At 58.2% G+C, this 47,653-nt stretch carries 44 protein-coding genes; 13 read left to right on the top strand and 31 right to left on the bottom strand.

The features are described from left to right. From Q0K10_RS10035 to Q0K10_RS10015, 5 genes are all read right to left on the bottom strand, one after another. The coding region (locus Q0K10_RS10035; RefSeq protein WP_294506541.1) for a prepilin-type N-terminal cleavage/methylation domain-containing protein at positions 1-224 on the bottom strand (224 nt) is incomplete at its 3' end. 173 nt (positions 225-397) lie between these two features. Further along, positions 398-1,429 (bottom strand): LacI family DNA-binding transcriptional regulator, encoded by a 1,032-nt coding sequence (locus tag Q0K10_RS10030; RefSeq protein ID WP_294506538.1) that lies wholly within the window; start codon positions 1,427-1,429, stop codon positions 398-400. A 246-nt stretch (positions 1,430-1,675) separates the two neighbouring features. Next, positions 1,676-2,524, bottom strand: coding sequence for a lysozyme inhibitor LprI family protein (locus Q0K10_RS10025; RefSeq protein WP_294506536.1), 849 nt, complete (start codon positions 2,522-2,524; stop codon positions 1,676-1,678). A 24-nt stretch (positions 2,525-2,548) separates the two neighbouring features. Then, positions 2,549-5,107 (bottom strand): leucine--tRNA ligase, encoded by a 2,559-nt coding sequence (gene leuS, locus Q0K10_RS10020; RefSeq protein WP_294506534.1) that lies wholly within the window; start codon positions 5,105-5,107, stop codon positions 2,549-2,551. Positions 5,108-5,226: 119 nt separating this feature from the next. Continuing rightward, positions 5,227-5,493 (bottom strand): TIGR03905 family TSCPD domain-containing protein, encoded by a 267-nt coding sequence (locus Q0K10_RS10015; protein ID WP_294506532.1) that lies wholly within the window; start codon positions 5,491-5,493, stop codon positions 5,227-5,229. Between the two features lie 176 nt (positions 5,494-5,669). Between Q0K10_RS10015 and Q0K10_RS10010 the strand changes: the two genes are divergently transcribed. After that, positions 5,670-6,641 (top strand): lysophospholipid acyltransferase family protein, encoded by a 972-nt coding sequence (locus Q0K10_RS10010; protein ID WP_294506530.1) that lies wholly within the window; start codon positions 5,670-5,672, stop codon positions 6,639-6,641. A 29-nt stretch (positions 6,642-6,670) separates the two neighbouring features. Here the strand turns inward: Q0K10_RS10010 and Q0K10_RS10005 are convergent, their stop codons facing one another. Then, positions 6,671-7,594 carry an AEC family transporter gene (locus Q0K10_RS10005; RefSeq protein WP_294506528.1) on the bottom strand — a complete coding sequence of 308 codons (924 nt, stop codon included), beginning with the start codon at positions 7,592-7,594 and terminating at the stop codon, positions 6,671-6,673. Positions 7,595-7,673: 79 nt separating this feature from the next. Beyond that, entirely contained in the window at positions 7,674-7,940 is a 267-nt protein-coding gene (gene rpsT / locus Q0K10_RS10000) for a 30S ribosomal protein S20 (protein WP_294506526.1), read from the bottom strand. A 447-nt stretch (positions 7,941-8,387) separates the two neighbouring features. On the opposite strand from rpsT, the gene galE reads away from it, so the two are divergent. Both galE and Q0K10_RS09990 read left to right on the top strand, forming a co-directional pair. Then, complete coding sequence (gene galE, locus Q0K10_RS09995; protein WP_294506524.1) at positions 8,388-9,362, top strand: UDP-glucose 4-epimerase GalE; 975 nt, start codon at positions 8,388-8,390, stop codon at positions 9,360-9,362. Further along, complete coding sequence (locus Q0K10_RS09990; RefSeq protein WP_294506522.1) at positions 9,326-9,907, top strand: 3'-5' exonuclease; 582 nt, start codon at positions 9,326-9,328, stop codon at positions 9,905-9,907. The genes galE and Q0K10_RS09990 overlap by 37 nt, the downstream gene beginning before the upstream one ends. On the opposite strand, the gene Q0K10_RS09985 is transcribed toward Q0K10_RS09990, so the two are convergent. Further along, on the bottom strand, positions 9,904-11,586 hold the full coding sequence (locus Q0K10_RS09985) for a glycosyltransferase family 39 protein (RefSeq protein WP_294506520.1): 1,683 nt from the start codon (positions 11,584-11,586) through the stop codon (positions 9,904-9,906). The two genes, Q0K10_RS09990 and Q0K10_RS09985, sit on opposite strands and share 4 nt — an antisense overlap. 230 nt (positions 11,587-11,816) lie before the next feature. Further along, entirely contained in the window at positions 11,817-14,318 is a 2,502-nt protein-coding gene (locus Q0K10_RS09980) for an alpha-L-rhamnosidase (RefSeq protein WP_294506518.1), read from the bottom strand. A gap of 115 nt (positions 14,319-14,433) precedes the next feature. Here Q0K10_RS09980 and Q0K10_RS09975 point away from each other — a divergent pair, with 115 nt between their 5' ends. The 5 genes from Q0K10_RS09975 to Q0K10_RS09955 all read left to right on the top strand — a co-directional run bounded on the left by Q0K10_RS09975 (position 14,434) and on the right by Q0K10_RS09955 (position 19,178). Continuing rightward, the gene (locus Q0K10_RS09975; protein WP_294506516.1) at positions 14,434-15,231 is read left to right on the top strand and encodes an AraC family transcriptional regulator; all 798 of its coding nucleotides are present in this window, start codon (positions 14,434-14,436) and stop codon (positions 15,229-15,231) included. After that, positions 15,228-15,878 (top strand): HD domain-containing protein, encoded by a 651-nt coding sequence (locus tag Q0K10_RS09970; RefSeq protein WP_294506514.1) that lies wholly within the window; start codon positions 15,228-15,230, stop codon positions 15,876-15,878. The genes Q0K10_RS09975 and Q0K10_RS09970 overlap by 4 nt, the downstream gene beginning before the upstream one ends. 92 nt (positions 15,879-15,970) lie before the next feature. After that, entirely contained in the window at positions 15,971-16,855 is an 885-nt protein-coding gene (locus tag Q0K10_RS09965; protein ID WP_294506512.1) for a LysR family transcriptional regulator, read from the top strand. Between the two features lie 36 nt (positions 16,856-16,891). Beyond that, positions 16,892-18,010 (top strand): M14 family zinc carboxypeptidase, encoded by a 1,119-nt coding sequence (locus Q0K10_RS09960; RefSeq protein ID WP_294506510.1) that lies wholly within the window; start codon positions 16,892-16,894, stop codon positions 18,008-18,010. A gap of 1 nt (position 18,011) precedes the next feature. Beyond that, positions 18,012-19,178 (top strand): CapA family protein, encoded by a 1,167-nt coding sequence (locus Q0K10_RS09955; protein ID WP_294506508.1) that lies wholly within the window; start codon positions 18,012-18,014, stop codon positions 19,176-19,178. 56 nt (positions 19,179-19,234) lie between these two features. Here Q0K10_RS09955 and serC read toward each other — a convergent pair whose 3' ends face one another. From serC to Q0K10_RS09895, 12 genes are all read right to left on the bottom strand, one after another. Then, on the bottom strand, positions 19,235-20,317 hold the full coding sequence (serC, locus tag Q0K10_RS09950) for a 3-phosphoserine/phosphohydroxythreonine transaminase (protein WP_294506506.1): 1,083 nt from the start codon (positions 20,315-20,317) through the stop codon (positions 19,235-19,237). Positions 20,318-20,439: 122 nt separating this feature from the next. Further along, positions 20,440-21,708, bottom strand: a complete 1,269-nt coding sequence (locus Q0K10_RS09945; protein WP_294506504.1) for a DUF790 family protein — start codon at positions 21,706-21,708, stop codon at positions 20,440-20,442. Beyond that, positions 21,702-22,487, bottom strand: a complete 786-nt coding sequence (locus tag Q0K10_RS09940) for an inositol monophosphatase family protein (protein ID WP_294506502.1) — start codon at positions 22,485-22,487, stop codon at positions 21,702-21,704. Before Q0K10_RS09940 ends, Q0K10_RS09945 begins: the two co-directional genes overlap by 7 nt. 29 nt (positions 22,488-22,516) lie before the next feature. Continuing rightward, complete coding sequence (locus tag Q0K10_RS09935) at positions 22,517-23,836, bottom strand: hypothetical protein (protein WP_294506500.1); 1,320 nt, start codon at positions 23,834-23,836, stop codon at positions 22,517-22,519. 31 nt (positions 23,837-23,867) lie between these two features. Next, complete coding sequence (locus Q0K10_RS09930) at positions 23,868-24,839, bottom strand: hydroxyacid dehydrogenase (RefSeq protein ID WP_294506497.1); 972 nt, start codon at positions 24,837-24,839, stop codon at positions 23,868-23,870. A gap of 85 nt (positions 24,840-24,924) precedes the next feature. Then, positions 24,925-25,683, bottom strand: a complete 759-nt coding sequence (locus Q0K10_RS09925; protein WP_294506495.1) for an SDR family NAD(P)-dependent oxidoreductase — start codon at positions 25,681-25,683, stop codon at positions 24,925-24,927. Beyond that, positions 25,683-26,438, bottom strand: coding sequence for an RraA family protein (locus Q0K10_RS09920; RefSeq protein ID WP_294506493.1), 756 nt, complete (start codon positions 26,436-26,438; stop codon positions 25,683-25,685). Before Q0K10_RS09920 ends, Q0K10_RS09925 begins: the two co-directional genes overlap by 1 nt. A gap of 24 nt (positions 26,439-26,462) precedes the next feature. Further along, positions 26,463-27,953 carry an endo-1,4-beta-xylanase gene (locus Q0K10_RS09915; protein WP_294506491.1) on the bottom strand — a complete coding sequence of 497 codons (1,491 nt, stop codon included), beginning with the start codon at positions 27,951-27,953 and terminating at the stop codon, positions 26,463-26,465. 16 nt (positions 27,954-27,969) lie between these two features. Then, a complete protein-coding gene (locus Q0K10_RS09910; protein ID WP_294506489.1) occupies positions 27,970-28,932 on the bottom strand; it encodes a mannonate dehydratase in 963 nt (320 codons plus the stop codon). Beyond that, complete coding sequence (locus Q0K10_RS09905; RefSeq protein WP_294506486.1) at positions 28,929-29,912, bottom strand: hypothetical protein; 984 nt, start codon at positions 29,910-29,912, stop codon at positions 28,929-28,931. Before Q0K10_RS09905 ends, Q0K10_RS09910 begins: the two co-directional genes overlap by 4 nt. A gap of 20 nt (positions 29,913-29,932) precedes the next feature. Beyond that, entirely contained in the window at positions 29,933-31,252 is a 1,320-nt protein-coding gene (locus tag Q0K10_RS09900) for a mandelate racemase/muconate lactonizing enzyme family protein (RefSeq protein ID WP_294506484.1), read from the bottom strand. A gap of 21 nt (positions 31,253-31,273) precedes the next feature. Next, entirely contained in the window at positions 31,274-32,026 is a 753-nt protein-coding gene (locus Q0K10_RS09895) for an IclR family transcriptional regulator (protein ID WP_294506482.1), read from the bottom strand. Between the two features lie 191 nt (positions 32,027-32,217). Here Q0K10_RS09895 and Q0K10_RS09890 point away from each other — a divergent pair, with 191 nt between their 5' ends. Together Q0K10_RS09890 and Q0K10_RS09885 are read left to right on the top strand one after the other, a co-directional pair. Beyond that, positions 32,218-34,053, top strand: a complete 1,836-nt coding sequence (locus Q0K10_RS09890; protein WP_294506480.1) for a bifunctional homocysteine S-methyltransferase/methylenetetrahydrofolate reductase — start codon at positions 32,218-32,220, stop codon at positions 34,051-34,053. A 7-nt stretch (positions 34,054-34,060) separates the two neighbouring features. Beyond that, entirely contained in the window at positions 34,061-34,801 is a 741-nt protein-coding gene (locus tag Q0K10_RS09885; protein ID WP_294506477.1) for an endonuclease/exonuclease/phosphatase family protein, read from the top strand. Between the two features lie 53 nt (positions 34,802-34,854). Here Q0K10_RS09885 and Q0K10_RS09880 read toward each other — a convergent pair whose 3' ends face one another. The 3 genes from Q0K10_RS09880 to Q0K10_RS09870 all read right to left on the bottom strand — a co-directional run bounded on the left by Q0K10_RS09880 (position 34,855) and on the right by Q0K10_RS09870 (position 39,000). Continuing rightward, on the bottom strand, positions 34,855-37,020 hold the full coding sequence (locus Q0K10_RS09880; protein WP_294506475.1) for a beta-galactosidase: 2,166 nt from the start codon (positions 37,018-37,020) through the stop codon (positions 34,855-34,857). Between the two features lie 67 nt (positions 37,021-37,087). Beyond that, on the bottom strand, positions 37,088-37,882 hold the full coding sequence (locus Q0K10_RS09875) for a type II secretion system protein (RefSeq protein ID WP_294506473.1): 795 nt from the start codon (positions 37,880-37,882) through the stop codon (positions 37,088-37,090). Positions 37,883-37,935: 53 nt separating this feature from the next. Beyond that, positions 37,936-39,000 carry a LacI family DNA-binding transcriptional regulator gene (locus Q0K10_RS09870; RefSeq protein WP_294506471.1) on the bottom strand — a complete coding sequence of 355 codons (1,065 nt, stop codon included), beginning with the start codon at positions 38,998-39,000 and terminating at the stop codon, positions 37,936-37,938. Between the two features lie 317 nt (positions 39,001-39,317). Between Q0K10_RS09870 and Q0K10_RS09865 the strand changes: the two genes are divergently transcribed. From Q0K10_RS09865 to Q0K10_RS09855, 3 genes are read left to right on the top strand one after another with little or no spacing between them, the layout of a single operon-like run. Further along, positions 39,318-39,881, top strand: coding sequence for a hypothetical protein (locus Q0K10_RS09865; RefSeq protein ID WP_294506469.1), 564 nt, complete (start codon positions 39,318-39,320; stop codon positions 39,879-39,881). Between the two features lie 25 nt (positions 39,882-39,906). After that, positions 39,907-41,049, top strand: coding sequence for a DUF5309 family protein (locus tag Q0K10_RS09860; RefSeq protein ID WP_294506467.1), 1,143 nt, complete (start codon positions 39,907-39,909; stop codon positions 41,047-41,049). 60 nt (positions 41,050-41,109) lie between these two features. Next, positions 41,110-41,502, top strand: a complete 393-nt coding sequence (locus tag Q0K10_RS09855; protein WP_294506465.1) for a hypothetical protein — start codon at positions 41,110-41,112, stop codon at positions 41,500-41,502. A gap of 1 nt (position 41,503) precedes the next feature. Here Q0K10_RS09855 and Q0K10_RS09850 read toward each other — a convergent pair whose 3' ends face one another. From Q0K10_RS09850 to Q0K10_RS09820, 7 genes are all read right to left on the bottom strand, one after another. Beyond that, the gene (locus Q0K10_RS09850; protein ID WP_294506463.1) at positions 41,504-41,737 is read right to left on the bottom strand and encodes a hypothetical protein; all 234 of its coding nucleotides are present in this window, start codon (positions 41,735-41,737) and stop codon (positions 41,504-41,506) included. A 196-nt stretch (positions 41,738-41,933) separates the two neighbouring features. Further along, positions 41,934-42,431, bottom strand: coding sequence for a DUF3592 domain-containing protein (locus Q0K10_RS09845; protein ID WP_294506461.1), 498 nt, complete (start codon positions 42,429-42,431; stop codon positions 41,934-41,936). Between the two features lie 40 nt (positions 42,432-42,471). Continuing rightward, positions 42,472-42,990 (bottom strand): hypothetical protein, encoded by a 519-nt coding sequence (locus Q0K10_RS09840; protein WP_294506459.1) that lies wholly within the window; start codon positions 42,988-42,990, stop codon positions 42,472-42,474. Between the two features lie 754 nt (positions 42,991-43,744). Continuing rightward, a complete protein-coding gene (locus Q0K10_RS09835; RefSeq protein WP_294506457.1) occupies positions 43,745-44,959 on the bottom strand; it encodes a hypothetical protein in 1,215 nt (404 codons plus the stop codon). 58 nt (positions 44,960-45,017) lie between these two features. Then, positions 45,018-46,184 (bottom strand): hypothetical protein, encoded by a 1,167-nt coding sequence (locus tag Q0K10_RS09830; protein WP_294506455.1) that lies wholly within the window; start codon positions 46,182-46,184, stop codon positions 45,018-45,020. After that, on the bottom strand, positions 46,174-46,878 hold the full coding sequence (locus Q0K10_RS09825) for a hypothetical protein (RefSeq protein ID WP_294506452.1): 705 nt from the start codon (positions 46,876-46,878) through the stop codon (positions 46,174-46,176). Before Q0K10_RS09825 ends, Q0K10_RS09830 begins: the two co-directional genes overlap by 11 nt. A 195-nt stretch (positions 46,879-47,073) precedes the next feature. After that, positions 47,074-47,505: a hypothetical protein gene (locus Q0K10_RS09820; protein ID WP_294506450.1), complete on the bottom strand. Its 432-nt coding sequence runs from the start codon at positions 47,503-47,505 to the stop codon at positions 47,074-47,076. Positions 47,506-47,653: the final 148 nt, after the last annotated feature.

Below are 47,653 nucleotides of genomic sequence, written 5' to 3'. Positions count from 1 at the left end.
CAGGAGATCGTCTTGGCCCGCTCGCGCGCCTGATTCAAGGCGGGCAGCAGCATCGCCGCCAGAATCGCGATGATCGCAATCACAACCAGCAACTCTATGAGGGTAAACAATCGGCAGACGCCCCGAATCCGGCATTTTTTCCGGCCGAACTCACCACCGAATTCCACACCGGCGGCACCTCTCCAGCCAGACCGCACAGGATCGAACTTCAATCCACGATTCATCTCGTTGTTCCTTTCGTTCGTTTACAATTGCCAACCCGGTTAACCATTCACCGGGTCCGAAACATCTGTTTATTTTCACGAAACACATCCGGCGGAATCCCAACTGCAGACTCAACACTGCACCATCGATCCGATTGTTAATTTCACGTGATATTAACAGGCCGTAAAAAAAACTATCGCTCCGGAAGTCGAAAACCCGGAGTTGTGTCGCGTAAAACCATGTGAGAGGCCAATTCCACAGACGCATATTTACCATGCAGCAACGCATTCTCAAAGAGCTGCCACCCGGAAAAGACGATGTCCTCCACAGGATTGCGGACCGAAGTGAGCGGCAAGGCGTTGAACGGCATGTCGAGACCGTCCACACCGATCACCGGCAGCTCTTCAACGCCGCTTCCGCACTCCATGAGCGCGGTTACGGCCGAATTCGCCAGTTCGTCAGTGAAACAGCAGAGCGCGCCGGGACGCTTCCGGTTTGCGAGCAGTGACCGGATCTCGGTGACCGTCTCCCGGTGGCCAGAGACCGCGTGACGGCTCTCCAGCCGGATTCCCGCCTTTTCCAGCCCGCGGAAGATACACTGCTCCCGGATCGAAATCGGGTTGCTGACCATCTCCGCAAACGTCAGATATGAAACGCTTTCCACCCGGTTGTAACGAAGAAAATCAACCAGAGTTGCGGCGATCTTCTCCTCCGTTACCCCCACCCGGGAAATATTCGGCACTCCAGGCGTATTGTGCCCGAGCATGACCAGCGGCAGGTGAAGTCCGGTCAGCCGTTTATACACGTCGAGATTCCGGTCGCCGCCGGTAATCGCAAAAAGCCCGTCGATCCCGCGCGAAAAAAGCATCTCGAGTTTGCGTCGCTCGAGATCAAGATTGAAGTTGTAGAACTCCAGAAGCGGCATGTAACCGTTTTCAACGCAACGCTCCGCCAGCAGGTCGCCGATCACGCGGCTGAACAACACATTCGACGTGTTCAGCAGAATTCCGATGTTGTTGCTGCGGCCGGAGACCAGCGTGCGCGCGGAGTTGTTCGGAATGTAGCCAAGCTCTTCGATGGTCTTTTCGATCTTCCGGCGCGTGTCGGGACGCAAACCGATGTTGTTCTTCGCATCCCGGTTCAAAACCGCATAAACCGCCGTACGAGAGACTCCCGCGGCCTCCGCAACCATCCGTACCGTAATTTTCCGTCTCGGCGAAATCATCGTTTCCTCATCCAATTTCACGTGATATTAAAAACTCGTTAAAATCCCCTTCTCGAACCATGGATGTGAACTTGGAGAAGCTAATATCACGAGGTATTACATTTTAATTATACCAAACTTTCCCGCATTTGTCAATACCTTCCGAAAAAAAATGACGATTTTTCCGGATTCCAGCCCGGAAACAGGAAGGCGGCGGAGAGGATCCTCTCCGCCGCCTTCCCGCTTTTGCAACTTCGTATCGAACGATCAGTCAAGATCGATCTTTTCCGTCGTCCAGTGATTGATCAAAATGGATTCGGAGTTTGGTTTCCACGAGTAACGCTTCTTGAGAAATTCTCCTTCCCGCGTCCGGTAAGAGAGTTCGATCCCCTCCGGCGAAGCCTTCACCCCCAGAATGACAAGCCGCCGCCCGATCAGGTGACTGGCGAAAAATTCCCCGTTCTTCCAGATGCACAGATTCTGTTCCGTCCCCAGACCGAAGCTCGAAACCACGTTGTAATTGGTCGGCTCAATCACTCCGACCAGAAAACAATCCGCTCCGATCGTCACCTCGCGGCACAGCGGAATGTTCAGCTGCGCGATCGTCTCCGATTCGGGCATACCTTCTCCGAGCTTCTCCTTCGGAATTTCAAGATTCAATTCTCCAAAGTCCAGAGAAAGCATTTTCCCCTGAAATCGAACGGGAGCCTCCCGCAATGCGACGAACGCACGCTGAACCTCGACGGGAGCCGTCAGCTCTTTGAAACGATTCTCCAGCCGCGCCTCCTCCCGCAGAGATTGCAGCATCGGCGCAATCGAACCGTTTCCCATCGGTTCGGCGTTGCGGCGATCCATCAGCCGCTGCCAGTGGAACTGCTCCAGCAGAAGCGCCCGGCGTTCCGGCCTGGAAAGTGTCGAAAGTTTCCAGTCGAGCGCCTCGGCGAGCTGCTTCTCCGCCTGTGCCGCCATCCCGCCGGAGGCACTGGTCATCTCCACCTGCGTGGAAGCGTTTTCCAGCTCAGACTCTGCGGCGAGCCGCTCCGCCGTCTCCCACTGCGGAACCGGTGCGCAGCCTGCACAGAGAATCAAAAGGAATCCAATCAGCTCCTTCCTCATGGTTTCCCTCCCCCTTCCTCCGGCTCAGCCGACCACGATGTTCAGCAGCCGCTTCGGCACGAAGATGACCTTCCGCACCGTCTGGCCGTTGATTGCCGCCTGCACTTCCGGCGCGGCGAACGCGAGCTTCTCCGCGACCTCCTGCGTTGCGTCGACCGGCATCATCAGCCGCGCCTTCGGTTTGCCGAGAACCTGCACGAGAATCTCAATTTCATCGAGTTTCAGCAACGATTCGTCCCAGGTCGGCCACGGCTCGTAAGCGAGCGACTCCGAATGTCCAAGCTGCTCCCAGAGCTCTTCGCCGAGATGCGGAGCAAACGGGGAAAGCAGCAGAACGAACTTCTCCGCCGCCTCTCGCGGCAGCTTCTCGAGCTTCGAAAACTCATTCAGGAAGATCATCAGCTGGCTGATCGCCGTATTGAATCCGAAGCTGTCGAGATCCTGCGACACCTTCTTGATCGTCGCATGCAGCAGCCGCTCCTGCTCCTTCGTGCAGGGTTCGTCGACGATTTCCGCCTCCTGGAACATGCGGAATGCCCGCTTCAGGAAACGGAACACCCCTTCGACCCCCTTCGTGCTCCACGGCTTCGTCGCCTCAAGCGGCCCCATGAACATCTCGTACATGCGCATGGAATCCGCGCCGTAATCGCGGATCACATCGTCCGGATTGACGACGTTGCGCAGCGACTTCGACATCTTCGCGGGGAACTCCACAAGCGCTTCGCCGTCGCTCTTGCGCACCGGACCGGCCGGCGTGAATTCGACCTGGTCGGTCGGAACCAGCACGCCGCGCTTGTCCTTGTAGCTGACCCCGAGAATCATTCCCTGATTGATGAGTTTTTTGAACGGCTCCTTCGTCGAAACCAGCCCGAGATCGAACAGAACCTTGTGCCAGAAACGCGCATAGAGCAGATGCAGCACCGCGTGCTCCGCACCGCCGACGTAGAGATCGACCGGCATCCAGTACTTCTCCTTCGCCGGATCCCACGCCTGATCCGGATTCTTCGGATCGATGTAGCGCAAATAGTACCAGCAGGAACCGGCCCACTGCGGCATCGTGTTGGTCTCTCTCCGCCCTTTGCGGCCGGTCTTCGGATCGGTGTAATTGAGCCAGCTTTTCGCCTTCGAGAGCGGCGGTTCACCATCGCCGGTCGGCTTGAAATCCTCCATTTCCGGCAGATCCACCGGCAGCTCGTCGGAGTTCACCAGTTCGATCGACCCGTCCTCGTAATGGATGATCGGGAACGGTTCCCCCCAGTAGCGCTGGCGGCTGAAAAGCCAGTCGCGCAACTTGTACTTGACCGCCTCCTTCCCGAGACCGCGCGCTTCGAGCCAGCGGGTCGCGGCAGGCTTCGAGTCGGCGACGGAGAGTCCGTTCAGATCGAGCCCGTCGGTGTTGGCCGAGTGGATGAGCTTCCCCTCCCCCGTCCAGCACGCCTCGCCGCGCAGAACCGCCTCGACGTCGACGTTCTCCGCTCTGGCCGCCTCGGCGTCCGGTTCGATGATGCAGATGACCGGCAGACCGAACTTCTTCGCGAATTCAAAGTCGCGCGTATCGTGCGCCGGAACCGCCATGATCGCGCCCGTTCCATAGGAGACGAGCACATAATCCGCGATCCAGATCGGAATCTGCCGGCCGTCGACCGGATTGGTCGCGTAGGCGCCGGTGAAGGCGCCGGTTTTTTCGGTGTTGTCGCCGGTACGCGCGAGCTCGCTCTTGCGCGCGGCCTCCTCGCGGTAGGCGTCGACTGCGGCTTTCCGGTCCGGAGTGGTCAGCTTGTCCACGAGCGGGTGTTCCGGAGCAAGGACCATGTAGGTCGCTCCGAAGAGCGTGTCCGGGCGGGTCGTGTAAACCGTGATCGCTTCGCTCGCGGTGGTCATGAATTTCACTTCGGCACCGGTGGATTTGCCGATCCAGTTGCGCTGCATCTCCTTGACGCCCTCTGGCCAGTCGAGTTCGTCGAGGTCGTTCAGCAGCCGCTCGGCGTACTCGGTGATCCGCAGCATCCACTGCTTCATCGGCCGCCGGATCACGGGATGACCGCCGCGCTCGGAGAGTCCGTTGATGACTTCCTCGTTCGCGAGCACGGTTCCGAGAGCCGGACACCAGTTGACCGGAATCTCATCGAGATAAGCCAGTCCCTTCTTGTGAAGCTGCGAGAAGATCCACTGCGTCCACTTGAAGTAAGCGGGTTCGGTGGTGTTGATTTCGCGGCTCCAGTCGTAGGAAAATCCGAGCGCCTTGATCTGGCGGCGGAAGTTGTCAACATTCTTGCGGGTCGTGATTTCCGGGTGGGTTCCGGTCTCGATCGCATACTGTTCGGCGGGCAGTCCGAACGCATCCCACCCCATCGGATGAAGCACGTTGAACCCCTTCATGCGGCGATAGCGGCAGACGATGTCGGTGGCGGTGTAACCTTCGGGATGCCCGACATGGAGTCCCGCCCCCGACGGATACGGAAACATGTCGAGGCAGTAAAACTTCGGTTTCGGCGAAAAATCAACCGCCTTGAAAGTCCCGTTTTTCTCCCAGTAGGCCTGCCACTTCTTCTCGATGGCGGAAAAGTCGTATTCGCGCGCCATTTTCACTCCTTCTTTCGTGAAATACAATGTTGAAAAAAAGATTTTTTCTTAACATACACGCGTTTTACGACATTTGCCAGTTCCGCGAAAAAAAACGCGGGGAAAGTACAAACCGGCGGTCACGCCTGTCTGCGTTTCGTAATTTCCCGGAGAGCGGTTGCGAGCTGATCCGGGCAGGAGGTCGGCTTGCCGCCGCAGCGGATTCCCTGAAGCCGCTCGATGAGCTCCGCAGGTTTCATGCCTGCGGCCAGGCGGCCGATTCCGGCGAGGTTGCCCGGACAACCGCCGACGAATTCAACACGGCGAATCACATCCTTCTCCTCATCGATGTCGATTTCGATCATCCGGCTGCATACCATCTCACTGGTTTGAAAACGATACGTCATCTGAATACACCCCCCACATCTCCGGAGCGGGGAAAACGCCCGGCCCGGATTTTTCTACTTGATTTTGCGCTTTTCCCGAATATTCGCGGGGAATCACTGGATGATTCCGGAAAAGCGATGTATATTAATATACGTTGCATAAGAAACCGAGTCAAGCAGAAAAGACATTCAGAAACATGGCAAAAAAGAAAAGAGAAAAAAGTACCTTCCGGATCTATGCGGAATATCTTCCGTTTTGCCTCCTGTACGGAGTCCTTCATCTTCTTCCGCTGAAAGTGGGATACGCCCTGAGCACCTTTCTCTTCCGGGTGCTCTTCCTCATCGACCGCCGCCATCGAGTCCGAACCGTCCAGCACCTCATGCACGCCGGACTGTTCACAAACAAGGCCGAAGCGCGCCGGTTCGCACGCAAAACCTATCTGGAATTCGCCAAACTTCTCGTCGAGGTCGTGAAGATGCGGCAGCTCTATTCGAAGGAGAAGATCTCCGTCACCGGCTCTCCTGAGACGATCGCCTATGTGACGCCCGCGCCCGGACGCGAATCCGGGGAACAGGTCATCATCGTCACGGCCCATTACGGCAACTGGGAGGTGGCCGGAACCGCCTTCTCGGAAAAGGCGAACCGGCCGATGACCTCGTTCATGCGTTCGTTCGGCAACCCGTTGATCGGTCAGATGATCCTCGCGCACCGGGCGGGGAAACTTCATGAACTTGTCGACAAGACCGAGGGAATCCGGCCGATCCTTCGCGCGGCGGGCGCAGGGCGCAACATCACCATGCTGATCGATCAGCACGCGGCTGGCGGCGAAGGCGTTGAGTGCGAATTCTTCGGCCATCCGGCCCGCATCCACATGACCCCGGCGCTGCTTCACTTGAAAACCGGCATTCCGATCATGCCGGAGCTCACCCGCCGCAGACCCGGCAGCGACTTCGAGTTCGATCTGGTTCTCGGAGATCTGATCCGTTATGAACCCACGGGCGACAAGCAGCGCGACGTCCAGGCCGTCTGTCAGCTTTGCGCCAGCGCGCTGGAGAAGCTGATCCGGGAAGAGCCGGTCCAGTGGCTCTGGGCACCGCGCCACTGGCTCGACATCAACCGCCGCGAAGCCGAAAAATACAAGAACTGGCAGCCGCCGCAATATCGCTGAATTCGGAAACGCCGCCGCGCCGGTTTCGATCAGCGCGGCAGAAAGATCTCCATCAGCAGCGGAATCGTACCGAGCGAAAACAGCGTCGTCAAGATGATCGCCCGCCCCGCAAAATCCGGGTCGCCGCCATAGCGTTTGGCAACCAGGACGGAACTGGATGCAGCGGGCATGAGTGCGACAACCGCCGTCACCTGGTAGACCTCCTCCGGAAGCGGCAGCAGCCGCAGCAGCAGAAGCAGTGCCGCCGGAATCACCACGAGCCGCACCGCGGAAAGCAACAGCATGTCGTACCAGTTTTCAAGCATTCCCCGGAAGCTCCCGACCAGCGCCACACCGATCACGACCAGCATCAGCGGAACGGTAATGTCGCCAAGATATTTGAACGTGTAATCGAGCGCCTCGGGCACCGGAATCCCGAGAAACGAAACCAGCAGTGCGGCGACCACCGCGGCGATGTTGATCGAAAAAATACTTTTGAGCGTCTGCTTCCACGACCCGCCTCCCGTGAAGGTCGCCACTCCGATCGTCCAGAATCCGATCGTCGAACCGACATTCATGAGCAGCAGCAGCGCCACGTGCCGCTCGCCGTAGATGTTCTGCAAGACGATGATCGGCAGAAACACGTAATTGTTGATTGCGCAGATGTGATGAAACGTGCCTTCACGGCCATGACCGCGGGACTTCATGAACCGTTTGAAAATCCAGCCGGCCCCCGCCCCGAAGAGCATGATCGCAATCCCGAGCAGCGGCATCACCCACAATTCGGAGAGCCGATCCGGATCGAACGTGCGCGTGATCGTCGAAAAGGTCAGCATCGGGAAAAAGAGATCGAGCGTGAGCCGTGAAAGTTTATCCAGATCGCCGGTTTCGATCATCTTGAGTTTCCACGCGATCGCACCGACTCCAAACACGATGAACGTCTCAAGAATCGACAGAAAAACCTGATACATCATAGTAGGATCTCTCCGGAAACAGAAAAGGCGCCCCGCCTCCATCTCGTGGGAGCGGAACGCCCTTCCCGGCAGAACACACTTACTTCGCGAGCGAATTCAGCAGTTTGTCGGCCTGCGACTTCTTGTTCGCAACGCGGTTCGCATGAATCGTACCGGCCTTCGCGGCCTTGTCGAGACGGCTCGAGAAGGTTTTGCCGAGCTCGGCGGCGGCAGCGGCGTCACCGGCGGCGACGGCGGCGCGGAACTTCTTCTCAATGGTCTTGAGTTCGCTCGTGCGCATACGGTTGCGGAGGTTCGCCTGGCGGCTGGTGCGCAGACGCTTGATTGCGGATTTGGTGTGAGCCATTTTTCTCTACTCTCTCTTGTTTATGAAAACTAGTTGTATGATAAAATAAATCTTAACCGAGCATGAGTAAACTAAAATACTCCAAGTTTGCTTTTTTTCAAGTCCACACTTCTGTTTTTTTCTATTTTTCACCGTAAATCCGTGAACAGCTCGAAAGCGGGGGCGGCTTTGAACAGGGAAATCGCACATCGATCTTTGATGAAATGAGCCGACGGCAACGCTCCATCCGCACCGTCCCGGGGAAACCCCGGGCGGAAAATCCCGCATTCGGCACTCTCCGATCCCGGCCGTCCGGCCCGGAAGCGGCAACGGTTCTCCCGCGAGATCCGGCACGACGGCATCTGCAAACCGGGAGATTTCAAGGGAAAAATTTGCATTTCAGGCGAAAACGCTGTATCTTTTATAAATGGAACTTCACTTCCACAGTTTCAGAGAAAGGTATTTATCATGAAGAAAGTACTGGTCACCGGGGGCGCGGGCTACATCGGCAGCGCCTGTTCCGAATATCTGCTCGACCGCGGCTATGACGTCACGATTTTCGACGCACTCATCACGGGCCATCGCGAGGCGGTCGATCCGCGTGCGAAATTCATCCTCGGCAACCTTGCCGACCGCGAGCTCATCAAGAAGGTGTGCCGCGAAGGGGAGTTCGACGCGGTCATGCACTTTGCAGCGTTCAGTCTGGTCGGCGAGTCGATGCAGAATCCGTCGAAATATTTCCGCAACAACCTCGCCTCGGGAATCAACCTCGCGGATGCGGCGGTCGAGGGCAGCGTGAAGATGTTCGTCTTTTCGAGCACGGCGGCGACCTTCGGCCAGCCGGAGTCGATTCCGATCCGCGAAAACGACCGCCAGATCCCGATCAACCCCTACGGTGAGTCGAAACTCTGCTTTGAGAAGGTTCTCAAATGGTACAGCCAGATTCACGGCATGAAATACGCGGCGCTGCGCTATTTCAATGCGGCGGGCGCGTCGGAGAAATTCGGCGAGGACCACCGCCCGGAAAGCCATCTCATTCCGATCATCCTCCAGACGATCCGCGGCAAGCGGGAGAAGCTCATGGTGTTCGGGGATGATTATGAGACGCCCGACGGGACCTGCGTGCGGGATTACATCCATATTCTCGACCTGGCGCAGGCGCATGAACTCGCGCTTTCGGCGCCGGAGAGCGGTCACTACAACCTCGGAACCGGCAACGGACTCTCGGTCAAGGAGATCATCGACGCAGCCGAAAAAGTGACAGGCAAAAAGGTCAATTATGAAATTGCCCCGCGCCGCCCGGGCGACCCGGCGAAACTGATCGCCTGCAGCGACCGGATCAAATCGCTGCTGCACTGGCAGCCGAAATACGAGTCCGCCGAACAGATCATCGAATCGGCGTGGAAGTGGCAGCTCAAACACCCGAACGGGTACGCGAATTGATCTGGCACGAGCTCGGGCCGTTCACGGTGTTCGACGTGGAAACCACCGGAATGAGCCCGGTCAATGACCGGATCGTGGAAATCGCCGCGATCCGGGTGGAGACCGACGGGGAGTTGCGGCGTTTTCAGACGCTGCTCAATCCCGGCCGGCCGATTCCGGCCGCCGCGACAGCGGTTCATCACATCAGCGATGAAATGGTGAAGGACGCTCCGCACTTCAAGGAGGCGGCCGTGCGTTTTCTGGAACTCGCCGAAGAGAGCACGCTCGTGGCGCACAACGCGCTGTTCGACCTGGGATTCCTGCAGGAGAGTCTGTCGCGGACGGGGATGCCGCTGTGGCGCGGCAAGACGCTCGACTCGCTGCGGCTGCTGCGCAAGACGCATCCGGGGCTTCCGTCGTACAGTTTGCAGAATCTGCGCGCCTACTTTCAACTCCCGAGCGAAAAGGGAATGAATGCGCACCGCGCCGGAGCGGATGTGGAGTGGACCGTGAAAGTCCTCGAAATCGCGCTCACCGAAGCGTTGAAACAGAGCCGTTCCTGCTAACGGACGTTTTCTCCCGTCGCCACTTCCGGAGTTGAACGAAGCTGAAAAAACAGCGCTTTCTCATCCCCCGGGAAGCGCAACTGCCGAACCCCCTTCAACGCACAGATCGCGGAGATGATCGACGGCGAAACCTCATCGGGATCGGCAACAACGATCAGATCCGGCAGAAGTCGGTCATATCCGTCGAGATTTTCCGAAATGTACTTCGTCAGTTCCGAAGGCAGCCCCTGTTCGGCAATCTCCTGCAACGTCCAGGTGTCGCTGATGGAGTTTGCGGCATAGGCGAAGGAATTCGCCCCCGCGTATACGCCCCAGCCGTATTCATCCCCGATGGTCAGAAGCGTGATATTCGAGGTCCCCGAACGCGGAACGACCCCCTTCTGCCACTCGGCAAGTTCCCGCCCCAGAATCTTGAAGTAATCATTCTTCGACGGATTCAGATTGTCGAGTCCATTCCAGAGCTGCAGAACACCGACCGCCAGAAGCGCCACAGCCGCGAGATACTCCAGGCGATACTTTCCGGGAGCCTTCCCGAGAAGCGCCAGAACCCACCGCAGACCGTAAACCGTGAACGGCATGAGAAAAAGCGCATTGATGTAAAAATAACGTCCCGCGGCCGATCGCATCATAAAAAAGGCGAAGGCGTTCGCCGCAAGCAGCAGCAGCATGATGGTGTGCTCAAACGTCCATTCCTTCCGCCTCCGGAGCAGAAACATTCCGAGAACCGCCAGAATCAGATAAGGGACGTAGCACCCGTCGATCATGTTTTTCCAGAACCGTTTCTCAAACTGCCAGTCCGAAATCCAGGCGAAATCAAAATCATTGATACTGCCGTAAGTTGCCGCATCCGCCCGTGCCGGCTCAGCGGGAGCGGCCTCTGCGGTTCCCGTCCAGACCGCGATCCGGTGACAGACGCCGCGCACGGCCCAGGTCTGCCGGGTGTCGAGCGCCGGATAACCCGTCTCTCGATAAAGCTGGATCAAACGCGGCAGACAAAGCGCCAGGCAGACCCCGGCAATCACCAGACAATAGAGCACAAAACGGCCGATCCAGCGGAACGACAATTTCCATTTTTCCGCCTGAAGCAGCATCAGGCCGAGAAAGGCCAGAAGCATCCCCATATAGACGAGCCCCTCGGAACGAACCAGGGAAAGTGCGGCGAACGTCGCGCCGAGTTCACACAAAATCAGGAACTTGCGGTGCCGGACAAATCGAAAGATCAAATACAGCGCCAGCGAGAGAAACAACCACCGTCCGGCATCCAGAAGCGGCGACATGCCGTACCGGATGATCTTCGGCATGAGAGAAAACATGAGCGCTCCCCACGCCGCATACTTCCGCTCCATGTAAAAACTCAGCAGACCGTAAACCGGAAAAACCGTGAGAATGCAGAACAGGCAGCTGATAAAAGTCGTCGCCTCCGGAATCGGCATACCGGCCCGGGCCAGAATTCCGGCCGCGGCCGGCAGCAACGGCGACATGAACACATCAAACGCATGGCCCCAGTCTCCAACCCGGAATCCACTGACCATCGACATGTAAATCACCGAGTCCCGGTAGTAGACGGGGGAGACGATCATCAACAGCAGTGTCGACAAAACGCCGATCCCCACCGCCAGGCCCAGCACACAACGGGGAGAGGCGAAAAAGGCCCTGCCCCGGAGAAACAATTGATTCATATTCCACTACCCCTCATGTTCCGCCCGCAGCAGACTGCGCCGGTCCCGGAACAGCGGCGATCCCGTCGCGTTTCCGCACCCGGACGGCCGCGGCAAACACGCCACAACGCCTCCAGTGCCCGCTTATCTCATCGGCATCAGACCGCCATGCGAACTCTTTTGTATCAGAAACATTCCGGGTAATATACCACTCCGCAAACTCATTTTCAAACGCGGAACCGGGGAACCGGTCAGATCGTCAGATGATATTCGCCCGCACCGTAATGATTCCCGGTCCCGTCCGGAAGCCGGACAACGGCCTCGGAATTCGGGGGAACGGAGAAGAACCATTCGATCCGGCCGCCTTCCCGTTTCCAGTGCGAGCAGATCGTTCCGGTAAAGGAGTCGTACCTCGCGTTCACCTCGTTCAGCCCCGCTACAAAATCCGGAGCGAGCAGGAAACGGTCGAACCCGTCCGAGTCCGGCAGCGGGCGGATCCCGGCCGGATATTTGTAAAACCAGCTCCCGACCGAACCGAGCATCGGGTGATTGTGTGAATTCATGCCTCTGCCGGTCGCTTTTTCCCACCGCTCCCAGAGCGTCGTGGCTCCGTTCGCAAGCATGTACCCCCAGCCGGGATACTCCGTCGAATTCACAAGATCGAATGCGAGGTCGGAGCGACCGAACTGCGAAAGAGTTTCGAGCAGATACTTCGTCCCGATGTTTCCGGTCGTGAGCTTCCGGTGATCCGCCTCAAACCGCTCGACAAGGGAGCGGAACACCGCTTCCCGCAGCTCATCCGGGACCATTCCGCAGTAGAGTGCATAACAGCAGGCCGACTGGGATCCGGTGTCATACCGCCCTTCCCCGCGGTGGAAGCGGCTGTGGAACGCCGCCCGGATCGCCGCAAACTGCCGTTCGAGCCGTTCCGCCTCCTCCTTCTCACCGAGAAACGCCGCAATTCGGGCCGTCAGGGACACGGTGTACCCATACAGCGCGGTTGCGACCAGCTCTTTGGAAACCAGCCCGCTGCGGCAGGTTCCCGGAGCATTGAACTCCACAGGAGGAACCCAGTCGCCGATCTCGCCGCCCCGCAGCAGAATGTGGTTTTCCGCCGCATGTTCGAGACAGCCGCACCATGCGAGGAAATTGGGAAAGAGTTCGCGCAAAAGCGCCCGCTCGCCACAGTAAAGGTGCAGATACCAGGCTGTTTCGACGAAGCTAGAACAGACCGGATCGACCTCGTCCGGCGTCCAGTGACACGGCGCGGTCATCGGCACGAAGCCCGTCACCGGATCCTGCGCCTCGGCGATGTCGCGCAGCCATTTGCGCAGCAGGTTCGCTTCGTCGAAGTGAAACAGCGCGCATTCGCAACGCGCCATCATGTCGTTCAGCCATCCCATGCGCTCGGTTCGCTGCGGACAGTCGGTCGGAACGCCGTGCAGATTGCTGCGCTCGGTCCACTGCACCATTGTCTCGATCCGGTTCACGAGGTCGTTGTCGGAGCGGAAACTCCCGACCGGACGGCAATCGGTTCCGACGACGATCCCGGCAAGCGTCCGGTCATCGGGGACGCCGGGCAGCCCTTCCACCTCGACGTAACGAAATCCGTGATAGGTGAAGGAGGGCTTCCACTCCTCACCTTCCTCCGCGCCGCGCGCGGTATAAACATCGACTGCCCGGTCACCGAGCAGATTCTCCTGATCGACACCGCCGTCCTCCCGGAGAAATTCACCGAAGCGCAGTGAAATCCGGGTTCCCGCCGGGGCCTTGATCCGAAGTCGACAGTACCCCGCGAAATTCTGTCCGAAATCCGCGACGGAGCGGCCGTCCGGCAGCGTATTCCAGCTCTTCACCGGCAGCTCCAAAAGCTCGCGGATCGGTTCGCACATCGCGCCGCGCATCCAGCCGGCGGGCGGCGCGACGCGGCAGCTCCCGCGGCCGGGAGGAAGCTGCGGCCCGCCGGGGAGCATCCAGCGTGGATCGGGTTCAAGCCGGGCGTCATACTCCTCCCCGCCGTAGATGCTGTTCCGGATCACGCCGGAAGGACCGCACGGGTAGCCGAACGGGCGGGTTTTCAGCACGATTTCGCCATCGAGTTCGAGCTGGAAACGCGTGATCGGCGAGACGTACCACCCGGCGCCCGCATGAACGGCGAGCACATTCTCGCCGGGCTGCAACAATCCGCCGAGATCGAACGCACGGTAGATCACGCTCTTCGACTCGTCGGTCGGCGCAGGATCGAGCACCGCATCTCCGAGGCGGCGGCCATTCAAAAAACTCTCGAACCAGCCGAGCCCGGCAATGTAAAGCCGCGCACGATGAACCGTCTCCGGGGCCTCGAACTTCGCCTGGAAATAGCGTCCGCATCCCGACCAGGCACCGGGGAATCCGATCCAGACGCACTGCCAGTCTCCGGGTTCGAGGAGACCCGCCTCGAAAAATGCCGGTTCGCTCCACGCCGACGGCTCGTCTCCCTTGTGCCAGTTCCGCACCTGCCACCAGACGCGTTCGCGGCTCACAAGCGGCGCTCCGCCGTAGGGGTGATGGTGGCTGCGGCGCCCCTCGACACGTCCGGAGTCCCAGAGATACGGGCCGTTTTCGAGCGCCTCCGGCGTTGCGGCGGCGCGGATCTGCCAGGCGGACTGGTTGCAGGAAGTGCGCCACGAAAGTTCCGGATTGCGGACATCGATGCCGATCGGATTGTCCAGCCCTTCGGTCTTGAGAGCAAAAACGGTTTGGGTCTGTTTCATACGGATTCCTCCAGTTTTTCTGTCATTATACTTGATTTTTCCGGAAATGGAATGGATATTATCAGGGAAATTGTATCTGTTTGTTGCAAACCGGGGATTTTTACGCATGGAGGAAATGAATTTACCGCAATTGCGGATTCATCTGATCGCCTGCATGGAGGAGATCTACCCGTGGATTCAGCACAATCTCTACACGCCTTTCTGGCGCTACTACTGGAATCCCGAACGGGGCGGTTTTCTCGACTGCGAAGCGGGCAGCATCGAGCTCACGCCGGAGCATGTCACGCTGATTCCCGGATATTATGTCTTTTCGACCCGGGCGGAGAAGCCGTTTTCCCAGTATTACATACACTTCAATCCTCCGGAACCGCTTCAGCCGATCCGACGGCGCATCCACCGGATTCCGTTGCGGGAGGAGTGGCGGGAGCGCTGGGAGGAGTTCCGACGGCTGCTGCCGGAACCGGGAGCGGCCTTCCGCCGCGCCGTCATCGCCGAATCGCTGCTGTTCGAGGCTCTGCTGGAGCTTCCGCCGGAAAATCTCACGCTGGCTCCCTCTCCGGATCCGCGCATCGTCCGGGCCCGGAAGGCGATTGCGGAACATCTCGGCGACCCGCCGGACAACGGGGAGCTGGCCGCTCTTGCCGGGCTCAACCGGGAGAGTTTCGTGCGTCTGTTCCGGCGCGAATGCGGGGAATCCCCCCAGCAGCTCTCGCGGCGGCTGCGGATCGAACACGGCTGCAAGCTGCTGCATTACAGCAACTGTTCGATCGAGGAGATCGCGGAACGGTGCGGTTTTTCGGACCGCTATCACTTCACACGCGTGTTTTCCGCTCTGATGCGCTGTTCGCCCGCGGTATTCCGCCGCCTCGGCGAATCCGGTTACGCCTCCCGGGCGGAGAATCTGCCAAAATGAGAAAACGAATGACTCCTGTCATGAAACCCAACTTCACCACGGATAACCGAAAATTCATGAATCCCATCGATCCCCGTCCGATCCTCCGGCACTTCTACCCGGAGGATACCCCGCTGCGTCGGCTGCTCATCACGCACAGCGCGCAGGTGCGCGACAAAGCGCTTGAACTCGCACACTCGCCCGCGGGCGAAGCGATGAATCTCGACCTCGCTCTCGTCGAAACGGGCGCCATGCTGCACGACATCGGAATTCTGCGCTGCCACGCGCCGAAAATCCTCTGCAACGGCCCGGAGCCTTATCTCGCCCACGGCCTCATCGGCGCAAACATGCTGCGCGAATATGCCGGACAGCATGGGATCGACCTCGAACCCTTCGCCCGTATCTGTGAACGCCACACCGGCAGCGGCATCACCGCCGACGAGGTCCGTCTCCAGCAGCTCCCGATTCCGGAACAGGATTTCCTGCCCGAAACCCCGGAGGAGATTCTCGTCTGCCTCGCCGACAAATTCTACTCCAAATCCGGCGACATGCAGGAAAAATCCCTTCCGCGCATCCGCCGTTCGCTCGAAAAATTCGGCCCCGGCCCGCTCGCCCGGTTCGACGCCATGTGCCGCCTCTTCGATCTGAAACCGGAACTCAAACCATAACCGCACGGTTATATACAGGATCAAAAGAATTCATTTTCATTTTCCCAAAACCGGGATATATTACCGGAAGATGAAACATCCCGGAGGGGAAAATGAATTTCATACAACTCGAATATTTCCGAAAAGTAATGGAGTGCGGCAGCGTAACCGAGGCGGCGCGCAGGCTTTTCATCACCCAGCCCGCAGTGAGCAAACAGCTCCGGCTGCTGGAAAAAGAACTCAACTGCCGACTCTTCCGCCGCAGCGGCAATCGGCTGGTGCCGACTCCGGCCGGAGAGTTTCTCCATCAGCGCGCCGACGCCCTGCTCGGCGCGTTCCACAATCTCCCCGCCGAACTTCGATCCTTTGTCGGCGATATTTCCGGGCCGCTCCGGATCGGCTGCGGACCCTACACGTCCGGAGCCGTGGTTCCGGAGCTCATCACGGAACTCATGCGCCGCCATCCGCGCATCGAACCATCCGTTCAGGAACGGGATTCCTTCCTCGAAGATCTGCGGGACGGTTCGCTCGACATCATGTTCGGCGTTCAGGGATATGAAAGCGGTCACCTGCTCTACGTGCCGATGTACCGAAACCGGCTGATCCTCATCTGTTCCGTACTCTCGCCAATCGCGCAATGCCGGGAGATCACGCCGGAACTGTTGACTGCGGAACCGTTTCTCGCGCACTCTTACGATTCGATCCGGAGCACCATTTTCCGAAAAATGCCGTATCTCGAAAAAAACCGGTTCCGGATCGAATCGCGATATACGACCACGCTGATCTCCTACGTACAGCGCAACCTCGGCTTCTCGATCATCCCGGACTACTACCTCGGCAGCCTTCCGCCGGGAATCGCCGTACCTCCGTTCGACACCGGCTGCGAAGTCGAAACCGGTTTTCTCGTGAATCCGGCGCGGCCGTTCTCCCCGCCGCTGCGCGCCATGATCACCCTGGTACGGGAAAAATACGGCTGTCCACCCGACAACATGGAATGATTTCCAGACAACCACACCCAATAGAAAGGTATTCTTATGATCTCAAGCAATATTCCAGCGGGAAACATCCAGGTCATCTCGATCAACGGGCACGACGTCGAACTCGACGTGGAACTGCGGGACACGTCAACGGACTGGTTCTACTGGTGTTTCAAGGCGAAGTTTCCGGAAAAAGGGCTCTATCGTTTCCGCTTCACCCGGGGCGGCAAGGTCGGCACCCGCGGCCCCGCCGTCAGCCGCGACGGCGGAAAAAGCTGGAAGTGGCTTGATGCCGCCACGCATGAGAGCGACCGGGAGTTCGAATACACCTGCAACGAGGCGGGGGAAGAGCTGATCTTCTGTCAGACGATGCAGTATCTGCAGAGCAACTGGGAGACGTTTCTTGCGGAATTTTCCGATCACAGCGCGATGCATCCCGGCACGCTCTGCCGCAGCCGCAAGGGGCGCGACGTGGAGCTGCTCACGATCCGTGAAGGGAACCCGAAAACCTCCATTCTTCTCACCAGCCGCCACCACGCGGGCGAGACGATGGCGACTTATACGCTTGAGGGATTCCTGCGCGCCGTGCTCGCCGACGATGCGTTCGGCCGCTCATTCCGGCAGCATTTTGCGGTATTCGCGGTTCCTTTCACGGACAAGGACGGCGTCGAGGATGGCGACCAGGGCAAAAACCGCATCCCGCACGATCATGCGCGCGACTACCAGGAGCCCGGAATCTATCCTGAAACGATCGCATTGCGCAAACTGCTCGATCGCGAAAAGCCCGCATTCGTGCTCGATCTGCACTGTCCGTGGATCCGCGGCGGCGAATCGAACGAAGTCACCTACATGGTCGGAACCGGAATCGAACGCATGGACCGGGAGATGGAACGTTTCGCCGATTTTCTTGAGGCGGAACGGACTCCACAGGCTCCCTTTTTCAAAAAAAACGACATCCCGTTCGGAACCTCGTGGAACACCGCGCAGAACTACACGCAGGGGAAAACCATCAAGCACTATGCCGCCGAACTGCCGTTCGTGCGCAACGCCCAGACCATTGAGATTCCGTTCGCAAACTTCGGGGAAGTCACCGTCGACCGAAACGCCATGCTCGCCTATGGCGCCTCCATCGCCCGAGCCGTTTATCGTTATCTTACGGAAAACGATGGAAAATAAAATGAACACTCAAAAAGCCTCTCTGTCATTCACGGGCGACATTCTGTGTCACCGGGAACAGCTCGCCGCCTGCCGAACCGATTCCGGTTTTGAATTCCGGCCGATCCTGGAACCGGCGGCGGAGGAGCTCGCCGCGGCGGATTTTCTCGTGGGAAACCTCGAAACTCCATTCGCGGGAAAGGAAGCAGGATACACCTCCGAACTCTACTCCTTCAATACGCCCGACGAGTTCGCCTCGATGCTCTCGTCATACGGATTCGATCTGGTCTCCACCGCGAACAACCACTGTCTCGACCGCGAACTTCCCGGGCTGAAGCGGACGCTGGACGTTCTTGACCGGGAGGGGATTTTCCACACCGGAACCGCGCGCTCCCCCGGGGAGCGTGAGCGCGTCTGCCTCCGGGAGATCAACGGCATACGCACGGCGTTCCTCTCCTGCACCTACGGGACCAACAGTTTTGCCAACGGGATCTTTCTCCGGGAAGATGAGGAGTATGCGGTGAATCTGCTCCAGCCTCAGGAGACGCGGCCGGGAGCGATCCATCTGCTCGACTCTCCCGAAAAAATCGCCGAAGCCATGCGGCTCAACCGGACGCGGGAGTGTCCGCCGCCACAGCTCGAACAGCTCCGGACGCAGATCCGGAACTGCCGGGAAGCCGATGCGGATTTTGTGATCGTTCTGCTGCACTGCGGCGGCCAGTACAATCCTCTGCCCGACCCGTTCACGGAGTTCATCGCAAATCAACTCCGCTCGTTCGGCGCCGATCTGATCGTCGGCAATCATCCGCATGTTGTGCAGAAAGCGGATCTTACCGGCGGCGCGCCGCTCTTCTATTCTCTCGGAAATTTCTCCAGCTATCCGGGCGAGTCGCCGGAGAGCCGGAAAAATCCGATTTCCGAAACCTCACTGCTGCTGACCGTCGAACTTGAAAAAGCGGACGGCGTCACCCGCGCCGCCCGCGCCGCGTACCGACTGATGCGCTCCGTGGTGCGCGGAGACGGCCGGGCAGTCGTCTTCCCGGTCACTCAACTGATCCGGCAGGAGTCCGATCCGCGGAAAAGAAGCATTTACGCAAACGATCTCCGGATCGCGGTGAACGCCTTTCTCGACCGGCCGCCCGAAACCCCGGTCGAACCGGCAGAATCCTATCCGCTCCCGCTGTTTTGAGCATAAAAAAGCCCGGACGCCTTCACGCATCCGGGCTTTTTTTGCAGTTCCGCCGCTTACTTGTTCGCAAGCTCGAACTTCTTCATGAACTCGACCAGCGCTTTCACGCCCTCGAGCGGCATCGCATTGTAGATGCTCGCGCGGCAGCCGCCAACGAGACGGTGCCCCTTGAGCTCGGTCAGACCGTTCTCCCTGGCCTCCTTCACGAAAGCCGCGTCGAGCTCCTCGCTCGGCGTGCGGAACACGACGTTCATGATCGAACGATCCGCCTTCGCAACCGGGCTCTTGTAGAAGGTGGAGTTGTCGAGGAAGTCGTACAAATAAGCCGCCTTCTCGTTGTTGATCTTCTCCATGACACTCAAACCGCCCTGCTCCTTGAGCCAGTCGGTCACAAGCGCGAGCATGTAGATCGCGAAAGTCGGCGGAGTGTTGAACATCGAATCGTTGTCGATGTAGGTGCTGTAACGCAGCATCGTCGGAACCTTGCTGTCATCGGTGCGCGCGGCCAGATCCTTGCGCATGATGACCAGCGCCATGCCGGAGGGACCGAGATTCTTCTGGGCACCGGCGTAAACCATGCCGAAGTCGTTCATGTCGAACGGACGGGACATGATGTCGCTGGACATGTCAGCCAGCAGCGGCACACCCGGAGTCGGCTTCGGCAGCTTCGCATAGCGCGTGCCGGCGATCGTGTTGTTGCTCGTAATGTGCATGTAGGCCGCGTCGGCCGTGCGCTTCCACTCGGACTCGGCCGGGATGTGGTCGTACTTCGTCTCCTTGCTCGATGCAACGACATTCACCGTGCCGAACATCTTCGCCTCTTTCAGCGCCTTCGAACTCCAGACGCCGGTGTCGACATAATCCGCAACGCCGCCGTTCAGAAGATTCATGGCGATCATCGCGAACTGCATGCTCGCGCCGCCCTGGATGAAGAGGACCGCGTAGTCGTCGGAAACGTTCAGCAGCTCGCGGACGTTCGCCTCGGCACGGTGCAGAACCGGCTCGAAAAGCTTGCCGCGATGGGAGAGTTCCATAAGACCGCTGCCGCTTCCCTGGTAATTCGTGAATTCAGCCTGCGCTTTTTCCATGACCGCCTTCGGCATCATCGCCGGACCGGCCGCAAAATTATAAACCGTCATTTTAAGAACCCTCCTGAAATTGATTAGAGCGTGTTCCTTTAAAATACCACAAATCCACTGTTTTTTCAAGCCGACTTCGGGAAATCAAGATCGATTTGAATGCGGAAAAACACCGCACATCTTCAGCGATGCCGTTTTTCGCCGGGAAAACTCTCCGCGGCAAACGCATTGAGCAGATGCGTCACCCGTTCCACGCCGGGAAAGTCGCGGAACCGGAACATCCGCACCGCGAGCGAGGGATGCCGCTGTTCCGTCAGCACGGCCCACGCCTCATCGTCCGCCAGTGCCCGATCCACACCGATCAGCAGCGGAATTTCCGGCTCCCGTTCGAGCAGTTCAAGCCTCCGATCGAGCTGTCCGCGATGCCAGCGGTGAAACAGCTCCAGATGAAGCGTCGTCCCGTCGGATTCGCGCCGGAACGAGAGATCCGGGAAAACGATCTCCTGCCCGCCGCCGTCGAGAAACGGCGACTCCCCGACGATCCGCCACTCGACCGAACGCTCCCGGAACAACCGGTGAAACATCCGGATCTCCTCCGGCACGTAGCTGGAAAAATTGCGGTAATGCGAAACAAGTCCGCATTTCTGATCGAGCTTGAGTTCCCCCCGATTCTCTCCGAGCCGGATTTTCGCGGCAAGCGTCCACTCCTTCACATTCACGACCGCCGGAAAAAACGCCGCCAGCTGCAGCGCGTATTTCCTCGTATTCGCAAAAATCGCAAACGGTCCCGAGATCCGCAGCGAAATCAGATCCGGCTCCGATGTTCTCCTCCGCCTCCCCTTTCCGCGAGAAACTTCCGCAAGCAGCCGGAAGAAACGCAGATATTTGAAGAGCCTCCGCAGCTCCGCCGGATCTGGATCCGCCACCGTCAGCTCAAGCTCTTCGGAGTAGATCAGCAATCCCTGCACAAGCGCGAGGTTGTAACGATTCAGAAGTTCCCCGGGGTAGAGCGGCCTCCATCCGGTCAAACGCTCGTTGTCCGGTAAATCGCCGTAGAGATCGGCGGCCATGAACTCGGCAGCTCCTTCCGCTTCGAAAAGCGCTTCGCGGTACGCCTCCAACCTGCCGCCCGCCCGCTTCAGCGCCTCCGCCGCCGCAAGAAAGAGCCTTCTCCGCTCCGCCGGATAGTCGAGCAGCCGCACCGGATCGAACGAACAGCGGTCGAGCACGAGTTTGTTCAGCCCCTCCGCCAGTTTCCGGTCGCGCACTCCCTGAAGCTGCACATTCACAAGTTCCTCCAGCTCGGCGCGGCGCATTCCTCCGCCCGCAGCCTCGGTGTAGAGCGCAAGCAGTCCCGCGGCAAACTCAAGCAGCTTCGGGTCGGCGGGATCGATGAACGCGGGCAGAAACCCGTTCCGTTTCCGGAACCGCAGCAGTTCCCGGGTCAGCATGAGAGCTCCGGCAGATCCCGGAAGAATCCCAGAAGTTTCACCAAAAGCGCCGGATTCGCGGCGATGATCCCCTGCTCCGGATAGTGGAACCCGCCGTGCAGATCGCGCACAAGCGCCCCCGCCTCCTCCGCAATGAGCGCCCCTGCGGCAACATCATAGGGCTGCAACGCCATCTCCCAGTACGCGTCGTAAACACCCGCGCCGGTCATCGCCAGATCCAGCGCGGCGGAACCGGAACGCTTGATGTCGCGCAGCTGCGAGACGATCCGCGAAAAATAGGCGAGATTGTTGACTTTCCTCCCTGCACGGACACATGCGAACCCCGTCGCACATGCGGCTTCCCCGAGCTCTGAACAGCGCGAAGCATGAATCGGCTCGTCATTCCAGACCGCCCCCTTCCCCGCTTCAGCGGCGAAAAGATCGTTCAGCGCAGGAGCATAAACCACCCCGGCCAACGGTTTTCTCCCTTCGCAAAACGCGATTGAAACCGCAAAAAACGGATGGTGTTTGACAAATGACTGCGTCCCGTCGATCGGATCGATGATCCAGCAGAATTCCGATCCGGAGTTGCTGATCCCCGACTCCTCGCCGAAGATGCCGTGCCCAGGAAACCGCTCCCGGATCCGTTTGACGATCAACTGCTCGACCGCCACATCCGCAGCCGAAACCAGATCCTTCGGCGACCCCTTCGCATGAACCTCGTTCGAACGCATTCCCTCGAAGTAGGTCATGGCCGTACGACCCGCTTCCCTGGCGACTGCCTTCATGAATCCGAGCATTTCCGCCCCCTCTTTGTTTCCGCTCCGTCTCATTTGCGGCGCGGTTCGAGTGAAACGAGGTTCACGGTGATACCCCACGCATCCTCGTTTTTCAGTTTCTTTTTCTCGTGCCCCGCACCCCAGCTGTCGGAGAAGATGATTTCTCCGGTCTTTTCGTTGTAACCGGTGATGATGCGCATGTGCATGCCGAACTCCGAACTGTCGGTGTCCCCGACGCCGGGGATGATGAAGGTGGACCAGCAGAGCGGAATTCCGTTGTCGACATTCTCACGAACCATCTCCAGAAACTCCCGGCAATCCCGCTTTTCCTCCATCCGAACCTCTCGGAACACCTTGAAGTCCAGAGACTTCATCAATCTGCCGAAATCGAGGTAACGACTGCGCCCGAGGACAAACAAATAATCGTCCAGGTCGATCTTTCTCGAATCCATCCGCCGGGCGACCGAATTGTATTCCTTGACGATCTTCTTGAGATCATTGAAGTTGTCGAGCTCGTACCGGTAGAGCTGTCTGAAGCGGATTCCGAGTTTGCTCTGACTGCCTTCGAGCACATCGACGATCTTGTTGATGTTGGTGCCCCGCTCCGAATCGGACTGCGCAAGTTTCGCGATCACATGCTGGTCGATGTTCGAACCGTAGTAGCGCAACACCCGTTCGACCGTCGCCGCGACACAGTACCCCTTCGCCCCCTGGTCGACCATCGGAAGAAGCATGTAACGCGAACCGTCCGGATCGGTTTTCACCTTCTCTTCCAGCTCCGAACTCCCGACAGAGGTTTTAATTGCGTCCTTGAGGCTGCGCGGAGCCTTGCCCGGCGGGTAGAAGTCGACGGCGATGTATTCGGGCTGCCCGCGCGAAAGACTCCAGCGCAGCACAACGTCTCCCCGGCCCGTCCGCCAGACCTGCGACCGCAGCCGGGAACCGCTCACCGAGGCGTTCTGGCTCTGGGGACGCAGGTTCGCGCCGACGTCCGCCTGGATCTTGTCCCGCAGTTCATCGAGCATCGCTTCGAACGGTTTCTTCTCGATGTCGCCCGCGTCGCCCCGGTTGTAGACCGAGACGCTCAGCGCGACGACCTGGCCGTTCCGAACGTCGAAGATCGCCTCCTGAACGTTCCGTCCGTAAAGCGAAAGTTTCGCCCTGCTCGTGCGCGCATTGAAACGGAGGCGGCTTTTTGCCTGATCCATCCAGATGAAGGTATCCGGTATGCTGCGCAGAACCGCTTCCCCCGACATCTTCCAGAGTTCCCTCCCGGTCCCGAGCAACGGATCGAGTTCCGCCGCAACCGCCGCAACCGCCGCTCCGGACAGCGCGACCGCGGACAGGAGTGCGCAAACAATTCGTTTCATGGCACAGCCCCCCGTAATTACCCGACAGGTTTCAACGGCTGGTCAGAAGCATCGACTCCCTGACCTCGTACAGAAGCTCCTCTCCCGCAAGGAACCGCTCGAGCTCCTCGATCACGTAATCGGCCATGCGGTGCACCTCGTCGTTGATCGAACCGGCGATGTGGGTTGTGAGCTGAACGTTCGGCAGCGTGTAAAGTTTCGAACCGTCTTCCGGCGGCTCGGGGTGCATCACATCGAGCAGCGCGGTCAGATCCGGACGTTTCTCAAGTACCGCGATGAGCTCCTCCTCATTGACCTGCGCGCCGCGGCCCGTGTTGATGAAAACCGCCCCCTCCCGCATCGACGAAAAGAGTTTTCCGTTCAGAACGCCGATGTTGTCATCCCGGTTCGGCAGATGGTTGCTCACGACGAACGCCTTTGAAAACGCCTCCTCAAGCGAAACCGTCCGATGCTCCGCGCGAGACGGAACGACAATGACATTGATCTTGTTCTGCTCAAGCATTTTCTTCGTCAGCGAAGCGATCGCGCCCGCACCGATGAGCGCGACGGTGTCGCCGTAACAGCCGGGACCGGCCATCTTGTGCGCCTTCTCCCAATCCGCCCGGCACTTCAGGTTGCGCGTGTTGCGGAAATATCCCTTCAATGCGAGCAGAATCTGCGCGTAGCAGAACTCCGCGACCGGAATCGCGTTCGCCTGCCACGCGCTCACGACCTTCACGCCGCGCTCGAAAAACGGGCGCGCAAAGCTGTCCGTGGCGCCCGCCGCATAGAAGAGCGCCCGGAGTTTCGGCATTCGTGCAATCTGTTCGACGGAGAGCGAAGGCATCCCCCAGGTCGAGAAAATCAGCTCGACATCGCTGAAATCCCCCTTTTCAAGCATCTCCTGCGTAAAAACGCCGGGACGAAGCTCGGTCAGCCCGGCGATCCGTTCGATCTGCTCCGGAGTATAAACATAGTGAACGCTCCCTTCGGACTGGCAGAGAATAATTGCATGCGGTTTCATGAACGGCCCCTGAATGAGTGAATGTTACGTTTCTTACAATGTAGCACGAATTCATCCGGAATCAAACAGCAGACCGCACAAAAAGTCACAAATGCATTCCGCCCGTCACCGGCAGTTCGATTCCGGTGATGTAACGTCCCGCTTCGGAAGCCAGCAGCAACGCCGCACCGGCGCAGTCACGCGTCTCTCCGAAAAAACCGCAGGGGACCTGGGAACGTACTTTCTCCCGGTAGACGGGATCTTTCAGCGCCTCGGTATTGCGGTCGGTCAGAATCACGCCCGGAACAAGACAGTTGACCGTCACGCCGTGCGGCGCGAGCGTCTTGGCGAAGTTTGTCGTCAGACTCATCTGCGCCGACTTCGTCGCGGAGTACAGGGTCAGGCGCGGCGACGGCCGCAGCTGATTCACACTGCCGACCGTGACGATCCGTCCCCATCGACGTTCGCGCATCGCGGGCGAAAACGCCTCGATGAGCCGGAACGACGCCGCCGTGTTCGCCTGAAATTCCCGCAGAAACTCCGATTCGTCAAACTCTCCGAGCTCCACATATTTCTGAACCGAGGCGTTCAGCACGAGGATATCGAGGGAGGGAACCGCCGCCCGGCACGCTCCGATCAGCGACTCGACCCCTTCCGGAGAAGAGAGATCACCGATGACCGGAACGGCGCCGCACTCCTCCGCCGCCTCGCGGAGCGCTTCGCTCTCCCGGCTGCCATGCACGAGCACCGATGCCCCCGCGAGCGAGAGCGTCCGCGCGATCTCGCGGCCGATTCCGCGCGAGGAACCGGTCACGAGCGCGGTGCGGCCGTCGAGCCGGAACATCGCTTCGATCGATCCGGCCATTAGAAATACCCGCCCTTCTCGATGATTTCCGAAATCGTGTCTCCCTGATGAACCCAGGAGAAGATGTCGACCTCATTGCGCTCGATGCCCTCGGCCCGCAGCAGCACCTCGTAGGCGATCTCGCGCGGAATGCAGAGCACTCCGTCGATGTCGCCGAAGATGATGTCGCCGGGACGGACCGTCACCTTGCCGATCCGCACCGGAACCTGATAGTGCGTGATCATGCAGCGGCCGAGCGAACCGTTGCTCGTGCGGTATTTGTAAAACAGCGGAAACTTCTGTTCAAGAATCTGTTTCGTATCGCGGATCCCGCCCGAGATCACCGCTCCGCGGATTCCTTTCGAGATCGCCGTGGCGGTCATTACGCCGCCCCAGAGCGACGCCTCGGTATCCTCGGAGGTGTCCCAGACCACGAGCCCGCCGGGCTTCATCTCGTCGAGCATCTGGGCGCGGAAGGTCATTTCGCCTTCGATCATCACGTTCGGCGCGCTCTTGACGGTGAACGCCTCCCCGCAGACGGTCATCTCGTCGCGCAACGGCATGATGTCCGACGGCAGCGCCTGATTCAGCAGGCACAGTTCACGCATCACGTCGTTGATGCAGCCGGTGTAAAGTTTTTCGTAGCGTTCGCACAGCTCCGCGACCGGAATCGGGAACTCGTTCGACGGAATGTGCTGGCGGGTGGCGATCAGCCGGTCGAGCTTCATGAGCCCGGCCTCTTTCGCTTTCTGTCTCATGTCCTGAAGGGACGGCATGGTGAAATCTCCTGTTTTTTTCTGTTATTTCAAATGGCAGACCATCGACTCCTCGCTGCCGTCGGCGGCAGTCCAGCTGAGGCGGTAGTTGCCGCGGAAACCGCGGAAAGCGACGATTCCTTCCGCGTCGGCCCTGCAGACCGTCTCCGTGTGCCACTCGTGATGAATGAGCTTTTCGAGCGCGAAATACGAGAGTTTCGGCTCCATCTCCCGCGTGAAGAGTCCGGAGACCGACGGTTCGCCCGGCGCCCCGCAGCCGTCCACGACGTTCCACCAGGTGATCCCCATCATCGACTCGAGGCTGAACCAGAGCCGGTAAAGGTTGCGCGCAATCCCGGCCTGCACGATCTCGCCGCGACGGTCGCCGCCGGGAGAAGTGATCGTGATCTCCGAAAGATGGATCGGCAGTCCCGCACGGGAGATGCACGCCATCGTCTCGCGGACTTCACGCGGCGACTGCACGAGACTCTTCCCGTCGGCGATGTCCTGACAGATCTGCGGATCGAAGAGGTGCATCTGCGCGCCCATGATGTCGATCTTGCAGCCGCGCGCACGCAAATTGCGGACCTGCTTCACGTAGTCTTCGCTGAGATTGTAGTCGTTGATATTGAGTTTCGCCTCCGCCGGGAACACGCCTTCGGCGAATTTGAACCCGCGGTACGTGTAGTCGCCCGGCATCGGACCGTAACAGCTTTTGCAGAGTTTCGAACCGGGAACCATGTTGCCGCGGCCATAATCGGTGGCGCTCTCGTTGACGACGTCCCAGCTGTCGATTTTGTCGCCGTAACGCATGGCGATCTCGATGATCCGTTTCGCCATAAGCGTGTTCAGAAGCGTCGTGTACTCGGGAAGGGCCTGCTCCATTTCACGGGCGGTCATCCCTTCAAACGCATACGAAGTAGCCTCACTCAGCAGGGTGTGATTGTTCGGATTGTGTTCAAGGTTCGCCTTTTTCAAATAATCGAACGGAATCCGGTTGATGAGCCAGTCCGGAATCTGCCAGCTGTTGTTCCCCCAGACAAGCGTATGTCCGTGCAGGCGAATCCCTTTCGAAAGACAGAACTCCACGACCGGATCGACGGCCGGACGCCGCCAGTGCGGCTGGTGTTTCGGATCGGGGCAGCGGTTCCAGAACTCCGCCGTATCGCGGTATTCCGGGCGGAAACGGGGACGACCCTCCTCCAGTTCGAGCGTTTTCCAGTAAAACGCGATCGTCGCGGAGTTGAAGAGTGTCCCGTAAAGCTCCTTGTAACGCGCATTGCACTCGTCGCTGCCGAGCTGATCGAAGTTGAAGATGTGCGCGCCGAAGATGAAGTCGTGAGAGAGCTGTTCGGCCCGGACCTCACGCCCGGCGGCGGAAGCAGGCAGCTGAAACTCGCCGTCGGCTTTGCGATTCTTCTCGATGTCGGCGTCGATCCGGCGCTGTTCGTCATCATTCCAGAGTGCCCGGTAGGCGTCCGAAAACGCTGCGTCGATCTCCTCTCGGGAAAGCTGCGGCTCCTGGTAGTGTGTCATGACTGCAATCCTTATTTTATTTGAGGTTCAAGGTGTCAAGTATTCCGCGAATGTAGCCGACGGCAAAGAGATTCCCGAGCATCTCGTAGCCGGGATTGTCGTTGCGCTCGCCCGCGAGGGTCGGCGTATGGTCGGGACGGACGAGACCGTCAAACCCGTTGGCGCGCAGCAGGGCAAGCAGCGCGGGCATGTCGGTCGGTCCGTTGTCATGGAACGTCTCGTGAAAGTGCTCCGCACTCCCTTCGATGTCGCGAAAATGGAAGAAGAACAGCTTCTTCTTCCGGCAGAACTCCTGCGCCAGCGCGAAAACGTCCTCCCCCATCGCCCGGAACGTCGCCTGACAGAACGTCACGCCATGGCACGGACTCTCCACAAGGGCGAGCGCGCGCCGGTATGCGTCGGCCGACGTGAAGATCCGGCTGTAGCCGCACAGCTGCGGAATGGGCGGATCATCGGGGTGCAGCCCGAGTTTCACGCCCGCCTCCTCCGCGACGGGGATCACTGCACGCAGAAAATATTCGTAATTGCGCCACATCTGTTCATGCGTCACGACCGGTTCTTCCGGCTCCGGCGGGAGCTCCGCACGGTTGAACTCGCTTGTGAGTGCGCCGCCGCGCTCCGGTCGGTCGAAGCGGGTTCGGAACCAGCCGACTCCGGCCATGAAGTTGTAGCAGAGCAGCCCGATTCCGAGCCGCCCCATGTTGCGCAGCAGCATCCGGTAGTGTTCGATGTCCTCATCGCGCCCCGGCAGCCCGAGTTTGATCCGGCTCATGTCGAACTCGTCCCCCTCGAGCGCGCAGAGGCGGAACCCCTGTTCCTCGAAACGGCGCGCGGTTTCGCGCAGCGAATCGAACTCCCACGGCGGCGGCAGCCCGGAGAGATCCGAGGCCGCTTTCGTGACGGCGTATTCCACGCCCACCTGACGCGCCAGCGTCCACTTGAGATCCGGCTTTGCCGGAAGCATCATCGCAAGTTTCATGATTCGGCACACCACTTCCGGAACACTTCCTCCGCCGGTTTGCCGTGGATCGTGAATCCGGTGTCCCCGCCGGGCTGTGTGTAATGCGGCCGCTTCTGCTGCTCATCCCATTTCCACCACATGAGCCCCCGCCACCAGTCGCAGCTGGAGAACGCCTCGATCACGCCGGCAAGATAGTTCGCCTGCGCCGCGCCGTCGTAGTCGCCGCTGTTCGTGTACGCCCACGGCAGACGCGTACCGTCCACGACCGACCGGGCTCCGCATTCGGCGAAGAAGAGCGGAATCCCCAGCTTGCGCGAAACCGCCGCCGTCCGCTCCACCGCCTCCTTCAGATCGGCGGCAATCTCGGAAGGCGTCGGATTCGGCCGCTCCGTCCCGGTGTAGAAACTGATTCCGAGCAGATCGAGTTTCGAGTACCAGTCGTGGCAGTTCTCCCGGTTTGCCCAGAGCTGGTCGGCGTTGTAGGTCACCGGCCCGCGGTAGACTTTGCGAACCCGGTCGATCACGCCCGGCCAGAACGCCTCCTGATCTTCCGTCCCGAGCAGTTCGCAGCCGATGCAGAAGAGTTCCACCCCGTTCTCTTCGCAGAAGCGGCCGTAGTGCTCCATGCAGTCGGCGTAGTGGCCGAACCACTCCGCCCAGTAGTCCACGCAGATCCCCTGAATCATCATCTGCTTCTCTGGGAAGCGGATGTTTCCGCGCCAGACGCTGTCGAGGCACTCGATCATCGGCTTGAGCATGACCTTGACTCCGGCGGCGTGGAATTTACGCACCATCGATGCGAGTTCCACGTCGGAAGGAGTGTAGACATAGTCGGCAAACATCCGCATGGAACTGTACCGCTCCTGCGCGACCGTCACGATCAGCGCGACCCATTTCGCACCGGTCGCACAGATGTTGTCGGCCTCCCGCTGTCCGACCTCGGAACGGTAGTAACCGTTCTTCCCCATGAACCCGAAACTGACCCCCTTGATGAACATTTCAATTCAACTCCCTTTTTTCAGCTCCACTGCCGATCGTTGGCCCACTCTTTGTCCCACTCTTCCGTGGAGGCCCATGCGACCGGGAAGTCGGCGTGGAGCTTCTCCGCGATAAGTTCCTCATTCAACGCCTCGATGCCGAGCCCCGGCGCATCCGGGACGGCGATCTCGCCGGCTTTGATCTCAAGGCGCGGCACGATCAGATCCCCCCACCACGGGACGTCGACCGAGTGCACCTCGAGCGCCATGAAATTCCGCGTCGCGGCCGCGACGTGCACCGCAGCAAGACACGCGATCGGGCTCTCGGCCATGTGGATCGACATCTGCACGCCGTACTCCTCGGCGAGGTCGCCGATCTTGTGCGTTTCGAGAATACCGCCCGCGGTCAGCACGTCGGGATGAATCATCGCGAGCGCGCCCGACTCCAGCAGCGGCCGGAAATTCTCCTTGAGATAGATGTCCTCACCCGTGCCGAGCGGGACCGTCGTCGCGGCCGCCATCCGCTGATACTGGCCGGTGAGCTGCCACGGAACCGGGTCCTCCATCCACGCGAGATTGTATTTTTCAAGCCGTTTCGCAAGCCGGATGCAATCCTCCACCGGGATGTGCCCGAGGTGGTCGATCGCCAGCGAAATCTCATACCCGATTTCGGCGCGGACCTCCCCCATGTATTCGTCGAGAAAATCCAGACCCTTCTCCGTCAAATGGATTCCGGTGAAGCCGTGCGCGGTGTTGAAGAGCTCATAGGCCTCGCCGCGCATCGCGCGCGGATCGATCGAACCGTGCGGCGTCGAAAAGACCGTCTTCTTGTATTCCCGCATCTTTTCGAGAAATCCGAGCGGCGCGGAAAGGCACCCTTCCCTTCCCATGAGCAGCTCGATCCCGAGATCCATCTTGAGGAACGTGTACCCCTGGGCCATGCGCTCCCGGAGCGCCTTGCCCATGTCACGGCCGCCGCCCTCGGAATCGGTGTCGCAGTAGATCCGGACCCGGTCGCGGAACTTTCCCCCGAGCAGCTGCCAGACCGGCACGCCCCAGGCCTTGCCCGCGAGATCCCACAGCGCAACTTCAATGCCGCATACGCCGCCCGCCTGCCGGGAGTGGCCGCCGAACTGTTTGATCCGCCGGAAGATCCGGTCGATGTTGCACGGATTTTCCCCGAGAATCCGGCTCTTGAGCATCGCCGCGTAGGTGCGGCTTGAGGCGTCACGGACCTCCCCGTAGCCGATCAGCCCCTGATTCGTGTAGAGTTTCAGAAGCGTGCACCGCTTCGGCGCGCCGTCGATGTCGGCGAATCGCATATCGGTGATCTTCAGTGTCGATGGATCAATCTTTCCCATTGCCGGAGTGTTTCCTTCTTTTTATGCGCGTGCGTAGATCCGCCCGCATTGTTCCGCCTTATTCAAAAGCTCCCGCGCAACCGACGGAAGCCGTTCTTCCGAAAAATCCTCATCGTACCCGAGCAAAGTAAGCGCTGCAACCGCCCTGCCCTGTTCATCCCGGATCGGCGCGGACATCGCGTCGACCCGCCAGCGGTTCCGGCCGCGGTTGAAGCAGTAGCCGTCCCGCCGGATCGCCTCGACGCCGTCGCGCAGCAGCTCCGGAGACTCCGCAACACCGCTCTCTCGGGCACAGATGCGCGCGAGCTTTTCACGCTCCGCCGCCGGAGTCGTCGAAAGCAGCGCCGCCCCGACCGATCCCTCCGCCGCCGGGAAACGCACCCCGATCCGCCCGGAAACCGCCATCGGCCGCGGCGACTCCGCCCGCAGCAGCGGAATCTGAAACTCCCCCTGTCGCACGGAGAGTTTGCAGCACAACCCCGTCGCCTGCGCAAGCTCTTCGAGCACCGGCAGCATCGCGCGGAAACGCGCCGCACCATCGGTCAGTTTCCGCACCGTCCCGAGCAGACCGAACGAGAGATCGTAGCGCGTCCCCTCCGTCTTGCGGATCCACCCCGCCTCCAGCAGCGTCTGCAATATCCGGTAGCAGCTGCTCGGCGCAATCTCCAGGGACGACGCAAGTTCCGCCTGCGTCATCCCATCGGCGCTCTCTCCGAGACGATTCAGGATCGCCACAGCCTTCTCCACCGCCGGAATCGTATTTTCTCCCGCCATTCTCTCCTCTTTTGTTCAAATATGAACAACTAATTTTCCAATTTGAATATATTATACCTGATTTCCACGGCAAAGTCAAGCCATTTCCCGAAAAAACCGGGAGATTTTCATTGAATAATCGCGGAAACCGGAGTATGTTAAAGACTTGAATTGATTGGGAATCGGAAATACAACGCCACGGTGAAAGCCTTATGAATTGTCTGCAACGCAAACTCTCGGAGTCGCTGGTGATCTTCGATGGAGCGATCGGGACCGAGATCTACCGCCGGAACTTTTTCGTAAACGCCTCGTTTGAACAGCTTTCGGTTACGAATCCGGACGTGATCCTCGACATCCACCGCCGCTACCTCGAAGCCGGCGCCGAAGTTCTGACCACAAATACCTTCAATGCGAACGCGCGCCGGCTCGGGAAATTCGGCCTGGCCGATCAGACCGCCGCGATCAACCTCGCGTCCGCCGAACTCGCGCGCCGTGCGATCGAAGAGGCCGGCCGCACGGGAGAGGTGCTCGTCGCCGGATCGGTCGGACCGATTGGGGAACCGGAATCCCCTGCCGACACGCGCAGCCGCGCGTCGCTCATCGCCGAACAGCTCGAAACCCTCGCCCCCGCGACGGACTTCATCATCTTTGAATCGCTGAGGACCGCGATCGATCTGGCCGCCGCACTCGAAGCGGTCAAACGGTTTCCGGATCTGGTCTATGTGCTGAGTTTCGCGGTTGACCGCCATGCCGAGAACCACTGCGGCGAAGGGATCAGCGAATTCGAAAAACTCGTCGCGACCTTCCCGGGTCCGCGTCCGACCGCGATCGGCCTCAACTGCGGCGGCGGGCCGGAGACGACGCTCGCCGAACTCGAAGTGCTCGTCAAGAAAACGAAACTGCCGATCGTCGTCCAGCCGAACGCGGGTCAGCCGCGCGGAGTCGACGGGCGCATGATCTATATGACCAGCGCCGAATATTTCAGCACTTACGCGAAACGGTACGCCAACCTCGGCGCGGCCGCCATCGGCGGCTGCTGCGGCATCACGCCCGATCACATCCGCGAACTCGCGCGCACGATCAAGCCGCTCATGCGGGCGGAGAAGCAGGAGCTGCCGAAGATCGAGGCCGTCGGTGAAAACCTCCCGGAACCCGTCCCCGTCGCCGAACGGTCGCGACTCGGAGCAAAACTCGCAGCCGGAGAGTTCGTCACCTCGGTCGAGATCACGCCGCCGCGCGGATTCGATCTCACGGCAACGGTCGAGGGGGCGCGCAAATGTTTTGAGGCGGGGGTCGACGCAGTGAATCTGCCGGACGGGCCGCGCGCCTCCGCGCGCATCTCGCCCATGGCCGCCGCGATCGCGATTCAGCAGCAGATCGGCATCGAAACGGTGCTGCACTGCTGCTGCCGCGACAAGAGCGTGATCGGGCTTCAGGCCGACCTGCTCGGATGCGCGGGGATGGGGATTCACAACATCCTCTTCATCACGGGAGACCCGCCGAAACTCGGGGATTATCCGTTCAGCTCCGGCGTGTTCGACGTCGACTCCATCGGACTCGTGAAGATCCAGGCCCGCATGAATCGCGGCGTCGACCTCGGCGGCAAGCCGCTGAACGCGCCGACCCGCGCCCTCATCGGCGTCGGCGCGGATCCGAGCGCGATCGACCTCGAACGGGAGTATCGCCGCCTCTGCGCGAAAGTCGAGGCGGGAGCGGACTTCATCATCACCCAGCCGGTCTTCGCCCCCGAGGCGCTCTTCGCGTTCCTCGACCGCATCGAACACCTGAAGACCCCGCTCATCGCCGGAATCTGGCCGCTCACGAGCTACCGCAATGCCGAATTCATGAAGACCGAGGTTCCGGGCGTGATCGTTCCGGATTCGATCATGCAGCGGATGGCCGCGGCCAAGAGCCGGGACGAACAGCGGGACACCGGAATCGAGATCGCCCGCGAAAGCATCGAGGCGATCCGCGACCGGGTTCAGGGCATTCAGGTCAGCGCGCCGTTCGGCAACGTGAACTTCGCGCTGCGGGTTCTGGAGAAGTGATTCCGCCATGCGGCTGCTTGTCTACAACATCGCCTACGGCACCGGCTGTCCCGGCGGCGAGGCGAAGCGGCTGCTGACCGTCCACCGTTATCTGCGCACGAGCCGTGCTCCCTTCCGGGGAATCACCGGACTTGTGAACGATCTGAATCCGGACGTGGTCGGGCTGGTTGAAGCGGATTCCGGAAGCTGGCGCACCGCCGGAATGAGCCATCCAGAGTTCGTGGCGAGGATGCTCTCGGAAGTGACCGACGGGCTTGCGGACGCCGGGTCGAAATATGGTCCGGATTCGATTCTCAGCCGCATTCCGTATCTGCGCAGTCAGACCAATGCGCTGCTGGGGCGAACCGGCGCGGAAGTCAAAAAGCACTACTTTCCGTGCGGCACGAAAAAGCTGATCCTTGAACGCGAATGCGACGGTATCACGATCTTTCTCGTGCATCTCGGGCTGAGGAGTCATACGCGTGCGCGCCAGATCTCGTTTCTGCATGAATTCCTGCCGAAGGAGCGCCCGATCGTGCTAGCGGGAGACTTCAACACCTTCGGAGGGGAAGCGGAACTTGAAAAGCTCAAATCCGAACTCGGACTCCGAAACGCAAACTCGACCGGCGCGGCGACCTACCCCGCCTGGAAACCGCTGAAACAGCTCGATTACATTCTGGTTTCTCCGCAGATCAGGGTCGACCGCTTTGAAGTTGTTCCGGTGCTCTACTCGGATCATCTGCCGCTCGTGGCGGATCTTTCGCTATAAAAAAAGATGACTCCCGGAAGAGAGTCATCTGGTCATTTCGGTGTTGTCCCCTGTTATTTTCCCGGCCCCTCCGAGAGGCGGTACTGGTACATTTCGGAGCTGACCTTGCGGGCCGCATCGACCATTTCGCGGTATGGTGTGTCGGTCACGTCGACAAAACCGCACTGGATGTTCTCATCGTCCGCCGGCCGCCCGGTCGCCATCTGGTCGGTGTACTTGAAGTAATGCACCCCGGCGATCTGCGGATTCCACAGGGCGCTGCGGACATAGCGGTCAAAGCCGCGGGCGCGCTCCGCCTGGTTCGCGGCAGGCTGCAATCCCGGATGCGCCGGGCCGTTGGTGGCGGTGCCGTAGTGCCATTCGCCGACGATCACCGGCATATCGACTCCGGCCGGCAGACGCCAGGCGCTGATCTCCGGGTGGTAGAGATTGAACGAGCATCCGTCGAGATACTTCGCGGAAGTGGCGATCACTTTTTCATTGCGGTCATTGAAGCGGCAGCCGAAGTAGAGCTTGCCGGGGGCTTCGCGGTTGATGACCTCCTTGCAGGTCCGGAAGTAGCGGTTGACGATAACGTCGTTGAACTCCTCCAGATCCGCCCGCGCCTTTTCGGGTTCGGCGGGCATGGCGGTGGAGGCGCGGAAATCCTCCCAGTTCTTATAAGCGGTTCCCCAGACTTTGTTGAGTCCGGCGATATCGGCATATTTATTTTGGCAGAACTCCGTCAACGCGGCCTTTGCGTGCTGGGAGGCAGGAGAACGCAGCGCGCCTTCCGCGAGAAAAGTATTAGTTTTTCCCCATGAGAGTTCGTTGTCGACAAAGTATCCGATACAGAAGGGGTCATCGACGGTGTATTTCTGTCTGGTTTGCAACGCCTCTTTGATTCCGGCGGCGAACTCGGGATTGAAAACATCCGGAAACTTCTGCCAGCCGATTTGCCTGCAACCTTCGATTACATCGTAAAATTTAGCGAACTCCACAGCGGTGATGTAGGGATGATGGAACTCTGCCTTCAGAATATCCGGATGCACCCAGTTGCCATTGGTATTGAACCCCCAACTGGAAAAACGGCGCTGGGAACGAGTTACGAATTCCTTGTGATATTCCTTGCCGTATTTGCGGAACATATTGTAACAGTAGAAGTGGAACTGCAGAATATTGGTGTCCTGGTTACCGCCCTTGCCTTTATAGAAGCCGAAGCGGGGAAAACTTTGTTTTGTGTAGAAATCCGCATTTTCCGCATTGTTTTCCGGCAGTTCCTCAAAGTAATTTTCCCGAAATGTGATCGCGGTAACACTGTCGGCTTTATCGTGAGTTGTATTCATTCCGAGCGACCAGAAGAGTTTGCCCTCCGGGTCGGTCAGAAACCATTTCCCCTTGTACTTGACCGTGCCCCAGCCGCCTTTCTTCTCCTCGAAAGTCGGCCCGTCCGACCAGCCGCCGAACCGGTTCCGGCCGGGAATGGCGGGATGGGCGGCCAGTTCGCGGTCTTCCGCCAGCTTGCGCTCTCCGAGCTGGGCGACATCGGTCACCTTGCCGGGCCAGTCGGCATGTTTGTACTGGCCGAACCGGTCGATGAAGGGATAGAAGGCCTCCTTGCTCTTCAATGCTTCGGGAAGCGGTTTCACCGGTTCTTCCACGCGGAAGTTGGAGAGTTCAAAGCGCATCGGCCTGTCGGCGTCGGGATTGCTCGTCCAGATGCGGAGCTGGGCGACCTGATCCGGCACGATTTTGTGATCGCCCTTGACGAAACCGTCGGGGAGACGCTGCATTCCCTCCGGAGCCCACTCCGAACTCTCTTTGACGGCGCGGCCGTAGCGGACGCGCAGCGGCGCTTTTTCTCCGGGGAGCAGCGCGATCGAAGAATAGGCGATATGGGCGAAGGCGTTCGAGTCCTTCCCCTCTTTCAGGTTGACGATCTCCATTTGGAGGTGCATCGGATATTTGTTGTTATTCCTGACATCCACAGCCAGAACCGCGCCTTTGGAAAGGTCGAAATACTTTTCGCCTTTCTTCGGAGTGACGATCGTCCCCTGCCAGCGACCGCCTTTCGGCGGCAGTTCAAGCGCGAGCCGGTCGCCGGTCACTTTCACCTTGTCGGTCTTGTTGAACGGGGCGAAAACGGCGCCGCCCCGGGCGATGCTGAAAAGCTGCCTGTCAGCCGCGGCCAGACCCGCCGCCAGCAGCATTGCGGAAAACAGCAGAAACGGTTTCCTCATGAAAAACTCCTTTCTTGGTTAGTAAAAACACTTCTATGGGAATCCATTAGAAAATGGAAATGCGCCTTCAGAGAGAACGCAGAAAACCGTTAACATCCAGATATTTGGTCAACTTCAGTTCAGATCCGGCCAACTCCTGCCCAGTCGTTTGTCCGGCATGGCCGTCGGCAAACACGCACCCGCCGCGCCCGTTGTGGACCTCGCCGAACAGACCCATCTGCCACGACCAGTAATTGTGCGTCCGGAAGCGGTGGTACATTTCGGTGCTGCCCTCGAGAAAGTAGGCGTCGGCAAAGAGCGGGGTTCTTCCCGGGCGTTTCATGCGATTGAAGTAGACGAACTGCCCCAGCTGACCGTTGTTTTGAAAATATTCCCCGAATTTTCCGAACGAATCGAGAATTTTCTGCGGTACTCCGACTCCGTCCGACGGCCAGTCGATGCCGCCGTAGACTGTCCGGCCGATGATCGTATGCGGCGGTGCTTTCGGACAGGAGACGACATTCCACGAGATGTAATTGCCGTATCCGGTTGTCTTTCCCTCCGTAAGTTCCTTGCCGTTCCACTCGCCTCCCGCGAAAAAGTTCGCCCAGATTCCTCCCCAGTTCACATACATACCCCAGTTCGGGAGCTGAATACTGGTCGGAATCCCCCCCTTGTAATCACTGTCATACATCTGGGCGGCAAGACCGACCTGTTTGAGATTGTTGATGCAGGTGCTCTCTTTCGCCTTTTCCCTGGCCTGGTTCAATGCCGGCAGCAACATGCTTGCCAGAATCGCGATGATCGCAATCACAACCAGCAATTCGATCAATGTAAAAGATCTTCTGGTCAACCTGGAATCTCGATGCTGAAGTCCTTTCATAATTCTTCCCTCCACTGTTTCAAGTTGCAACCGTTCCTGATGCCGGTATTCCATTATTTTCGTTTCATCCTGGAGCAGTTTGCTCCGTTTATTTTCGTTTGGCAGGGGGGAGCCGCGGAATTCCGGATGACCAGTTCCCGAAGCAGATGTTCTTTCGGGAGAGCAGTTTGGTTTCCGCGCAGAAAATCCCCGAGGCACTGAATCGCACGCCGCCCCATGTAGGTGAGCGGCAGCCGGATCGTCGTCAGTCCCGGCGACAGGAATCGGGCGAACGACTGGTCGTCGCACCCGACTACGGAGACATCTTCCGGAATGCGCACCCCTTTTTCGGCACATGCCTTGTAGCAGCCGAACGCGATCTCGTCGTTCGCACAGACGATGGCCGTCACGCCGGGATAACTGGAAAGCAGCTGCATCGTCTGCTGATACCCGGCCTCCTTGTCCCGCCCGATTCCATCGATGTGGCCGACCGGATACGGCGGAATCCGGAATGCGTCGGGAGACTCCCCGATCGACTCCATCAACTCCCGGTAAGCGTCCAGGCGATTCTGATAACTGCGGTTGGGCGGATCCGCTTCGAGGTAGGCGATCCGGCGATGCCCCAGAGAGTGCACATAGTTGAGCATCTGCTGCATCGCCCGCCGGGAGTCGTGACAGAGGTAACCGACGTTCTCCCGCTCGAGCGGAGTTTCAATCAACATGCAGGGAATTCCGGAATCCGCAACTTCGGGAATTTCACTGAGCCACTCCGTTCCGCTGATGAGCGCCACTCCGTTGCTGCGCCAGAGACGGCAGGCCCGCAGCAGCGGCAGTCGCCCGCTGCACCGCTGAATGGAGAGCTCGATTCCCTCCGTATTCGCCGCCAGACCCATTCCGGTCAGGATGGTTGCCACATAATCGGTGATGTCTCCCACGCCCACGACCACACTGATCCGCAGCAGCCGTTCCACGGATTTGTCCGGCGTAAAATTGTTCTTCTCCATCACGGCCAGCACCTGGCGTCGCAGGGCTTCACTTACGTCGGGGTGATTGTTCAGCACCCGTGAAACGGAAGCGAGCGAAACACCCGCCTCCTCCGCCACCAGTTGAATGTTGACCGATTTGCTTTTTCTCGGCATTTTTCATCCCGCATTTCATTGTTCAACTCTATAAATTATACCAGAATTTATTCCTGTTGTCAACTGAAAACCGGAAAAAAATATTAAAAAAAAAGAAAAACAATAATAGTTTTCCGAAAATAAACAATTATTTTCCAAAAAAATCTGACTTGTCCCCAAAGGAAAAATCAAAGGAAGAAAAGCGCGAAACAGCAGGTTGCGAGGCGGAAAGTTGACAAATTACCCGAGGTTGTGCAGGCGTTCGATGGAGCCGGATCACGGGTCGCATCCGGCAGCGCCTGAAAAACCGGTATCCACAAAAAAAAGGAGATTTGCCGATGGAGCTGATGGAGATCATCCGGAAGGCCGCGGCGGGAGAGGCGCTGAACCCCGGGGAACGGGCTCAACTCGCCGAATTCCGCCCCGGAAATGAAAACTCCGCCGAACTCGAGAAACGCAACCGTGAACTCGAATCCCGCCTTGAGGAACTCGAACAAACCGCTCTTTCCGAACCCGAACGGCTGCGGCGCAAATATGACGCCGAACTCGAGAAACTGCGCGAAACGCTCAAAACCGTCGGCGCCGAACGGGACGCCGCCAAACAGGAGATCGCCCGGATCGGATTCCGCAGCCGGATCGACCGGATCGCACAGGAACAGGGATTCTCTGACGCGGATTACCTCGAATACCTCTGCAATCGGAATCACATCGACCCGGAATCGGCCGAGTCGATCGATCCGTTCATGAAGAACCTGCGCGAACGCGCACCGCGGCTCTTCCGGATCAATCTCTCCCCGGGCGTGCCCGAAGTACCGCCTCTCCCGCCCCGGCCTCCGGCCGGCGGACGCGGCAGCGGTGACATCGCCTCGCTGCTCGCCGAAGCCCCCGCCATCCATGAATAACCCAGAAACCCAAAGGATTTTCACCATGTTGTACAGCTACAGCTTCCAGAACAAGAAACGCGATCTCTCGGACGTGCTCTCGACGGTCATCAAGGACGAACCGCGGTTCATCAGCCTCTTCGGTCCCGCCGAAAATGCGACGCAGCAGAAGCACGAATGGCTTGAAGACCAGCTCACCGGACGCAGCGTGACGGTGACGAATCTCTCCGGCACGACATTCTCGGCCTCGGCGTCCGACCTCGCGAAACTCCGAGTCGGCACACTCGTGGTCGTGAAGGACGACTCCGCGCTCTTCCAGGTCGCGACTCTGACCGATTCGGGCTTCACGCTGACGCTCGTCGCCGCAAACGGCTCCGACACCGAGCTGCCCGCTGCAAACGACGTGCTCTCGATCGTCTCGACCCCGGTCCGGGAGGGCAGCAGCTCCGGCGAAGGCGACGAAACCGGATTGACCGGCCAGACCGCCTACAACTGCACGCAGATCTTCCGAAAGGACATCATCCTCTCGGGCAGCGCGCTCGCAGTCAACGTCTTCGGCACGGTCGACAACCAGCTCAACAAGCAGACCGCCTTCGCGCTCGGAGAACTCGCCCGCGATCTGAACCGCGTCGCGCTCTTCGGCCGCCGGGTCGAAGCGACGGCCACGACCCGCGGCGAAGCGGGCGGCCTCTACTTCTTCGGCTGCGGGGAGAACGGACTGGCCATCGACGCTTCAGCAGCGGCATTCGACAGCGTGGCCGTGAACGACGCGGCCCAGGCGGTGCTCGGCGCGGGCGGCGATCCCTCGCTGATCCTCTGCTCGCCGGGACAGGCGCGCGTCCTCTCGAACGAGTACAAAAATCAACTCCAGATCGTCCGTTCCGACGACCGGCGCGGCGCCTACGTCGCGGTGATCGTAAACGAAATCAACGGCCGCGGCATGACCGTCATGGCAGATCCGGACATGCCCGACACGGACGCGTGGATCGTCGATCCCGCAGGGTTCGGACTTGCGAGTCTGCAGGGACGCGCAATCACCGATTCGGACGCGACTCCGCAGGGATTTGACGGCATCAAGCGCATGGCGCTCGGAGAAGTGACCTTCCTCTTCAAGAACGCCAATGCGCGTCTCTGCCGCGTGAAAAATCTCAAAGGCAGCGTCGATGCGCTCGCAGCGCTTCGCAGCTGACGAACTCTACAGGGGCGGGTTCGAATCCGCCCCCCTTTTTTCTTCCACAGGAGATTCGATATGAAACTGACTTTGACAGAACTGCGGGAACGTTCCGATCAATATTTCCGCCGCCATCTCGCCAGGGAGGAGTGGAAAGCGTTCAGCGAAGAAACCAGGCAGAGCGCCCTCGCCGAAGCCGAGGCGGACATCGCACTCTATCTAGACTGCGTGGAGGTCGACACGGACGAACCTCTTGCATCCAAAGCACTGTTCGAACAGGCATTGCATCTGGCACGGCGCGCACGGCGTCCGCCGCCCGGCGGCAGACGGCTGATCGCGGAATCCGTAACCGGCGTCGGCAGCCGAAACTGGGAGTATCCGGACGAACCGGAAGAACCGGAGTACGCCCCCCGCGCGCTGCGGTTTCTGGAGACGTTTCTGCACCGAAATTTCCGGATCGGACGCGGCTGAATCAGCTTGACCGCTGCCGGGTCGTGGGAGGCTGGGGGCGTGTCCTTTGTTTTTCGAGCGTCGCAAGGTCGTGGGCAGCGGGGGGCGTGTCCGCCGCCCCCCGCCCCCCTGCGTCCGGCAAGGTGCCGGTGCCGCGAACGGGTCGGAGTCGGACTCGGCTGCGGTCGGCCGGCGCGAGGGAAAAGAGCCGCAAAAACGCGAACGGCTCTTCCCGCTTTTCTGCGGAAAGACCCATTCGCGTTTTTGCTCCACTTCGCCGCTTGCCGAGCGGAAACTTTGTTGCGGGACGATGATCGGCCGATGAGGAGTTTGATGGTTGATCGGTACGGGGAGAGACGCGCTCTTACGAGCCGCTTTCTCTCCCCCGAACCCCTCTCTTGTTCTGCCGGGCGCAAAAACGGGTTGCGTGAGCCCCTAACTTTTGTCTGCTCTCAGGCCGAAAACTCCCGGAAGCCGATCATCACGACCAGCACCCCTCCCGCGATAACCGCCAGCGGAAACCATGCGAAGAGGTAGTAGGTACCGGGAAGAGAGCGGTCAACCAGTGCCTGTGACGGTTCATCCGGGTTCACCCGGCATATGATGCGGCTTCCGACCGGATGCCGCCGGACAATCTCCTGCATTCCGTCCACGTCGATGTTCGAAAAGAGCCGAGACTGAAAAGCATCATAACGATCTCCCACGTAAGCTCTCCCGTCATAAAGATACTCGTAGGAAATGGCGATCCGGAACGTGGACGCGGCGCGGCCGGAATCTCGGCGGGAAGCCAGTTCGCAGGAAATCACCGTCGCCGGCGTCTCGACCCATCGGCCGGAAGAGAAGTGAAAAAGCACCGGAGAAAGGGTCAAATACCAGAGCGCCACCATTCCAGCCGTCAAAAATACAAATCCAAGCGACAGAACGATTACGAGCTCTCTGCACCAACACACAGATTTTCCGGATCTTCTGCTTTTTCTGGAACTCGTCATTTCACACTTCGCTTTCGGAGATGGACGCTTCTTGTTTTTCCTGCGACTTCAACTTCCGGCGCTTCAGCCACCCGCGGATGTCGGACCACAGGAACCAGATGGAAATTCCACACACGACGGCCCAGAGAATGGACGAAATCAGATAGGCCAGCAGCAAATAGGATACAGCCTTGATATAATCGGAGTACTGCCCCAGCCAGATGCCTTCCCCGAGAGAACGGTAAGTCAATTTCGGGTTGATTTCGACAAGATTCTCTTCCGTCAGCCCCGGCGCGTAAAAGAGATAGTTGAACAGGTCGACGTTGACCCGGATGTAATCGTACGGGAAAAACGGCTTCTTGCTCACAAACCCGATTCTATTGTGGATGTTCCGCTCCTGCGCTTCTCCCGGAAAGAAAGTCTTGTTCAGCAGATCGTCTCCATTCTCCATCGGCAGCGCTTTCAGGAACGGCAGTTCCACAAGTGCGATGTCCGGCTGCTCGTTCAAGACACGCCGCAGAACCGGTTCGTTTTCCCGCATCAAATGCCAGGTATCCTGATAAGAGCTGGAGTAATTCCGCGGATGCGGAAAATACGACCACAGGAACGGTACCCAGAGAGCAAAGGTTATCCATGTGTAGATTGCCACAAAACTTCTGTTGTATCTTTTCCCCACAAACGCAGAAACGATATAAAACAGAAATAGAAATAAACAGCCTGCGACAGGAGGGATAACACAACATGTAACAGCCAAACTAAACATGGCTTCCTTATAATCGCGGTAATAATATAATTGCAGCAGGTCATTCCAGTTAGAAGATATAGGTCGCCCCTTCCAATCATAACATGGTCTTAATACCCACCCCTTTCCTTCCCGTACTCCGGTGAGTTGCGGTCCGAAAAATATCGAGAAAGTCGAATCATCCAGAGAAACCCTCCCGAACCGTTCTCTCTGCTTTGAAACAGAGTTTTGCAGCATCAGGTAAGAAAGTCCATTTCTTGAATCTTTTTCAACCCATGGAATATCTTTCAATGGTTGCTGGGAAAAGGCCTCATAAAAATTCCGGATTCCCCAGTTTTGTTCCACTGCATCTTGAACCAGCTCATTGATACATTTTCCAGAAACATCATAATGTATATTCCGCTCAACCCAGCTGCATCCATGGTTAAAGAAAATTAGATAAAGCCACAATAACAACATGATAACAGCAGGCATATTTTGTCCCGAGGATTTCATTTATCAGTCTTGATCGGAAAATTTATTACTGTAACGACAATATATCAAGTAAAAAAACTTATTGCACCGCGTTCTCTTCCTCTACCGGAGTCTGCTTCAACTTCCGGCGCTTCAGCCATCCGCGGATGTCGGACCACAGGAACCAGATGGAAATTCCACACATGACGGCCCAGAGAATGGACGAAATCAGATAGGCCAGCAGCAAATAGGATACAGCCTTGATATCATCGGCGTACTGCCCCAGCCAGATGCCGTCCCCGAGAGAGCGGTAAGTCAATTTGGGGTTGATTTCGACAAGATTCTCTTCCGTCAGTCCCGGTGCATAAAAGAGATAGTTGAACAGATCGACGTTGACCCGGATGTAATCATACGGGAAAAACGGCTTCTTGCTCACAAACCCGATCCCATTGTGGATGTTCCGCTCCTGCGCTTCTCCCGGAAAGAAAGTCTTGTTCAGCAGATCATCTCCGTTTTCCATCGGCAGCGCTTTCAGGAACGGCAGTTCCACAAGTGCGATGTCCGGCTGCTCATTCAGGACACGCCGCAGAACCGGTTCGTTTTCCCGCATCAAATGCCAGGTATCCTGATAAGTGCTGGAGTAATTCCGCGGATGCGGAAAATACGACCATAAGAACGGCACCCAGAGCAGAAACGTTATCAACGTACAACCTGCAACAAGAGTTCTTTTGTATCTTTCTCCCCCAAATACAGAAGCGATATAAGATAGAAACAGAAATAAACAGCCCGCAACAGGAGGGATAACACAATATCTAATTGCAAAACCAAAAAACATGTCTTCTTCATAATCGCGGTAATAATATAATTGCAACAGGTCATTCCAGTCAGAAGATACAGGTCGTCCTTTCCGATCATAAAACGGGCTTAACATCTGTGCCGTCCCTTCCCGTATTCCCGTGAGCTCCGGCCCGAAAAACACTGAAAAAGTTGAATTCTCCAGAGATACCATCCCGAACCGTTCTTTTTGCTTTGAAACGGGGTTTTGTACCATCAGGTAAAAGAGTCCATCTCCTGAATCTCTTTCAACCCACGGAATATCTTTCAATGGTTGCCGGGAAAAGGTCTCATAAAAATTCCGAATTCCCCAGTTTTGTTCCACTGCATCTTGAACCAGCTCATTGATACATTTTCCAGAAACATCATAATCGGTAATCCGATCAACCCAGCTGCATCCATGGATAAAGAAAATCAGATAAAGCCACAACGACAACATGATAAGAATAGCAGCAGGCATATTTTGTCCCGAAGATTTCATTTATCAGTCTTGATCGGAAAATTTATTACTGCAACGACAATATGTCAAGTGAAAAAACTTATTTCACCGCGTTCTCTTCCTCTACCGGAATCGGCTTCAACTTCCGGCGCTTCAGCCACCCGCGGATGTCGGACCACAGGAACCAGATGGAAATTCCACACATGACGGCCCACAGAATGAACGAAATCAGATAGGCCAGCAGCAAATAGGATACAGCCTTGATATAATCGGAGTACTGCCCCAGCCAGATGCCGTCCCCGAGAGAGCGGTAAGTCAATTTCGGGTTGATTTCGACAAGATTCTCTTCCGTCAACTCCGGTGCATAAAAGAGATAGTTGAACAGATCGACGTTGACCCGGATGTAATCGTACGGGAAAAACGGCTTCTTGCTCACAAACCCGATTCCATTGTGGATGTTCCGCTCCTGCGCCTCTCCTGGAAAGAAAGTCTTGTTCAGCAGATCATCTCCGTTTTCCATCGGCAGCGCTTTCAGGAACGGCAGTTCCACAAGCGCGATCTCCGGCTGCTCATTCAGGACGCGCCGCAGAACCGGTTCGTTTTCCCGCATCAAATGCCAGGTATCCAGATAAGAGCTGGAGTAATTCCGCGGATGCGGAAAATGCAACCATAAAAACACCCCCCAGAGCGCGAAGGTAAACAAAGTATAGACTGCCACAACACGATTGCTCTGCGGTCCCTTGCACAAAGGCAGCAGTCCAAACATAAATATAAGAAAATAGAATACAACCGGCCCCAGAATATAAAATATTATCGAGATTCGAAACGTTGCTGCTTTTAGATCAGAAAAATTAAATAGTTTCCATTGAGCTCTGACTGGACGATTCAATCCATCATAGCGTTGTTCTAAAGTATCCGGCGGCGATTCGATCTGAAACTTGACAATATTGATGCGAGATGCGGGAGCCAATAATGCCGCAGAAACCGTCAGACCATGTATCCATACACGGGCAAATGGAATTTCCCGTTTGGATGATGCATCAACAATCGTCAAATCAACGCGGTGGTCTTCTTCACCCAGACAGGATTCATAAAAATTCCGGATTCCCCAGTTTTTTTCCACTGTATCCTGTACAATCTCGTTGATACACCATCCATATACCTTATCCAGATAAGTAACACCGATAAAAGCTCCAAACAAAATACAAAGCCACGGAAGTACCAGCAAAATACAACCGCTCCAGGGAAAAGAATCTTTATAATTCATGCTCGAACTTCTCCTCATCAAGCAAAACTTGCTTCAACTTCCGGCGCTTCAGCCACCCGTGGATGTCGGACCACAGGAACCAGATGGAAATTCCGCACATGACGGCCCAGAGGATATAGGAAATGAAATATGACAACTCCAAACGGAATACAGCCTTGATATAATCGGAGTACTGCCCCAGCCAGATGCCGTCCCCGAGGGAACGGTATGTCAATTTCGGGTTGATTTCGACAAGATTCTCTTCCGTCAATCCCGGTGCATAAAAGAGATAGTTGAACAGATCGACATAAATTGCAATATCATCGTAAACGTGTTCCAGTTTTCCCCCTTCCAGGACGCCCTGAAGGCAGACCGGGGAAATTTCGGAAAAGTTTATCTTGATACGCAGCTCATCAGTAGAGGAAACTTCCCCCAATCGTTGTTTTTTCCCGGACGCCGAATCCAGCTGCACCAGGAAATACCGGTTGCGCCCGGGCTGTTTTTCAACCCGTGGAATATCATCAGGTCGCTCCGATAAAAAGGTTTTGTAGAATTTCCGGATTCCCCAGTTTTTCTCCACGGCATCCTGGATCAATTCACTGATATGCCGGCCGGCTCCCGCCGGTGGGGCTTCCCAATAAAAAATAATGTTTGCCAGATAGAACCACAACGGCAATACAAAAACAATACTCAATCCGAAAGGAAACTTACCCACACTCCACTCAGCCTCCATTTCCAAGACATCGATCCATGCCTTTCACGCGCCTCTCGTAACAACAATAGCATGTGGGCAGGAAAATGCAAATCGACATTCTTCCCCGCTTGCGCGGAGCCTGAAATCTCCGTCCCGGCGGACTCGGGAATTGCAACTCCACACCGGACAGCGGCAAATCCGCCTTCCTCTTCCCGATCATCTCTTGCGCGTGAAACTCAGAATTCGGATCTCCGCCTTCGGATATCTTGCCCGGAGCTGATTCCTCGCCATCGACTCGGTCAGGGCATTGTTCAAAGTGGTGGTTCCAGTCGTCCAGGGGCCATTTCCCTGTTTCATCTGGTAGCGAACCAGACAGGAGACCGGTTCGCCCCACGAGGCCGACAAAATGCGGATCCGGCTGCCCGGATTCCCCGCTGAAAGCTGATTGACCATCATCGATTCGGTGGTCGCCCCCCGGACGGAAGAACTCACGGTTCTCCAAACCCTGCTTCCGGACGGCATGATCTGATACTGCACCCGGATGGAAACATCCCCCGGTACAATCGCCTCCCCGGCCGACGCCGGCAGAACTCTTCCGGATAATATCGCGGCAGACAGAATGATTCCAATAACAACCCGTCTTGTCATTTTTTCGCCCTCCCCCGCCTGAACCATCGGTTGCGCTTTTCAGAAAGTAACGATCAAAAATTACTATATCATTCTATTATGAAAAAGTCAAGAGACTGACCCTTTCTTTGGTTATATTTTTTCTGTTATTTGTTAAACTCCGCCTCAA

Source organism: uncultured Victivallis sp. (assembly GCF_944391105.1).
GTDB lineage: Bacteria > Verrucomicrobiota > Lentisphaeria > Victivallales > Victivallaceae > Victivallis.
Note: the sequence above shows the minus strand (reverse complement) of the source record. Positions and strands in the feature narration are given on the sequence as shown.

Coding starts and splice junctions, on each gene's coding strand:
- Q0K10_RS09900 (WP_294506484.1), bottom strand. CDS start 31,252: ATGGGAAAGATTGATCCATCGACACTGAAGATCACCGATATGCGATTC.
- Q0K10_RS09865 (WP_294506469.1), top strand. CDS start 39,318: ATGGAGCTGATGGAGATCATCCGGAAGGCCGCGGCGGGAGAGGCGCTG.
- Q0K10_RS09905 (WP_294506486.1), bottom strand. CDS start 29,912: ATGTTCATCAAGGGGGTCAGTTTCGGGTTCATGGGGAAGAACGGTTAC.
- Q0K10_RS09885 (WP_294506477.1), top strand. CDS start 34,061: ATGCGGCTGCTTGTCTACAACATCGCCTACGGCACCGGCTGTCCCGGC.
- Q0K10_RS09890 (WP_294506480.1), top strand. CDS start 32,218: ATGAATTGTCTGCAACGCAAACTCTCGGAGTCGCTGGTGATCTTCGAT.
- Q0K10_RS09850 (WP_294506463.1), bottom strand. CDS start 41,737: ATGGGTCTTTCCGCAGAAAAGCGGGAAGAGCCGTTCGCGTTTTTGCGG.
- Q0K10_RS09880 (WP_294506475.1), bottom strand. CDS start 37,020: ATGAGGAAACCGTTTCTGCTGTTTTCCGCAATGCTGCTGGCGGCGGGT.
- Q0K10_RS10005 (WP_294506528.1), bottom strand. CDS start 7,594: ATGATGTATCAGGTTTTTCTGTCGATTCTTGAGACGTTCATCGTGTTT.
- Q0K10_RS10010 (WP_294506530.1), top strand. CDS start 5,670: ATGGCAAAAAAGAAAAGAGAAAAAAGTACCTTCCGGATCTATGCGGAA.
- Q0K10_RS09855 (WP_294506465.1), top strand. CDS start 41,110: ATGAAACTGACTTTGACAGAACTGCGGGAACGTTCCGATCAATATTTC.
- Q0K10_RS09920 (WP_294506493.1), bottom strand. CDS start 26,438: ATGCCGTCCCTTCAGGACATGAGACAGAAAGCGAAAGAGGCCGGGCTC.
- Q0K10_RS09980 (WP_294506518.1), bottom strand. CDS start 14,318: ATGAAACAGACCCAAACCGTTTTTGCTCTCAAGACCGAAGGGCTGGAC.
- rpsT (WP_294506526.1), bottom strand. CDS start 7,940: ATGGCTCACACCAAATCCGCAATCAAGCGTCTGCGCACCAGCCGCCAG.
- Q0K10_RS09830 (WP_294506455.1), bottom strand. CDS start 46,184: ATGAATTATAAAGATTCTTTTCCCTGGAGCGGTTGTATTTTGCTGGTA.
- Q0K10_RS10015 (WP_294506532.1), bottom strand. CDS start 5,493: ATGACGTATCGTTTTCAAACCAGTGAGATGGTATGCAGCCGGATGATC.
- Q0K10_RS09940 (WP_294506502.1), bottom strand. CDS start 22,487: ATGCTCGGATTCATGAAGGCAGTCGCCAGGGAAGCGGGTCGTACGGCC.
- Q0K10_RS09960 (WP_294506510.1), top strand. CDS start 16,892: ATGATCTCAAGCAATATTCCAGCGGGAAACATCCAGGTCATCTCGATC.
- Q0K10_RS09875 (WP_294506473.1), bottom strand. CDS start 37,882: ATGAAAGGACTTCAGCATCGAGATTCCAGGTTGACCAGAAGATCTTTT.
- Q0K10_RS10030 (WP_294506538.1), bottom strand. CDS start 1,429: ATGATTTCGCCGAGACGGAAAATTACGGTACGGATGGTTGCGGAGGCC.
- Q0K10_RS09895 (WP_294506482.1), bottom strand. CDS start 32,026: ATGGCGGGAGAAAATACGATTCCGGCGGTGGAGAAGGCTGTGGCGATC.
- Q0K10_RS09955 (WP_294506508.1), top strand. CDS start 18,012: ATGAACACTCAAAAAGCCTCTCTGTCATTCACGGGCGACATTCTGTGT.
- Q0K10_RS09870 (WP_294506471.1), bottom strand. CDS start 39,000: ATGCCGAGAAAAAGCAAATCGGTCAACATTCAACTGGTGGCGGAGGAG.
- Q0K10_RS09915 (WP_294506491.1), bottom strand. CDS start 27,953: ATGACACACTACCAGGAGCCGCAGCTTTCCCGAGAGGAGATCGACGCA.
- leuS (WP_294506534.1), bottom strand. CDS start 5,107: ATGGCGCGCGAATACGACTTTTCCGCCATCGAGAAGAAGTGGCAGGCC.
- Q0K10_RS09945 (WP_294506504.1), bottom strand. CDS start 21,708: ATGCTGACCCGGGAACTGCTGCGGTTCCGGAAACGGAACGGGTTTCTG.
- Q0K10_RS09820 (WP_294506450.1), bottom strand. CDS start 47,505: ATGACAAGACGGGTTGTTATTGGAATCATTCTGTCTGCCGCGATATTA.
- Q0K10_RS09860 (WP_294506467.1), top strand. CDS start 39,907: ATGTTGTACAGCTACAGCTTCCAGAACAAGAAACGCGATCTCTCGGAC.
- galE (WP_294506524.1), top strand. CDS start 8,388: ATGAAGAAAGTACTGGTCACCGGGGGCGCGGGCTACATCGGCAGCGCC.
- Q0K10_RS09840 (WP_294506459.1), bottom strand. CDS start 42,990: ATGCGGGAAAACGAACCGGTTCTGCGGCGTGTCTTGAACGAGCAGCCG.
- serC (WP_294506506.1), bottom strand. CDS start 20,317: ATGACGGTTTATAATTTTGCGGCCGGTCCGGCGATGATGCCGAAGGCG.
- Q0K10_RS10025 (WP_294506536.1), bottom strand. CDS start 2,524: ATGAGGAAGGAGCTGATTGGATTCCTTTTGATTCTCTGTGCAGGCTGC.
- Q0K10_RS09970 (WP_294506514.1), top strand. CDS start 15,228: ATGAGAAAACGAATGACTCCTGTCATGAAACCCAACTTCACCACGGAT.
- Q0K10_RS09965 (WP_294506512.1), top strand. CDS start 15,971: ATGAATTTCATACAACTCGAATATTTCCGAAAAGTAATGGAGTGCGGC.
- Q0K10_RS09935 (WP_294506500.1), bottom strand. CDS start 23,836: ATGAAACGAATTGTTTGCGCACTCCTGTCCGCGGTCGCGCTGTCCGGA.
- Q0K10_RS09925 (WP_294506495.1), bottom strand. CDS start 25,683: ATGGCCGGATCGATCGAAGCGATGTTCCGGCTCGACGGCCGCACCGCG.
- Q0K10_RS09975 (WP_294506516.1), top strand. CDS start 14,434: ATGAATTTACCGCAATTGCGGATTCATCTGATCGCCTGCATGGAGGAG.
- Q0K10_RS09910 (WP_294506489.1), bottom strand. CDS start 28,932: ATGAAACTTGCGATGATGCTTCCGGCAAAGCCGGATCTCAAGTGGACG.
- Q0K10_RS09985 (WP_294506520.1), bottom strand. CDS start 11,586: ATGAATCAATTGTTTCTCCGGGGCAGGGCCTTTTTCGCCTCTCCCCGT.
- Q0K10_RS09930 (WP_294506497.1), bottom strand. CDS start 24,839: ATGAAACCGCATGCAATTATTCTCTGCCAGTCCGAAGGGAGCGTTCAC.
- Q0K10_RS09835 (WP_294506457.1), bottom strand. CDS start 44,959: ATGAAATCTTCGGGACAAAATATGCCTGCTGCTATTCTTATCATGTTG.